This is a genomic window from Mycolicibacterium chubuense (assembly GCF_001044255.1).
GTDB lineage: Bacteria > Actinomycetota > Actinomycetes > Mycobacteriales > Mycobacteriaceae > Mycobacterium > Mycobacterium chubuense.
Window position 1 is genome coordinate 1 of sequence record NZ_JYNX01000028.1, and the last position, 53,993, is coordinate 53,993.

Below are 53,993 nucleotides of genomic sequence, written 5' to 3' on the forward strand. Positions count from 1 at the left end.
CGCAGCGGCGGCGCGTCGGCTGATTGCCGCGTCGGTGGCCGCGACCGACGGTGCCGAGCAGCTGGCCGCCGCGCGCACCGGCGTACTGGACGTCCTCGCACGGGCCCATCGCGACGGCCTCGCCGTCGCCGAGGACGGTTCGGTCACCCGCGCGGCCACCCTGGATCCGGTGCTGGTTCTCCTGGCCGGCGGCGACGCGACCGCGGCTGGACAGATGCTCGATGTCGCTGCAGCGCAGACACATTCGCAGCTCTTGGCGGCCCTCGACCGGCTGGGCGCGGCCGCCGGCGACGCGGCGTCCGACCTCGCCGCGGCGCTGAGCGGGGACACCCGCCGCACGCCGGCGCCCACCGTGCCCGCCGGCGCCGCGCCCGCTCCCCCGGTCGACGGCGTAAACGGCTGGCCGACGACGAGCCAGGACGGCATCGCCGGCCAGATCGCCGCGATGACACCCGAGCAGCGCGACCGGCTGGTCGCGCAGTACCCGAGGCAGGTCGGCAACACCGATGGTGTTCCGTGGCCGATGCGGGTCGCCGCGAACCGGATCAACATCGCCGCGGCCATCCTGGCCGAGTCCGGGCGCGACGCCGAGTCCCGCCGGCGGATTGCGCTGTATCGCGGGCTGCTCGCCGAGGTCGACGACCCGACCCGCGCCGGCGGCCGCATCCAGCGCCAGATCCTGGCGTTCGACCCCGCCCGCTCGTCGCTGGTCGAACTGCACGGCGACCTCGCGACCACCCGAAGCGTCGCGGTGCTGGTGCCCGGCGTCAACACCACGATCGAGGGCTCAGCGGCCACCGCCGCCACCGCACGCCGGTTCGTGTCCGGCAGCCACGGCGACACGGCGGTGATCACCTACCTCGGCGGACCGTTCCCCCAGGTGCACGATCCCGCCGCCGTGCTGCTCGAGGCCGCCGACCCGCGCAGCGCGCTGGACATGGCACCGCGCCTGGTGGCGTTCAGCGAGGACGTCGACCGCACCGTGGCACCCGGCGTCCCCGTGACGGTGATCGGGCACTCCTACGGCGGCTCGATCGTCGGCACCGCCGAGGCGCTGGGACTGACGTCGGACCGGACGCTGTTCCTGGCCGCCGCCGGCTCCGGTGTCGGCGTCGACGACCCGTCGGACTGGCACAACCGCAACCCCGACGTGCTGCGCTTCTCGATGACCGCGCCCGGCGACTTCATCGAGGCCGTGCAGGGCATCCCGGGCGGGCCGCACGGCGCCGACCCCGACGAGATGCCCGGCGTGATCCGTTTGCGCGCAGGGTTTTACGACGATGGCCGTCCGGTGGCCGGATGGGAGGCCCACAGCGGCATGCTGAACCGGCCGTCGGATTCGTGGCGGACGGTGCTCGCGGTCATCACAGGGGATTCCGAAACGCTGCATCGCGCCGTCGCCGACGCGCCACAATGAACCCATGGGGTCACGGGCATCGCGCAGCGCGCCCGTCGACGGTTTCCGGCTGACCTTCGACCGCTTCGGCACTCCCGGCGCCCCGTCGGTGCTGCTGCTGCACGGCTGGCCCGGCAACCGGCACGACTACCGGCGGCTGGTTCCGCTGCTGCTCGCCTCCGGCCGGACCCTCGACGTGGTGGTGCCCGATCTGCGTGGCTTCGGCGGTTCCGACAAGCACGACGTGGCCGTCAGCCACTTCTACAGCGCATCGGCGCAGGCGGCCAGCGTCGTCGGGCTGATCGCCGAACTCGATCTGGCGCCGGTGGTGATCGGCGGGTACGACGTCGGCAGCCGCGTCGCCCAGAGTGTGGCGCGCATGCATCCGGACCTGGTGCACGCGCTGGTGCTGTCCCCGCCGCTGCCCGGTGCAGGCGAACGGGTGCTCACCGCACCCGCGCAAGCAGAGTTCTGGTACCAGGCGTTTCACCAGCTGCCGCTGTCGGCGCGGCTGGTCGACGGCGACGGCGACGCCGTGCGCGACTATCTGTCGCACTTCTGGAGTCACTGGTCCGGACCGGGATTCACCCTCAGCGAGGACGACCTCGACGCGCTGGTGGCCGACTATGCACTGCCGGGCGCCTTCACCGCCTCGATCGCGTGGTACCGGGCCGGGGCGGGCACCATCGCGCAGTCACTGACCGAGCTCCCACCCGAGCAGGCGATCAGGATCCACGCCCCCACCGATGTGCTGTGGCCGGGCCGTGATCCGTTGTTCCCCCCTGCATGGTCGGATCGGCTCGAGCACTACTTCACCGACGTGACGCTGCACACCGCCCCCGACGCCGGCCACTTCACCCCGCTGGAGTGCCCCGACGCGTTCGCCGGTCTGCTGCTGGACCGAAGACAGGAATGACCACAAGATCAATTCCGTTGCTTCCCAAGCGATGACGACATCTTCCCCGGGGCCTGTGCGGTGGCTCCCCCGGCGTGTGCTGGTGACGCGCTCGGCGGCCGAACTCCCGCACGGCGCGCAGATCATCTCCCGCTGCGAGGCCGCCGGCGTTCCCGACATCGACGTCCTGCGCGGTGACCGCTTACCCTCGCTGCGCGGCGAGGACGATCGGTCCACCTACGCGCTGGCCAAACGCGCGCTGGCGGTGGTGGTGGCGCCTCCGTCGAAGCGGCGGATGCAGCCGATTCCACCGAGTGCGGACTGGCGGATGGACCTCGCCGAGGGATGCCCCGGGCACTGCCAGTACTGCTATCTCGCGGGCTCGCTCTCCGGGCCGCCGGTCACGCGGGTGTACGCGAACCTTCCCGAGATCCTCGCCGGCATGGACGACCACGTGGGCCGGGGCACCGTCACGTCGGCCTCGGTGCGCGCCGGCGAGGGCACCACGTTCGAGGCGTCCTGCTACACCGATCCGCTGGCGCTCGAGCATCTGACCGGATCGCTGTCGGCGGCCATCGCCCACGTCGGCACCCACGACTGGACGGCCCGGGTCGGGCTGCGGTTCACCACCAAGTACGACGACGTCGCGCCGCTGCTCAGCCTGCCGCACCACGGCAGGACCCGGGTGCGGGTGTCGGTCAACACCGAGGAGATCGCCGGGCGCTTCGAGGGCGGCACCGCACGGCTGCCCCGACGGGTGGCGGCGCTGGCCGCACTGGCCGCCGCGGGGTACCCGGTGGGCCTCACGATCGCGCCCATCATGCCGATCCCGGACTGGCGCACCGGTTACGGCGATCTACTGCGCACCGTGGCCGACGCCACCGCGGACATCCCGGACCTCGATCTGACCGTCGAGTGCATCACCCATCGCTTCACCGCGGCCAGTAAAGACGTGCTGACGTCGTGGTACCCGCGGACGAAACTGGAGATGGACGAGGCGGCCCGGACACGCAAGTTCGGCAAGTACGGCGCGGCGAAGTACGTCTATCCCAAAGACACGATGGCGCAACTGCGATCCTGGTTCGACGCGGAAATCGCCGCGACGCTGCCGGCCGCCCGGACGCTCTACTGGACCTGACCGGTCCGCGCACTCCAGCCGAGGCGGCGGCTGACGGCGTCGGCGGCGGCCACCGTGCGTTTCGCCACCTCGTCGAACCGCTCCACCGAGAGCCGGTAGGCCGGCCCCGAAACACTCAGTGCCGCAACCACTTGCGAGTGTACATCGAAGATCGGCGCGGCCACCGCGTTCAGACCGACCTCGAGTTCCTCGGTGACACTGGCCCATCCGCGCTCCCGCACCGCGGCCAGCTGCTCGGCGAGTTCGTCGACGGTGGTGACGGTGGCGTCGGTGAAGGGCACCCAGGGCGGGCGCAGCCGGCCCCGCACGTCCGCGGGCTCCAGTCCCGCGAGCAGCACCTTGCCGCTGGAAGTGGCGTACGCCGGGCAGCTTTGGCCGACCCAGGTGCGCAGGGTGATCTCCGCCGGGCCGATCGACTCGACGATGTTGACGATGCGGTCGCCGTCGAGCACCGCCACGTTGGTGGTCTCCCCCACGTCGATGCTGAGCGTGTCGCAGATGTCCTGGCTCATCTTCACCAGGTCGGCGTGCCCCCCGGCCGCATAGGACAGCCGGGAGATCGCCAGCCCGAGGCGGTACTTGCCGCGTTCGGAGATCTGTTCGACGTAGCCGCGGGCCTCCAGCGCGGCGACCAGACGCGACGCAGTGGACTTGTGCACGCCGAGTTCGGCGGCGATCTCGGTGACCCCGGCCTGCCCGAGATCGGCGATGATCTCCAGCACCTGCAACGCCCGGTCGACGGATTGCACGGCGGCGGCCGGCTCCCGGGGTGCGCGCTCGGAGGGGGTGGGCTCGGGGGAAGGCATTGCTGACCGACCCTATACGCCCGTGAGCCCGAGGTTGCCGACACGTCGCCGCACTGCGGCGATCTCACGCAGCCCGTCACCGAGCAGACTGCGGTTGAGCGGGGACAACTCGGAGGACGCGACGATGTCGCCGGGCGTGCGGCCCGCGGTGATCTGATCCACCTGATGGGCCATCCGCAGCCGCTGCAACATCGCGAACACGTCGCCCAGCGTGCGGGCATCGCGCTCGCTGAGCGCGCCCGCCTGCGCCGCCGCCTCCAGCCGCGTCGGCGTGGACGCCGACGTGACGCCGGCGGCCAGCCCACCCCACCGGGCCAGGTTGACGATCGGCGTGACGGCGTGGTTCTTCAGGTCGAAGGTGCCGCCGCGCCGCGACAGCACATCGCGCAGCGAGCGGGTCTTCATCCGGCCCGACAGCGCGTCGAGCAGTTGCAGGCGCAGCGCGTTCGGATGTTCCTCGCGCATTCGCTGATAGGCCGCCGGCACCGTGTGCAGGCCCGGGTCGCCCCACACCACGCGCCCGTCGATCAGCAGCGAGGAGAACATCAGCCCGCGGTCGCGCAGCGGGTCGTCGAGCCATCCGCGCGCGGCGGTACGCCAATCCGACTGTGAGCGCGAGAATTTCGGCTTCGCGGCGATCGCGCCGTTGCGGTCCGAGGGCAGCCCGGCGTCATCGAGCAGGTCGTGCACCGCACCGGCGAGGGTCCGCAGCCGCGGCGCCTGATCTGCCAGGTCGTCACGCCACGACAGCGCACTGTCGACGTCGGAGGACGGCATCGCCTCGCGGCGTGCGACGCTGCCCAGCGTGAGCCAGGCGAATCCGCCGGCGGGCACGCCGTCACCCTGCGCGACGACCAGTTCGAGCGCGCGGCGCACCAGGCTGTCGATCACCACCGACAGGATCGCGCTGGTGGCCACCGCTTTGGTGCCGCTGCGGAACAGATCCACGGCGGTCCCGGTGACCTGGTGGCCGACGGCGCGCAACTGTGCCGCATCGGTGGCGAGCGCGATCGAGCGGCGCAGCAGGAAGCTCTGGCGCGCCGACGCGGCCAGCAGGTCGGCGTCCTCGAGCACGCCCACCACCTCGCCGCGCGGGGTGAGCACCGGCATGTGCCGCAATCCGCACTCCAGCATCTCCATCAGCACGCTGTCGGCGGTCAGGTCGGCGGTCACAGTGCGGGCCGGGGCACTCATCACCGAGGCGATGGAGACGTCGACGGACAACCCCGCGGCCACCACCCGGGTCCGCAGATCGCGGTCGGTGAAGATGCCCAGGCCGCCGTCCGGTAACCGGATCAACGCGTAGGACACGTGGTGTTCGGTCATCTTCGTCACGACGTCGCGCACGGTCTCCCCCGGCCCGACGATCAGTACGTCGCCGTGGACGAGCTCGGCGACCGGCCTGCTGTCGGTGGCCGGGGCGATGGTCGGCCGCTCGGCCGCCGCGCGGTTCCAGCCCGACGACGCCAGGAACGCCAGTCCGGCCGGCTTGGCGAACTGCGCCCGGACCAGGCTGCCCGGCAGCCGGATCAGCGTGCTCGGCGCCGCGGTGCGCGCCTCGAAATCCATTCCGGCGCCGGTCAACAGCGGCATGTAGCCGAAGATGCCCCCGGGGCCGACGACATCGATCAGCGAGCCGTCGCCGCTGGCCCGCAACGCCACCATGCCGTCGCGCACCATCCAGACCTCGTCGGGGACGCGGGCGGCGTAGTCGGCGACCACGACGCCGGCGGGAAACCGTTCGATCGCGGCCCCGTCGGCCAGTGCCGCGAGTTCCTCGGCGGTCGAGGCCTGGAACGGGGTGTGCTCGGCCAGGAAGTCCGGCAGCCGGGCGCGCTCAGCCTGTTCGGATGAGGTCGGCACACTTCTCCGCCATGGTCATCACGGTGATGTTCGGGTTCACCGCCGGCAATTTCGGCATCGCGGAGGCGTCCACCACCCGCAGTCCGGCGACCCCCTTGACCCGCAGCTGCGGGTCGAGCACGGCCATCGGGTCGGACACCGCGCCCATCCGGGCCGTCGCCGCCGGGTGGTAGACGGTGTTGTGGCACTGGTGGATGTAGTCGAGCAGCTCGTCGTCGGTGGTGGCGTCCGGTCCCGGCGCGAGTTCGCGCGCCACCCACGGTGTCAGCGGCGACTGTTCGGCGATACGGCGGGCGAGTTTCACCCCCGCCAGCATGATCCGGTCGTCGTAGCCGTCCGGATCGGTGAAGTACCGCGGGTCGACGCGGGGGCGGTCACGGAAGTCGCGGGTGCGCAGCCGGACGGTTCCGCGGGAGTGACCCTGGGTCACGTTGGGCGTCAAGCAGAATCCGTTGTCGGTGGTCGGGTAGCCGCGGCGCAGCGTGTTCATGTCGAACGGGACGCTGCCGTAGTGCATCATCAGGTCCGGCTGGCTCACGCCCTCGTCGATCGTGGTGAACAGCCCGATCTCCCACCACTGGGTCGACGCGGTCACCATCGGCCGGGCCGCCTCCCAGAACACCAGTCCCTCGACGTGGTCGTCGAGGTTGGCGCCCACGCCGGGAGAGTCGACGCGCACGTCCACGCCGATCTCGCGCAGGTGTGCGGTGGGCCCTATCCCGGAGAGCATCAACAGCTTCGGGGTGTCGATGGCGCCGGCGGTCAGGATCACCTCCCGGCGCGCGGCGACGGTGTCGTAACCGGTCAGGTCCGGTCGCTGGTAGCGCACCCCGGTGGCACGCAGGGCGTCGTCGAACAGCACCTCCGACACCCAGGTGTCGGTGCGCACCTCGAGATTCTTGCGGGTGCCCAGGATCGGGTGCAGAAACGCGTGCGAGGTCGACATACGGATGTCCCGACCGTGTTCGTCGATAGTGGCGTTGATCTGGAACCAACCCGCACCGTTGCGCACCGTCTCGCCGCGGTTGAACGCCACCGTCGGCATCCCGACCAACGCCGCTGCCTCGAGAACGGCTGCACCGCAGGGATCCTCGGGCGGGATGTCGCGGAGCGTGACCGTCTCGGTGAGGCGCTTCACCAGGGGCAGCACCTCGGCCGCACCCCACCCGGTGGCGCCCATCGCCGCCCACTCGTCGAGGGCTTCGGCCGGCGGGTGGAACGCGATGCACGAGTTGTGCGACGAGCAGCCGCCGAGCACCTTGCCGCGCGCGTGCCGCATGTACGAGTTGCCACGCTCCTGCGGCTCGACCGGATAGTCCCAGTCGTAGCCGGAGTCGAGCAGATGCATCCACTCCGAGAGCACCAGGATCTTGTCGTCGCCGACATCGGACGGTCCGGCCTCGATCAGGCACACCGTCACGTCCGGGTTCTCGGAGAGCCGCGCGGCGAGCACGCAGCCGGCGGTGCCGCCCCCGGCGATGACGTAGTCGAAGGTTCCCGCGTCAGCCATCAGGCCTGCCCCGCAAGCTCATCCGGATCGGCCTCTCGTACCGTCTCGACCGCGTGGGACTTCAGCGTGCCGATGTGATGGCGCCCCTTGAGCGCGTACCACAACAGGCCCGAGCCGACGATGACGCCGATGTAGACGAACGCGCCCCAGGTGTTGTACCAGGGGTCGCCGTACACGGCGACGCGTGGCCACGCCAGATTCAGCGCCATGGAGGCCCCCCACAGCACGGCGAAGATGTTCACCGGCAGTCCCCACTTGCCCATGGTGAAATAGCCGCCCTCTTTGAGATCCGCGGGCGGCCACTGCCCCTGGAACCGCTTCTTGAGCATCGGTGCGGTGACCATCAGGTACGCGAGGTAGATCATGATGATCGCGATCGACGTCAGCACGGTGAAGATCTTGGGCTGACCGATGTTGATCGCCAGGATGATCGCCGCGATGACGCCGATCGTAACGGCCGGCACGATCGGGGTCTGCGTCTTCGGGTTCACCGTCGCGAGCTTCTCCCCGAACGGCAGGGCGTTGTCACGCGCCATCGCGAACGACAGCCGGATCGCCGCGGTGTGGACGGCCAAGGTGCACACCGTCACCGCCACGACGATGCACGCGAGGAAGACCTTGCCCAGCGGGCCCCACATCACCTGCTCGACGATGTACTGCAGGCCGCCGCTGCTCTCCCCGATCTGCGGGTCCTCGAGATTCGGAGCGGACATCACGGCGAACACCAGGATGCCGCCACCGATCACGAACGATGCCAGGATCGCGCGGAAGATGGCCTTGGGCGCGGTCTTTCGCGGCTCCACCGTCTCCTCACCGAGCGAGCTCGCGGTGTCGAAGCCGTACATCACGTAGAGCGAGGCCAGCGACGCGATGAGGAACACGCCGAGGTAGCCGAGGCTTTCCCCCTCGCCGTAGCCCTCGGTGGAGAAGAAGACGTCCGGCCCGCGTTTGACGTTGACCGCGAGGATGATCACGATCAGCACCGCGGCGATCAGCTCGATGAACACCCCGGCGCTGTTGATGATCGACATCAGCTTGACGCCGAGGGCGTTGATGACCGTCGTGAAGACGATCAGCGCGGTGCCGAGAATGACTGCGTTGGTGGCGAAGTCGTACGTGCCGGTGCCGTCGCCGACGATCTGGAATCCGCTCCACAGTCGCGGCAGGTTGAGCTGATAGGCCAGCACCACCGCGGAGATCGTCACGATCGACGCGGTCAGCATGAGCCATCCCGATGTCCAGCCCACCAGCCGGCTGCCCAGTTTCTTGCTCCAGTTGTAGACCGAGCCCGCCACCGGATACTTCGCCGCGAGCTCCATGAAGCACAGCGCGACGGCCATCTGGCCGACGAACACCATCGGCCACGACCACAGGTAGGCGGGCCCGCCTGTCCCGAACCCGAAGTAGAACAGCTGGAACGTACCGGTCAGGATCGAGATGTAGCTGACGCCCGCGGCGAAGCTGGCGAACTTGCCGATGCTGCGGTCCAGCGATTCCTTGTAGCCGAAGTCCTCCATGCCACTGTCGGCATGCGGCTGTTTGATCACCATGGTGTTGCCCTTCTTTCAGGCCGATCTCAGTTCTTGAACCAGCCCGCGGCGGTGGGAGCGGTGTTGTGCCAGATGTGCTTGAGCTCCTGGTATTCGGCCAACCCGGTCGGACCCAGTTCGCGCCCGTTGCCCGATTTCCCGAACCCGCCCCATTCGGCGGACGCGGTGTAATAGCCGAAGTCGTTGAGCCAGACCGTGCCGTGCCGCAGTGCCCGCACCACACGTTCGCCCCGGGCGGCGTCCGATGTCCGAACCCCGGCCGCGAGACCGTATTCCGTGTCGTTGCCGAGGGCGATGGCCTCGTCCTCGGTGGTGAATCGCTCGACCGTCAGAATCGGCCCGAAGGTCTCCTCTGCGACGATGCGCATCGACCGGTCGCACCGGTCGAAGATCGTGGGAAGGTAGAAGTAACCGTCCGCCAGGGCCGCATCGGTGGGCCGGGCACCCCCGCAGACCAGCTTTGCGCCTTCGGAGATCCCCAGGGCAACATAGTCTTCCACCTTCGCCCGATGCTGTTCGGAGACCAGCGGCCCCGTCTCGCTGGCCGGGTCCATGCCGTTGCCGACCCGAATGGCGGCCGCGCGTTCGGCCAGCGCGGCGACGAAGTCATCGGCGATGGACTGCTCGACGATCAGCCGGGTACCCGCCGAGCACACCTGCCCGGAGTGCAGGAACACGCCGGTGAGCACATGGTCGACCGCGGCGTCCCAGTCTCCGCTGTCGCGGACGTCGGCGAACACGATGTGCGGGTTCTTGCCGCCGAGTTCGAGGGCCACCTTGGTGACGTGCGCGGCGGCGGTCGCCGCGATGTTGCGCCCGGTGGCCAGACCGCCGGTGAACGAGATGAAGTCGACCTCCGGGTTGTCGGTCAGCGCGGACCCGAGGGTGGCCCCGCTGCCCTGCAGCAGGTTCACCACCCCGGGCGGTATGCCGGCCTCGTCGAGCAGACGGACGAACGCGATGGTGCTCAGCGGGGTGACCTCACTGGGTTTGGCCACCATGGTGCAGCCCGCCGCCAGTGCGGGCGCCACCTTCCAGGACATCTGCAGCAGCGGGTAGTTCCACGGTGCGATCAGCACACACACGCCGATCGGTTCGCGCACCACCCGGCTGATGACCGCGGGATCGCCCACGTCGACCAGGGTGTCGGCCTCGACGCCGATCAGGCGGGAGTAGTACCGGAACACCGAGGTGACGTCGTCGATGTCGATGCGGCTCTCCGCGAGCGTCTTTCCGGTGTCGCGGGTCTCCAGATGCGCGAGATCCTCCTTGTCGCGCTGCAGCAGGTCGGCGATCCTGCTCAACAGCTCGGAGCGCTCGGCCGCGGTGGTGGCGCGCCAGGCGCCGTCGTCGAACGCCGCGCGGGCGGCCGCCACGGCGTCGCGCGCGTCGTCGGGGGTGGCCTCGTCCACCACGGCGACGACGCTGCCGTCGGCCGGGTTGACGATGTCGCGGGTGCCGCCGTCGGAGGCGTGCCGCCACGTACCACCGATACAGAGGTCGGGTTCACCGTCCATGCTGCCGCGGCCTCCTCGTTGTCGTCTACACCGACGTCGCCAGCCGGGACACTACCCAGTGATGGAACTCCGCGAGGTGATGTTCCGCGGGAACGAGGACCCCGCCGTCGCGGTAGGCCCGCGACGACATCGCCGGCTGGGTGCGTTCGCAGGCCTCGAAGTCCTGCACGTTGACCCGGTGGAACAGTTCGACCGACGCGGACACGTCGCGCTCGGAGGCCACCACGTCACCGGTGTAGAGCCAGTCGCACTCGACGATCGTGCGGTCCACCGACATCGGGAACATCCGGTGGAAGATCACGTGGTCGGGCACCAGGTTGATGAACACGGTCGGTTTCACGGTGATCGCGTAGTAGCGGCGGTCCTGGTCGTCGGTGATGCCGGGCAGCCGGTCGAAGCCTGCGGCGCCGTCGACGGTGAAACCCGCCACCTCGGTGCCGAACTCCGCGCCGAGGCCGACATTCGCCTGGGCGGCCACTCCCCGGGCGAACTCGGGCAGCACGCCGACCAGTTCGGGGTGGATGGAGCTGCAGTGGTAGCACTCCATGAAGTTCTCGACGATGAGCTTCCAGTTGGCGGCGACGTCGTAGACCACGCGGTGCCCCACGTCGAGGCCCCCGATGCCGTACCGGTTGATCGCGTCGGCGTCGCCGAGGGTCCGGGTCGCCTCGGCGATCACGTCTTCGAACGGCGGCGGCGTGTCGGACAGGCACACCCAGGCGTAGCCGAGCCATTCGGTCAGCGCGACCGGCACCAGACCGTAGGCGTACCGGTCGATCGGCGCGCCGGCGCCGTCGGTCAGCGTGCCGATGTTCGGCGCGGCGACGAGCTTGCCGTCCAGGGCGTAGGTCCAGGAGTGGTACGGGCAGCGCAGCGTGCGTTTCACCTCGCCCTCGGACTCGGTGCACAGCTGAGCGCCACGGTGCCGGCAGACGTTGAGGAAGGCGCGCAGCAGACCGTCGCGTCCGCGCACCAGCAGCACGCTCTCGCGACCGACCTGGACCTTCTTGAACTTTCCCGGTAGCGCCAGGTCCGAGGAGCGCACCGCGCAGAACCACATCGTCTCGAAGATGTGTTCCTGCTCGGCGGCGAAGACGTCGGCGCCTGTGTAGTAGCGGCCGCCGAGCGTGGCGAGAAGGGCGGTCATGTCGTCACCAACCTCCGGGGGTCGAACAGCGAGATCGGGTGCGCCGTCGCACCGGCCAGCGCCAGGTCGGCGAGGATCTCCCCCACCACGGGCACGAATTTGAAGCCGTGCCCGGAGAATCCGCACGCCACGGTCACGTGGTCACTGTCGGGATGGCGCGCGATCACGAAGTGCTGATCCGGGGTGTTGGAGTACATGCACGTCGCCGAGTGCAGGCACGGCCCGTCGAGCGCGGGCAGCAGGCGGGCGACCCGGTCCCGCATCTCGCGGATCTCGCCGGCGTGCACGGTCCGGTCGATGGTCTCGGGCGTGCATTCCACCCCTTTGCGGAAGAACGCGACCTTGACACCTCCGCGCGGTCCGTCGATGGCGGGGAATCCGTAGCTCTGCATCCCGGAGGCGTCTTCTTCGATGAAGATCGGGTGGTCGACGAACGGGCCGGTGCCGCCGACGGGGTCGAGCCAGTACAGCACCTGACGTTCGACGGTGATCGGGATGCCGAACTCGGCGAGCAGCTGCGGCGCCCACGCGCCGGGGCAGATGACGAGCTGGCCCGCCGTGTACGTCGCGGTGGCGGTGCGCACCGTCACGCCGTCGGCGGTCTCCGACCACTCGAGCACCTCTTCACCGAACTGCAGTGTGGCGCCGGCCTTCTCGGCCAGGTCGAGGTGCGCCTGCACGGTCAGCTCGGGCCGGGCGAACCCGGCCTTGGCCTCGTACAGCGCGACGTCGCCGGGCTGAGGGGTGAAGTTCGGGTACCGTGCGCGGATCTCGTTCGCGTCGAGCACCTCGTGCGGAAGGTCCCATTCGCGGCTGGCCCGCAGGCTGCCGGCCACGGTGAGACTGTCGGGCGCGCCCAGGAACAGCCCCCCGGTCATCCGGTACACCTCGCGGCCGCTGTCGGCCGCCAGCTGCTCCCACAGTTCGTAGGCGCGCAGCAGCAGCGGTACGTAAGCCGGGTCCTCGAAGTAGGACTGCCGGATGATGCGCGACCCGCCGTGGCTGGACCCGCGGTCGTGGGCGGGGGTGAACTTCTCCAGACCGAGCACGCGCTGCCCGCGCGCGGCCAGGTGGTAGGCCGCGGCGCTGCCCATGCCGCCGAGCCCGATGACGATGACATCAAAGGTCTGCGAGGTCATTTCGTCACCTCCGAATCCGGGTCATCTCGGGGTCCACCACCGGTTCGGCGTGCACGACCGCGGTGAGCGTGGCGCCGCGGTAGTCGACACGCACCGCGTCGCCGACGTTCACGTGCGCGGGCAGCCACGCGTAGGCGATCGTCGCACCGATGGTCGCCGAGTAGCCGGCGCTGGTCACGTATCCGGCGCATTCACCGTCGAGGAACACCGGTTCCTTGCCCAGCACGGCCGCGTCGGGATCGTCGAACACGATGCTGCGCAACACCGTCTGCGGTTCCGGCGCTGTTTCCAGCGCGCTCTTGCCGACGAAGTCCTTGTCGAGGCGGACCGCGAAGTCCAGCCCGGCCGCGGCGGGCCGGTGCTCGGCGGTCATATCGGTTCCCCAGCTGCGGTAACCCTTTTCGATGCGCAGGCTGTTGAACGCGATCCGGCCCGCCGGGATGATCCCGTGCGCCGCCCCGGCGTCGGCGATCAGATTCCACAGCGCCGACCCGTACTCGGCGCTGGTGTAGATCTCCCAGCCCAGCTCACCGACGTAGGACACCCGCATCATCGTGACGGGGATCGCGTCGAGGTAGGTGTGCAGCGCCCGGAAGTACGGAAACCCCTTGTGCGACAGGTCGTCGGGGCACACCGGCGCGACGACGTCGCGGGCCGAGGGCCCCCACACCCCGAGGCAGCAGGTGCCGCCGGTGATGTCGCGCAGCGTGACGTCGGCGGGCTTGTGCCGGGACAGCCAGTCGAAGTCCATCGGCGAGTTCGCCCCCACCTGGAAGGTGTCGGGGGCGAGCCGCGCGACGGTCAGGTCGCTGCGGATGCCGCTGCTTGGTGATCGCCGCGTAGTGCGCCCACACCCCGGCGTAGCAGTCGGCCTGCAGTTCGGTGCGCACCCNAAGTGGACGCATTCGAAGAACCTGATGCACGTGATCTTCACCGAGCCCGACGCCCAGACGTTGTTGGTGGTCATCCGCTGCAGGAACGCCGATGCGCCGGGTCCGGACACCTCGTAGCGGGTCAGCGGGGTCATGTCGTACATCGCGACGTGCTCGCGGGTCCAGCGCGCTTCGGCGACCGAGATGGGCGACCAGAACCGCGATGCCCAGTCGTCACGGGCGGGTACGGCCAGCCCTTCGTCGACGAGGCGGTCCGCCAGGGCGGCGTTCGACTCGAACCAGGCGGGACGCTCCCAGCCGCCACCTTCGAAGAAGAACGCGCCGAGCTCGGTGTGGCGGGCGTGGAACGGGCTGGTGCGCAACCCGCGCAGCGCGGTGCGGTACTGGTGCGGGTGGATGACGTCGTAGACCTCGACGAAGGCCTGGGAACTGGTCTGCAGGACGAACTTCGGGCTGCGGGCCACGTCTTCGAAGCGGTACAGGTCGCACTCGTGGGTGTCGACGGACGGGGTGCCGTCGATGATCCACTCCGCCGTCGCCCTGGCCACCCCGGCGGAGTGGGTGACCCACACCGCCTCGGCGACCCAGAAGCCGCGCAGTTCGCGGTGTTCACCCATGATGGAGAAGCCGTCGGGGGTGAACGAGAAGATACCGTTGAACGCCTCTTCGACCTTCGAGTCGTCCAGGGCGGGAATGAGTTTCGCTGCTGCCTCCCAGGCGGGCGCGAAGTCCTCCTCGGTGAACGGCAGCATCGACGGCATGGCCTCGGCGGCGGTGTCGGCGAGCAGCGTGCTCATGTCGACGGGCATCGGCTTGTGCGCGTAGGACCCGATACCCAGCCGGTCCACGTGCTCGCGGAAGTACAGATCCTGGTCCTGGTGGCGCAGGATGGGCAGACCGGCTTCGGCGAGTTCGGTGTTGCGCCCGACCAACTCGGCGATCTGGCCGGTGCGGGCGTACTGGTGAGCCATCGGAACGAGCGGCAACACGAGGCCGACCTGCTTGGCGAACTGCGCACCCCAGAAGCCCGCGGCGCACACCACGACGTCGGCGTCGAGGACGCCGTCGGCGGTGCGCACGCCGGTGACCCGCTCGCCGTTGTCGAGGATGCCGAGCACCTCGGTGTGCGGGAGCAGCGTGGCGCCGCGCGCTTCGGCGCGGCGGGCCTGGGCTTCCGCGGCACGCAGCGCCTTGGCGAGCCCGTCGGCCGGCGTGTGGAAGCCGCCGAGGATCTGCTCGCGGTCGATCAGCGGGTGCAGGGCCGCGCATTCGGCGGGGGTGAGCAATCGGCCCTCGATGCCCCACGACTGCGCCCAGCCGGCCTTGCGATGCAGGTCGGCCCAGCGTTCGGCGGTGGTGGCGACCTCGAGACCGCCGACCGGGTTGAAGGCCCAGCCGCCCGGATGGGCCAGGCTGTTGAACTTCTCGACGGTGTAGCGGGCGAAGGCGGTCATCGTCTTCGACGGATTGGTCTGGAAGACCAGGCCAGGCGCGTGGGAGGTGGAGCCGCCGGTGGCGAACAGCGGACCGCGGTCGACGACCGTGACGTCGGTCCAGCCGCGCGCGGTCAGTTCGTCGGCCAGGGACGTCCCGACGATGCCGGCGCCGATCACGACGACTTTGGGCATGGTTCCATCGCTCTCAGGTCATCCGGGGTGTGTAGTTGCGCATTGCGCAACGTGATGCGCGATATGCAACAGAATCATCCACCCTGGATGCACGGCGCGCAAGACGGACACGCTGGGAGAAACCTGGAGGGTCGACGACGCGAACGTGCATTCCCTGTCGTCGCGCGGCGACGACGGCTACTGGGAATGCACGTTCGCGAAGGAGGTGGTCAGTTCTCCGGCTCGGCGGGCTCGGCCGGCGCTTCGGCGGCGGGAAGCATCGCCTCGAGGGCCGCGCCGGTGATGCGCCGGAATGCGCGGCGCGGACGGTTGGCGTCGAGCACCGCGACCTCGAGCGTCGACGGGGCCAGCGTGCGCGGCTCGGTGCCGTTGCCGCCCGCACCCAGGGCCTTCACCGCGATCGCGACGGCGTCGGCCAGGCTGAGGTTCTCGGTGTAGGACTCCGTCAACGCCGACGAGATCGGCTCGGTGGTGCCGCCCATCACCACGAAGTGCGGCTCGTCGGCGATCGACCCGTCGTAGGTGATGCGATACAGCTCGGGGGCCTTGGTCTCGCCGTAGTGGGCCACCTCGGCCACGCAGAGCTCCACCTCGTAGGGCTTGGCCTGCTCGGTGAAGATGGTGCCCAGGGTCTGGGCGTACACGTTGGCCAGCTGCCGGCCGGTGACATCGCGACGGGAGTAGGCGTAACCCTGCGTGTCGGCGAACCGGATGCCGCCGCTGCGCAGGTTGTTGAACTCGTTGAAGCGGCCAACTGCGGCGAACCCGACCCGGTCGTAGAGCTCGCTGACCTTCTGCAGCGACCGCGACGGGTTCTCCGCGACGAACAGCACGCCGTCGGCGTAGGCCAGCGCGATCACGCTGCGGCCGCGGGCGATGCCCTTGCGGGCGAGCTCGGAACGCTCACGCATCGCCTGTTCGGGCGAGATGAAATACGGGAAACTCACAGCTCGTCACCTCGAAGCGGTTCCGCATTGGGGCCGAATGTGTCTGCCCGCGAACGGTTCTCGATGATCTCGCGACACAGCGCGGCGATCTGCTGCTCGGTCACCTCGACGGCGCCGTCGGCGTCGATGGACACCGCCGTCGGGAAGATGCCCCGCACCAGGTCCGGACCGCCCGTCGCGGAGTCGTCGTCGGCGGCGTCGTAGAGCGCCTCGATGGCCACCCTCAGCGCCGACTCGGCGTCGGTGACCTGTGCGTACAGCTTCTTCATCGACGACTTCGCGAAGATCGACCCCGAGCCGACGGACTGGTAGCCCTCCTCCTCGAGGTTGTGCCCGCCGGCAGCGTCGAACGACACGATGCGGCCGGCCCGTTCCGGGTTCGGATCATCGAGGTCGTAACCCGCCAGCAGCGGCAGCGCGATGAAGCCCTGCAGCGCCGCACCGAGGTTGCCGCGCACCATGGTGGCCAGCCGGTTCACCTTGCCCGGGAACGTCAGCGCCACCCCCTCGAGCTTTTCGTAGTGCTCGAGTTCGACGGCGTAGAGGCGCGCGAACTCCACCGCGATCGCGGCCGTACCGGCGATGCCGGTGACCGTGTAGTCGTCGGTGATGTACACCTTCTGCACGTCGCGGCTGGCGATCATGTTGCCCTGCGTGGCCCGCCGGTCACCGGCCATCAACACCCCGCCGGGGAACTTCAGCGCCACGATCGTGGTGCCGTGCGGAACCGCATCGGTCGGCATGCCCGTCGGCACGGGCCCACCGGAGCCCGGAAGCAGGTGCGGTGCCTGCTGGCGCAGGAAGTCCGAGAACGACGACAGATTCACTCCGCCGTGTGACAGACCCCGCGGCAAGGCGTCAAAAGCTCCCGATGATGGGTGGGGAAAGGACTGATCGCGATGCGGCCAGGTCACTGTCCACCCTTCTGCACGTACGCACGCACGAAGTCTTCTGCGTTCTCTTCGAGGACGTCATCGATCTCGTCGAGCAGATCGTCGGTCTCCTCGGTCAGCTTCTCGCGGCGCTCCTGGCCGGCGGCCGTGCTGGCGGTGGGGTCGTCATCGTCGCCGCCTCCGCCGCCGCGCTTGGTCTGCTCCTGAGCCATCGCTGCCTCCTGCGTAGTGATCGGCGGGCCTAGAGCTGCCCGCCGGTCCCTCCACCCTACCGGTCAGGCGTGGGATTGCCGGGGATAGCTCGATCAGTTCGTCAGTTGCTCGACGAGCTCCGCGGCGCTGTCCACCGAGTCCAGTAGGGCGCCGACGTGGGACTTGCTGCCCCGCAGCGGTTCGAGTGTCGGGATCCGCACCAGCGAATCGCCGCCCAGATCGAAGATCACCGAATCCCAGCTGGCGGCGGCGATGTCGGCGCCGAACCGCCGCAGGCATTCCCCGCGGAAGTACGCCCGCGTGTCGGTGGGCGGGCTGTCCACGGCGTCGAGCACCTGCTGCTCGGTGACCAGCCGCTGCATCGAGCCGCGCGCCACCAGCCGGTTGTAGAGGCCCTTGTCCAGCCGCACATCGGAGTACTGCAGATCCACCAGGTGCAGCCGCGGCGCGTTCCAGCTCAGGTTCTCCCGGTGGCGGAAACCCTCCAGCAGACGCAGCTTGGCCGGCCAGTCGAGCAGATCCGCACACTCCATCGGATCGCGCTCGAGCAGATCCAGCACGTGTGCCCAGGTTTCGAGGACGTGGGAGGCGCGCGGATCCGGGTCCCGGCTGTCGACCAGCTTCGCGACGCGGTCGAGGTAGATCCGCTGCAGCGCCAGTCCGGTCAGCTCGCGGCCGTCGGCCAGCGCGACGGTGGCGCGCAGCGACGGATCGCGAGAGAGCACGTGCACCGCGTGCACCGGCCGGGCCAGCGCCAGATCGCTCAGGTCGGCGCCGATCTGCGGCCCCTCCTCGATCAGGTCCAGCACCAGGGAGGTGGTGCCCAGCTTGAGATAGGTGGACGTCTCGGCGAGGTTGGCGTCGCCGATGATCACGTGCAGCCGGCGGTACTTGTCGGCGTCGGCGTGCGGCTCGTCGCGGGTGTTGATGATGCCGCGCTTGAGCGTGGTCTCCAGCCCGACCTCGACCTCGATGTAGTCCGAGCGCTGGGAGAGCTGGAAGCCCGGCTCGTCCCCGGAGGGGCCGATGCCGACCCGGCCTGACCCCGTGACGACCTGGCGGGACACCAGGAACGGGGTGAGACCGGCGATGACGGCCGAGAACGGCGTCTGCCGCGACATCAGGTAGTTCTCGTGCGACCCGTAGGACGCACCCTTGCCGTCGACGTTGTTCTTGTACAGCTGCAGCTTCGCGGCGCCGGGCACGCTGGCCACATGCCGGGCCGCCGCCTCCATCACCCGTTCGCCGGCCTTGTCCCAGATCACCGCATCCATCGGATCGGTGCACTCAGGCGCGGAGTACTCGGGATGGGCGTGGTCGACGTAGAGGCGGGCGCCGTTGGTGAGGATCATGTTCGCCGCGCCGACCTCGTCGGCGTCGACGACCGGTGGCGGACCCGACGAGCGGCTCAGGTCGAAGCCGCGGGCGTCGCGCAACGGGGATTCCACCTCGTAGTCCCACCGGGTCCGCTTGGCCCGCTGCAGGCCCGCCGCGGCGGCGTAGGCCAGCACGGCCTGTGTCGAGGTCAAGATCGGATTCGCCGTCGGATCAGACGGCGAGGAGATCCCGTACTCGACCTCCGTTCCGATGATCCGTTGCATAGCGACCAGCCTAGAGGTGCGCCCGGACGGTACGACAGGAGGCCGGGCCACGCCGGTGCGGAATCGCGGCGATGACCTGCGGCAGCGTGGTGAGATTGGGCGATCATGAGCACGCAGCATCCGGATCGCGAGCAACGCCTGGCGGCCGAGCACTGGTTCCTGTGCCGCGGCCTGCCCGCGGTGCTGCGGCCGGGCAGGCTGGTGCGCCGGGTCTTCGCCCGCTCGGCGCCCGCGCTCGCCGCATTCGCGGTGATGATGGGGTTCTCGATCGTGGTGGTCACGGTGACGGGCAAGCACACCATCGACATCGACGGAACCCCCACCCGCACCGAGTGGTTCGTGCTCGCGATCGTCGTTCTGGTGCTGCCGCTAGCGTCGGTGGTCGGCTGGCTGGTGTCCCGCACGGCCAATCTGCGCCTGCGCGAGGCGGTGGCCGCGGCATCGGTGGCGATGGCCGCACTGGCGACCGTGTTCGGCGGCCCCAGCGCGCGGGTCTTCGTCGACGTGGTGGTCGAGGGCGTGGTCATCGTGGCGATACTGCTCTGCACCGCGACAGGAGTGGGCTCGGTGCTCGGGTGGGCGGCGCAGATGACGCTGACGAACCTGGCGTCGGTCGGCAGCCTCCTGCTGCGCGCGCTGCCGGTGATGCTGCTGACAGTCCTGGTGTTCTTCAACGGACCGGTGTGGACGATGGCGTCGACCGTGAGCCGCGGCCGGTTGTGGCTCGCGCTGCTGTTCCTGTTCGCCATCGCCGCGGCGTTCCTGGTCTCCAGCACCCTTGGCCTGGTGCGGCCCATCCTGCGCCCGGAGGCCAAACGGCCCGAGCACGCGCAGATGCTCGTCGGCACCCCGTTCGAGTCGATGCCCGACCGGCCCCGCCGAGTCCCGCTGTCACGCTCGGAACGGGTCAATGTCATTGGCGTGCTGGCGCTCTCGCAGATCACCCAGGTGATGACGGTGGCGGTGGTGACCGGGTTGCTGTTCGGGGTGTTCGGGCTGATCCTGATCAGCCCCGAGTTGCTGTCCGCGCTGACGCGGGGCGGGTCCGGTGACGGCCAGCTCCTGGGCATGACGCTGCCGATCCCGCAGGCGCTCATCCAGATCACGATGTTCCTGACCGCGCTGACGTTCATGTACCTGGCATCGCGTGCCGTCACCGACAAGGAGTACCGCGCCCAGTTCGTCGACCCGTCGATCGAGGATCTGCTGCTGACCCTGGTGGCGCGGGACCGCTACCGGACCGCGACGGCGGCGACGTGAGCGGGCCGGCGGTGGCGTCCCGGGCGATCCACGAGTGGTTCCTGCACCGCGGGCTGCCCCTGGTGCTGACCCGGCGGGTGCGCTCCCGGGCGCTGGTCGCGCGCTCGGCCCCGGCGGTGGCCGGGGTCGGGGCGCTGACCGCGGCCACGCTGCTGCTGGCCGAATGGACCGGCGACGACCCGGATTACGGGGCCGTCCTGCGGCTGGCGGTCATCGCGGCGGTTCTGGCCGCAGCGCCGTTCGCGCTCGAGGTGCTGCATCAGCGGTCCACCGCCGCCTCCCGGGTGGGCCGGCGCACGACGGCGCTGGCCGTGATGGCGATCTTCGTACTCGTGATGCCCGTGGTGGTGTCGGGCTGGTCGGCGGCGGCCCTGGCCGAGGCTCCGGCGTTCCTGCTGGTGTCGCTGCTGACGATCTGGCTGACCTACCTGGGGCTGGGATCGATCGCGCTTTGGGCGTTCCGCTTCGCGTGGGTGCAACTCGGAGCGCTGGGGACGTTGATGAGCCGGGCGCTGCCGCTGCTGATGCTCACCGTGGTCGTGTACTTCACCGGCGAGCTCTGGCAGCTGTCGGCCCGCATGACCCGCCAAAGACTGTGGCAGACCGTCGGATTCCTCGCCCTGGTGGCGCTGGTGTTCATGGTGGCGACGATCCGCGACGAGGTCCGCGCACTGCGCCAGGACAGATCCCGGCAGTCCGATCCGGCGGCACTGCTGGCCGGCACTCCGCTGGCGGGCGCCCGCCCGGGGGCGACGACACCGCTGTCGCTGCCCGAACAGGTCAACGTGGTCGCCGTGATGGTGGTCGCCCAGGCGATCCAGGTGGTGTTGTTCACCACCGGCCTGTTCGCGTTCTTCCTGGCGCTGGGCATCATCGCGGTGCCCGACGAGGTGACGGTGGTGTGGTCCGGCGAAACCACCTGCGCCGTCGGCGAACCACCTTGTGCGGGAACGTGGTTCGGCGTGCACGTGCCGGTCCCTCAGACCGTGGTGCACACCTCGCTGTTCGTCGCGGTGCTCTCCGGGCTGTACTTCACGGTCAGCACCAGCGTCGACCCCCTCTATCGCCAGCGGTTCTTCGAGCCACTGATCGCCGATGTCGCGGTGAGCCTCGCCGGCCGCGACGCCTACCTGGCCATCGAGCGCAGCTGAGGCGGATCATCGTTCACTCGAGGATCTTCCAGGTGTCTTTCTCGCCGGCCTCACCGGCGGTCACCTGCACCGCACGCGTCGCGCCCCCGGGATCGGTCGCCGAACATTCGAAAGTCCGGCCCGACTCGACGATCTTGAGGCCGTCGCCGCACTCGACCGTCACGTCGAACCCGTACCGGGCCGAGATCTGCTCGGCCAGTCCGGCTTCGGTGTCGGTGAGATCGTAGACAGTGTCGATGGTCCGGTAGTCGACGTTGTTGTCGTCGTCGGTGAAGGTCGCCACCACCCGGACGTCTCCGCCGTCGAGGTCGGCAACGCACGTCAGAGTGTCACCGGCCTTCGGGGGCTTGTCCGGCCGTGGGCATTCGACGGAGGACACCTGCCGCGCCAGGGGTTGGTACTGGGTGTTGAGCTCGTCGGCGATCGCCGACTCCAGCTTCTGATAGTCGGGTCCCCCTGCTGACACCGAGAAGTTGCAGGCCGCGAGCATCGGGATCGTTGCCGCCAGCACCGCGAGATCGCGTCGTCGACTTACCACGTGTAGGACCGTACGTCGCGAGGTCGGCGCGCAGAATGGGTCGAAAGTCCCTTCTTGGCGGCGGCTGAACAGCTATGTTGACCGCGTGCCGACGCTACGGGGCAAGCGATACGGCGAGGTGCTGCTGGTCAGCGCCGGGCCGGACGGGCCGCTGGCGACCGTCTACAACACCTATCCGCTCAACGACTGTCCGCCCGAACTGTGGAGCCGGCTCGACGCCGAGGCCCTGGCCAAGGAGCACGGCGCGGTGGCCGCCCTGCTCAACGGGCCGCGCTACTGGTTGATGGACGCCATCGAGAAGGACATGGGCGACGATCGGGAGATCGTCACCTTCGGCGGTCTGGACATGTACCGCCAGGCCGTCGTCACCCTGTCTTCGATGAATCCCGCCCCGTACGTGCCGAACACGGTGGCACGCAACGCGGTCTTCGTGTTCGACGCGGGCCAACCGATTTTCGAGCTTGTCGACCCCGACGGCGGGCACTGGGTGATGCAGACGTGGAGCCAGATCGTCGACCCTGCCCTGGAATACGACGACCTGCCGCACCTAGCCGGCCGGCTGACGCTCCCCGAGGGCTGGTCCTACCGCACGCGCACCCTCGCCGAGCCGCTGCGCATCGACACCAGCAGTCAGGCCGCCCAGGTTCTCCAGGACGGCCTGACCAACAGCTACTCGCTGGCGCGCTGACCCGCTACAGGTACTGCCCCAGGTTCGACTCGGTGTCGATCGCCCGGCTTGCCGACGAACTCTTCCCGGTGACCAGCGTGCGGATGTAGACGATCCGCTCGCCCTTCTTGCCCGAGATGCGGGCCCAGTCATCGGGATTGGTGGTGTTGGGCAGATCCTCGTTCTCGGCGAACTCGTCGACGATCGAGTCCAGCAGGTGCTGGATGCGCAGACCGGGCTGGCCGGTCTCCAGCACGGACTTGATCGCGTTCTTCTTCGCCCGGTCGACGACGTTCTGGATCATCGCCCCGGAGTTGAAGTCCTTGAAGTACATGACTTCCTTGTCACCGTTGGCGTAGGTGACCTCCAGGAACCGGTTGTCGTCGATCTCGGCGTACATCCGCTCGACGACCTTCTCGATCATCGCCTTGATCGTCAGGCGGCGGTCGCCGTTGAACTCGGACAGGTCGTCGGCGTGGATCGGCAGTTCCGCGGTGAGGTACTTGCTGAAGATGTCCTGCGCCGCCTCGGCGTCCGGCCGCTCGATCTTGATCTTGACGTCCAGCCGGCCGGGCCGCAGGATCGCCGGGTCGATCATGTCCTCGCGGTTGGAGGCGCCGATGACGATGACGTTCTCCAGCCCCTCCACACCGTCGATCTCGCTGAGCAGCTGCGGCACCACCGTGGTCTCCACGTCGGAGCTGACACCGGTGCCGCGGGTGCGGAAGATCGAGTCCATCTCGTCGAAGAACACGATGACGGGCGTGCCCTCGGAGGCCTTCTCCCGCGCGCGCTGGAAGATCAGCCGGATGTGCCGCTCCGTCTCGCCGACGAACTTGTTCAGCAGCTCGGGGCCCTTGATGTTGAGGAAGTAGGACTTCGCCTCACGGGCGTCGTCGCCGCGGACCTCGGCCATCTTCTTGGCCAGCGAGTTCGCCACCGCCTTGGCGATGAGCGTCTTGCCGCAGCCGGGCGGACCGTAGAGAAGCACGCCTTTGGGCGGGCGCAGCGAGTACTCGCGGTAGAGCTCCTTGTGCAGGAACGGCAGTTCGACGGCGTCGCGGATCTGCTCGATCTGACGGGTGAGGCCACCGATGTCGTGGTAGCTGACGTCGGGCACCTCCTCGAGCACCAGGTCCTCGACCTCGGCCTTGGGGATACGCTCGAACGCGTACCCGGCCTTGGTGTCGACCAGCAGCGAGTCGCCCGGACGAAGCTTGCGCGGACGGTCGTCGCCCAGCACGTCGTCGTCGTAGCCGTCGGGCAGGTCCTCGGACGCGACCAGCGGCTCGGCCAGCCAGACGATGCGCTCCTCGTCGGCATGACCGACGACGAGGGCCCGGTGGCCGTCGGAGAGGATCTCGCGCAGCGTGCTGATCTCGCCGACCGACTCGTAGTGGCCGGCCTCGACGACCGTGAGCGCCTCGTTGAGGCGGACCGTCTGACCCTTCTTGAGCTCTTTGGTGTCGATGTTGGGTGAGCACGTCAGGCGCATCTTGCGGCCCGAGGTGAACACGTCGACGGTGTCGTCCTCCTGGACCGACAGCAGCACGCCGTAGCCGCTCGGCGGCTGGCCGAGCCGGTCGACCTCCTCGCGGAGCGCCAGCAACTGCTGACGCGCCTCCTTGAGGGTGTCCATCAGCTTGGCGTTGCGGGCCGCCAGGGAATCGATGCGGGCCTCGAGTTGATGGACATCGCGGGCGCTGCGCAGTCCGCTCTGCGGGCCCACCGCACTTTCGAGCTGCTCGCGCAGGACGGCCGCTTCGCGGCGCAGCTGCTCGAGCTCGGCAGCGTCCTCTGCGGACAATCGGCTCTGGGGGGATGCCCCGAAGGCGTCAGAGGCTTCGGGACGTTCGGACTCACTCATGCTGAGCTCCTTTCCCACACCGGATGTTGGTGCGGTAACAACTTCAAAGCTACCGGCGATTCAGTCATTGTGTGCGGTGTAGGAATTCGACACACCAGCAACACTGTTAGCCTCTGTACATCAGTTCGTCCGATCGGAAGGACAGTCGTGACCCTCAAATCCCTCTTTACCAGCTTCACCGCTGGGACCGCAGCAGCCGCCGTCGCGGGTGCCGCGGCCGTGGGTGTGACCTCGATTGCACTGGGTGCAGGCGTGGCGTCCGCGGAGCCGGTCGTCGTCAACGCGCCGCTGGCCCCGGCGCCTGAGCTCGCCGGCCCTCTGACCCAGACGGTCAACGTGCTCGGTTCCGGCGGTTCGTTCTCCGGCAAGCAGGCCTACGTGCAGGACCTGGGCCGTATCGGCGGAATCGGCGTGTCCGCCAAGTACAACAGCGCGGTCGAGAAGGGCTACCTGCCGCTGACCGCGACGGTCGCCGATGTGGACCAGAACGGCAACGTCGCGACGGCCAACGTCACGGCGACGCTGCCCAACGGCGTGACCCGCACGATGCCGCTGAGCTTCGTCCAGGGTCCGAGCCCCACCGGCTGGCAGCTCTCGCAGCAGTCGCTGTTCACGTTGGCGGGGATGCTGGGCTGATTCGCCTGATTCTTACCGAACGATGACGCCGGTGCGTCACCCCGTTCTCCTCCGCGGCGCCGCCACGATCGTGGCGGCGTTCGCGTTGGGCGGGTGCGGTCCGGCGACCCCTCCCACGTCGTCCCCGTCGGTCGAGACGTCGCCGCCGCCGTCGGTGGGAATCCCGGCCCCGGCCCCTCCGGCACCTGGCGGTCCACCACTGCCGCAGCCGTCCGCTTTGACCGACGTGATGGCACGGCTGGCCGATCCGGCCGTGCCGGGAACAGAAAAGGTCACGCTGATCGAGAACGGCACCGCCGGCGAGGCCGCGGGGCTGGACCGGTTCGCCGCCGCACTGCGCGACAACGGATCGCTCCCGCTGAGCTTCGAGGCGCGCGATCTGGCGTGGTCGCAGAACGGCTCCGGCAACGTCGTCGCGACCGTGATCGTCACGACGGCCAACCCGCAGAGCGGACGTTTCACGTACCCGATGGAGTTCGCCCCGGCCGACGGATCGTGGCAGCTGACCCGCCAGACCGCCGACCAACTCCTCGCCCTCGACGCACCACCACCGCCGGCGCCACCGCCGCCGGCCGCGCCAACACCGACGCCCTAGCCCATGTGGATCGGCTGGCTGGAGTTCGACCTGCTGCTCGGCGATGTGCGCTCGCTCAAGCAGAAGCGTTCCGCCGTGCGGCCCCTCGTTTCTGAGTTGGCGCGCCGCTTCTCGGTGTCGGCGGCCGAGACCGGCTCCCAGGATCTCCACCGGCGCGCCGGCGTCGGGGTCGGCGTGGTCGCCGCGGACCGGGCGCATGCGGTGAGCGTGCTCGACGCCGCCGAACGACTGGTCGCGGCCCGACCCGAATTCGAACTGCTGTCGGTGCGGCGCGGATTGCGGCGCAGCGACGACGAGTGAGTCTGACGAGTGATTACACCGTCGGGCGCTTCTTGCGCAGCGGGATCGGCGCCACCGCACCGGGAGCCAATTTGCGCGCGCTGATCAGAAAGGCCGTGTGGCCCCGCATGGAATGCTCCGGACGCACCGCGAGACCGACGACGTGCCAGCCGCGCTGCATGCTCTCCCACGCCCGCGGCTCGGTCCAGCACTGCTGTTCGCGCAGCGCCTCGACGGTCTTCGACAGCTGGGTCACGGTCGCGACGTAGATCATCAGGACGCCGCCCGGGACCAGCGCGTCGCCGACCGCCTTCAGCACATCCCAGGGCGCGAGCATGTCGAGCACGGCGCGGTCCACCTCGGGCCCGGTGTAGTCGCCGACATCGGCGAGCACCAGGTCCCAGTTGGCAGGCCGCTCGCCGAAGAAGGTCTCGACGTTGCGGACCGCGTGTTCGGCGTGGTCCTCGCGCACCTCGTAGGACGTCACCCGGCCCTCCGGCCCGACCGCACGCAGCAGAGAGCACGTCAGAGCGCCCGAGCCGGCGCCGGCTTCGAGCACCCGCGCCCCCGGGAAGATGTCCCCCTCGTGCACGATCTGCGCGGCGTCCTTGGGGTAGACCACCTGCGCGCCGCGCGGCATCGACATCACGTAGTCGACGAGCAGCGGGCGCAGCACCAGGAACTGGTCGCCGTTGGTCGACCGGACCACGCTGCCCTCCGGCAGCCCGACCACGTCGTCGAGGGAGATGATGCCGCGGTGGGTGTGGAATTCCCCGCCCGGCTTGAGCAGCATCGTGTAGCGCCTGCCCTTGGCATCGGTGAGTTGCACGCGGTCACCCACGTCGAACGGACCGGTTCTGCGCACAGCTGACCAGCCTGCCAGCAGACGCGGCGCGGTTCGCGCCCGGGTTGCCCGGATCTGTCGGCCCACGGTCCTAGGGTGAAACGCATGAGCGAGCAGGACGACCGGCCGGTGCGACGGCCGGCTCTGTCCCCGTCTCGCGCCAGCGACTTCAAGCAGTGCCCCCTGCTCTACCGCTTCCGGGCCATCGACCGGTTGCCGGAGCCGTCGTCGACCGCCCAGGTCCGCGGATCGGTGGTGCACGCCGCGCTCGAGCAGCTCTACCTGCTGCCGGCGCCCGAGCGCATCCCCGAAACGGCGTTGTCGCTGGCCGCCCCGGCATGGGAGCGCGTCGTCGCCGAGAAGCCGTCCCTGGCCGACGAGATCACCCCCGACCTGCGCGCCACGCTCCTCGAAGAGGCCCGGGTGCTGCTGTCCGGGTACTACCGGCTGGAGGATCCGACGCGGTTCGACCCGCAGGCCTGCGAGCAGCGGGTCGAGGTGGAACTGACCGACGGCACGCTGCTGCGGGGCTTCGTCGACCGCATCGACGTGGCGCCCACCGGTGAGCTCCGCGTCGTCGACTACAAGACCGGGAAGGCGCCGCCGGAGGCCCGCGCGCTCGCCGAATTCAAGGCGATGTTCCAGATGAAGTTCTACGCGGTCGCGCTGCTGCGCTCGCGCGGCGTCTTGCCGGCGCGGTTGCGCCTCATCTACCTCGCAGACAGCCAGGTGCTCGACTACACCCCCGACATCGACGAGCTGCTGCGGTTCGAGAAGACGCTGATGGCGATCTGGTCGGCGATCCGCGCAGCCGGTGCCACCGGCGATTTCCGGCCCAATCCGTCTCGCCTGTGCGACTGGTGCGCCCACCGCGCGCACTGCCCCGTCTTCGGCGGCACTCCCCCGCCCTACCCGGGCTGGCCGCAGGTGCCCGACGAGGGCGACCCCGATGCGGTCCTGCACGCACCGGATCTCGCCGCGTGATCGACTGCCTGTTCCGCCGGCGAGGCGTCGACGGGGAGTTCTCGCTGTTCGACTCCACCGACGGCACCCGGAGCAACTGGGATCCGCAGATCCAGCACGGCTCGCCGCCGCTGGCGCTGCTGACCCGGGCGATCGAGGAGCTGGCGGCGGGTACGGGTCTGCGGGTCGGCCGGCTGAGCCTGGACATCCTGGGCGCGATCCCGGTCGCACCGGTGCGGGTGAGCGCGCGCGTGGATCGGCCCGGGGCCCGGATCTCGTTGATGGTCGCCGAGATGGCGGTCGACCGTCCCGACGGCGGCCGCCGGACCGTCGCCCGGGTCACCGCGTGGCTGCTGGCGACCAGCGACACCCACGACGCCGCCGTGGACCGCTATCCCCCGATGGTCGAGGGCACGGGTGCGGGCACCGCCCACGCCTGGGAGGGCGCACCGGGCTACCTGGAGACCGTGAGCTGGCGCCGGCAGCAGACCGCACCCGGCGCGGCCGCCGAGGCGTGGATCAGTCCGCTTGTGCCGCTGGTGGATTCGGAGCCGACGACCGCCCTGCAGCGCCTGGCGATGGTGGTCGATTCCGCCAACGGCATCGGGGCGGCCCTGGATCCGCAGCAGTTCGTGTTCATGAACACCGACACCGTCGTGCACCTGCACCGCCTGCCCGACGGCGAGGACTTCGGGCTGCGCGCCCGCGGGTCGATCGGCCCCGACGGCATCGGGGTGACCACGGCGGAGATCTTCGACCGGGCCGGGTTCATCGGCACCTGCGCGCAGACGCTGTTCGTGCAGCGGCGAGCATGATCGCCGAGATCCGCGCACAGTTCGATCTCGCGTGGGCACTGTGCGATCTCCATCTGGCCGAGATCGACGACACCTCTGCGCTGTGGGAGCCGTCCCCCGTGTGCTGGACGGTCCGGCGGGACGACACGGGAGTGTGGCGGGCGGACTGGGCCACGGTCGAACCCGAGCCGGTGCCGGTTCCGACGATCGCCTGGCTCACCTGGCACATCGCCTACTGGTGGACTGCCACTTTGGCCGCGATGTCCGACGAGCCGATGCCCGATCCCGTCGCGCTGCCGTGGGCCGGCGACGCCGAAGGGGCGGTGGCGACGGTCCGTGGGTTGGCGCAGAGATGGCGACAGTTCCTCCATGAGTCGACGGTCGACTCCCTCGCCGCACCCTCGACCTTCCCCTGGGGTCCGGGCACGAGCCGCACCCAGGCCGACACAGCGCTGTGGGTGGCGATCGAGTTGACGAAGAACGCCGCGGAGATCGGCACCCTGAGGTTGCTGCACGCGACCAGCTGAGTTCACGGCCAGGTCACTGACAGGTATCGGGTCGGCGTGGGCTCCATCGTTAACAACTGTCACATGGTTAACATCACGCCGTGTCTGACCACCCAGCCGATCCCGGCCCCCGGCGCCTGTCGCGGCGGGACGCCCTGCGCTACGCCACCGCGGCGTCGGCGCTGGCCGGATTGGGTGCGGTCGCGCTGAGCTCCGGGGCGCCCCGCGCGGCGGCCGCGGCCCCGACGCTGATCGACTTCGCCGCACGCCAGATCCCGGCGCAGGACATCCGGGCGGCCGGTCACGCCGGCGTGGTCAACTACGTCTCGCTCTCGCGCCCCGGATCGTCGTTCGGCGCCAAGCCGATCACGCTGCCCTACGCCCGCGCGCTCACCGCCGCGGGACTGGTGATCGTCAGCAACTACCAGTACGGCAAGCCCGGCGGCACGGCGCCGTCGGACTTCACCCGCGGCTACCCCGGCGGCGTCGCCGATGCGCGCACCGCGTGGCAGTTGCACACCGCGGCCGGAGGCGGCCGGAGCGCACCCGTCTTCTTCACCATCGACGAGGACATCGACCGCAACACCTGGAACACGGTGGCGCTGCCGTGGTTTCGCGGCATCAACTCGGTCCTGGGCGTTCAGCGCACCGGCGTCTACGGAGGCATCGACGTCTGCCAGTGGGCGATCGCCGACGGGGTGATCGGGCAGTCGGGCATCCCCGGATACCGGTGGGCGTGGCAGACGCGCGCCTGGTCCGGCAACCGGATCCACCCCGCCGCCGTGCTGTATCAGCGGGTGGTGGACACCGCATCGAATCCCGGGCCCCTCGTCGGAGGGAGTCGCGTCGACGTCAACGACGTGATGGCGCGCGACTGCGGTCAGTGGAACTTCCACCAGTAACCCTTATATGCGATTGCATCTATATAGATCAGATGCAATACTGGTGGCGTGGACGTATTCGAAGCGGTCGCCGAGCCGAGTCGGCGGATACTGCTGGATTCCCTGGCCGACGGTGAGCGCACGGCGGGCGAGCTCGTCGCAGCACTCCCCGGCCTGACGCAGCCCACCGTCTCCCGCCACTTGCGCGTGCTGCGTGAGGTCGGGCTGGTCGAGGTAAGGCCCGACGCGCAACGGCGGATCTATGCCTTGCGTTCGGAGGGCCTGGTGGCCATCGATGCCTGGATCGAGCAGTACCGCCGCTTCTGGACCGGTCACCTCGACGCGCTGGAACGCCACCTCCACCGCACTCACGGGACACCCGATGAGTGAGCGAGAGGGCCGCATCACCGTCGACGGCGACCGCGCGGTCCTGCGGTTCGAACGGCGACTCCCCTACCCCGTCGAGATCGTCTGGGCTGCCATCACCGATCCCACACAGCGACGAGAGTGGTTCGGGCACACCACGATCGAGCCCGTCGAGGGCGGTCTGATCGACATGGTGGCCGACGGCCCGCCCCTGCCGGCGGAGCGCAAGAGGATGACCGGCCGCATCCTGGTGTGGGATCCCCCGCACGTGTTCGAACACGAATGGAAGCAACCGATCGTCGAAGACGGCACCGTCCGTTACGAACTCGTTCCGGACGGCCCCGACGGGCAGGCGACCCTGCTGCGATTCAGCCATCGAGGCCTGGGCGTGCGCAACGCCGGCGGCTTCCTCGGCGGCACGCACGCCTTCCTCGACCGTCTCGAAGCCCACCTCGCCGGCGAAGCGCTGCCCGACTGGACTGCCCGCCGCCTCGAGATCCTGAACTCCGAAGGGAAACCATGATGCGGGCTCCACTCATCGCCGTCGCCTACCAGTCCGGGTTCGGACACACCGCCGCCCTCGCCGAATCCGTTGTTGCCGGCGCTGATTCGACCGGAGCCACCGCGACCCCCGTCGCGGTGACCGACATGACCGAAGCCGACTGGCACACGCTCGACACCGCCGATGCGATCGTCTTCGGCAGCGCCACCTACATGGGCAACGTGTCGTCGGGCTTCCAGGCCTTCGCCGAGAAGACCGGCAGGCGATGCATCACCGGGGCGTGGCGCGACAAGGTCGGGGCGGGATTCACCAACTCCGGCGCCAAGAGCGGCGACAAGATGAACACCTTGGTCTCTCTGGCCGTCTTCGCCGCGCAGCACCACATGCACTGGGTGAACCTGGGTCTCGGCCCGGGCTGGAACAGCTCGGCCGGCAGCGAACTCGATCCGAACCGGCTGGGCTTCTGGCTGGGCGCGGGGGCGGCCACCGACGTCGACGCCGACGCGCAGGCCGTTCATCCCGCCGACGTGGCGACGTGTCGTCACCTCGGCGCGCGGGTCGCCGAGGTGACCGCCCAGCTCATCGCCGGCCGGGCGGTCACGACAGCGGCGTGAACCTCACGCGGAGGCGGCCAGCGCCTTGCGGTCCTCGTCGGCGAAGGTGTCCTCGAGCTGCAGTGGCGTGTAATCGATGTCGATCTCGGCCAGCGGACGACCGCGGGCACTGCTGATCGTGCCGAACCGGCGCATCCCCTTGTCCGCGGCGTACTGCTGGAACTCGTCCTTCTGCAGGCCGAACGGCACCTCGTCGTAGAGGTCGTAGGCGTCGTCGGTGTTCTGCAGCGCCAGCGGGATGAGCTCGTTCATCCGGTTCTCGAACACCGCATAGTTGCCGTCGTCGGCCGCGACGTGGCGCCGACATGTGAACGTGCCCCACGCCATGTGGCGCCGTTCGTCGTCGCCGATTCTGCGCACCAGTTCCTGCATGCCGGGCAGGATGTTGTTGTCTACGCAGATCCGGTGCCACGCATAGTATCCCGTCAACGCCATCATGCCTTCGATGACGTGGTTGTAGGTCGCCGACGCCCGCACCTGCGCCGCCGGCGACGGATCGGAGGCAAGCGCGTCCAGGGATGCCGGCAGCTCCTCGTAGAAGATCGTCCGGTACGTCGGGAGGTCGTCGAGGAAGACCTGCAGATCGTCGGTGACCCCGACCGCGTCCAGCCACAGCCGGAACACCTGGGTGTGCTTGGCTTCCTCGAAGGCGAACTGGGTCAGATACATCTCGTCGCCGAGGCGGCCCTCGGCCCGCATCGCCGCCATGAACGGCTGGATGTCCTGGGTGACCGCTTCCTCCCCGGCGATGAACTGGGCGCACAGCCGGGTGGCCCATTCGCGTTCGAGGTCTGTCAGCGCCTCCCAGTCGGCGCGGTCCCGGGAGAAGTCGATGTCGGCGGGATTCCAGAATTTCGCGTTGCCGCCGGCAAAGAGCTTGAGCGGCAGGCTGTCCCAGTTGAGACCGCCTGCGGCGAGCGAATCCGAACGTGTCCTAGTCATCTGCGTGTTCTCCTCTGAAGTGGACGGTTGACAGGGTCTGGGGCGCGCCGGTACCGAACGCGGCGGCCAGCACGGCGACGTAGCGCCGCACGACCAGCGCGGGCTGTTCGGCGGACATCTCGTCGAGACCGAGCACCGGGTCCATGCCGCGCACGTACGGCGCCAGCGCCAGGTGCGGCAGCAGCATCAGCAGCAGGGACAGCAGCGCGTCGACGTCGGCATCGGCGCGCAGGTCGCCGCGCGCCCGCGCGTCCTGCACGAGCGGCCGGAGAACCTCGAGATAGTGCCGGTGCACCACGGCCCGCACGCTCACCCGCGCGTCGGTGTCGACCTCGAAGCTCGACGCGGCATGCAGCGCCCGCTCCCGGGGATGCTCGGCGAAGTACGCGACCCACACGTCGAGCAGGTCGGTGAGGAACTCGAAGAACGGCCGACTCGGGTCGAGCACGCGGATCTGGGCCTCCATGTGGGACCGCACCCGCTGGCTGCCGACGTCGGTGATGTGGGCATAGAGGTCGCGCTTGTCGGCGAAGTACTGGAACAGGCTGCCCTTGGCCACGCCCGCGCGCCGCGCGATGACGTTGAGGCTGCCGCGGGAGAAGCCGTGCTCGGCGAACTCCGCCTCCGCGGCGGCCACCACGGCGGCCCGGCGTTCACCGCCGAGACGGGACCAGGTGACCGTGGGCATCGCGCCTCCCAGGCTTGATATGACCAGTGGTCATATTACTGTGACTCATGCCACAGTCAAGGGGGCGCCGATCAGTCCAGCGGTTCGAGCTCCTGCAGCATCGTGGGCACCAACTCGCTGACCGTGGGGTGGATGTGCATGGTGCGCGAGATCGCCGTGTAGGGCAGCTTGGCGGTCATCACGTCGAGGATGTCCTGGATCACCTCGTCACCGCCGACGCCGAGGATCGCCGCGCCGAGGATCTGCTCGGTCTCGGCGTCGACGACGACCTTCATGAAGCCCTGCGTCTCCCCCTTCTCCACCGCGCGTCCCACCCGGGTCATCGGACGCTTGCCCACCAACGCTTTTCGCCCGGACCGGCGCACCTCGTCGACACTCATGCCGGCGCGACCCAGCGGAGGGTCGATGTAGAGCGCGTAGGTGGTGACGCGGTCGCTGACCCGGCGCGGGTCGTCGTCGAGCAGGTTGGCGGCCACGATCTCGAAGTCGTTGTAGGACGTGTGGGTGAAGGCGCCGCGGCCGTTGCAGTCCCCCATCGCCCAGATGTGCCCGACATTGGTGCGCAGCTGGTCGTCGACGACGATGTAGCCGCGCTTGTCGGTCTCCACCCCGGCGGCCTCGAGTCCGAGATCGTCGGTGTTGGGCTGCCGGCCCACCGCGACGAGCAGGTGCGAGCCGCTTATCGGCTCGGCCCCGTCGCGCGGTGTGACGGTGAATCCGCTGTCCTGCTTGGCGAACGACATCGCGTCGGCGCCGACGACGACGTGGATGCCCTCGGCTTCGAGGATCTCCTTGATCGACGCCGAAACGTCCTCGTCCTCGCGGGAGGTCAGCCGCGGGCCCTTCTCGATGACCGTGACCTCGGCCCCGAACCGGCGGTACATCTGGGCGAACTCCAGCGCGATGTAGCTGCCGCCGATGATCACCAGGTGCTCGGGCACGACGTCGAGGTCGAGGATGCCGACGTTGGTCAGGTAGTCGATGTCGGCCAGCCCGGGCAGATCGGGCGCCACCGCGCGGCCGCCGACGTTGAGGAAGATGCGGTCGGCCTCGAGGACCTGATCGTCGACCCGCAGGGTGTGCGGTCCCTCGAAGCGGGCGTGGCCGCGGATCAGCGTGCAGCCGGGCATGCCCTCGATCCAGGACTCGACGCCTTCGCGGTCGCCGGTGCTGATGCGGTCCTTGCGGGCTTTGACGGCGGCCATGTCGACGGTCACGGTCCCGGTGCCGATCCCGAAATCGGCGCCCCGGCGCGCGATGTGCGCGGCATGCGCGCTGGCGACGAGCGTCTTGGTGGGGATGCAGCCGGAGTTGACGCACGTTCCGCCGACGAGTTTGCGTTCGATCACCGCCACGGTCTGGCCCGCCTCGGTGAGCCGGCCGGCCAGCGGCGGGCCGGCCTGCCCGGCGCCGACGATGATCGCGTCGAATCGCTGAACCATCCGCTACACCACGCTGACGAGGAAGGCGACCAGGAAGCCGCCGACGACGGCGAGCGCGTCCTCGATGAAGGCGCCGGGGCGGTCGTTGCCACCCCGCGCGGCGGCGACCCTGGTGCGCAGCTCGGCGCCGGCGAGGGTGCCGAGCACGGCGCCGATCATGCCCGCACCGGTCGCGCTGAAGGTGTGGAAGAAGGCGCTGCCGATGACGGCGCCGGCGAAGCCGCCCGTCACCAGGCGCGCAAGGAACTGCGGCGGCACCTTGCGGCTCGGCGTCTTGGGCAGCTGATCGGTGATCAGCTCACCGACGAGGAGGATGGTCAGCACCGTCACCGTGATCGGGTGTGCCACCCACTCCGACCACTTGCCGTCGACGTCGATCCAGCCGAGGAACGCGCCCCAGGCCACAGCGGCGGGTGCGGTCATGGCGCGCAGGCCGGCGATCACCCCGATCAGGAGTGCGAACACAAGAACCAGGACCTGCGTCATCGGACCTCCCCGTGGTTGGACAGGGCGACGCTAACACGGCCATCCCGCGCGTGAGCGGTGTCGATGTTCCTAGAAGCGGCAGAACCTGATGTCCGAGGCCAGGATTGCTTTGGCCCCGATCGCGGCGAGCTCGTCCATGATCGCGTTGACGTCGCGGCGCGGCACCAGCGCACGTACGGCGACCCAGTCGGGATCGGCCAGCGGCGCGATCGTCGGTGACTCGAGCCCCGGCGTCACCTCGGTGGCGCGGTCGAGAACCGAACGCGGACAGTCGTAATCGAGCATCAGGTACTGCTGGCCGAACACCACGCCCTGGACCCGGGCCACCAGTTGATCGCGGGCCGCGTCCTTCTCGGCGTCGCCACTGTCGTCGGCGCGCTCGATGAGCACCGCCTCGGAGTCGCACAGCGAGTCGCCGAACGCGGTGAGATCGTGCAGACCCAGCGTGCGCCCGGAGCCGACCACATCGGCGATCGCGTCGGCCACGCCGAGTTGCACCGAGATCTCCACCGCGCCGTCCAGGCGGATCACCGTGGCCTCGATGTTCCGGGCCGCCAGGTCCTTTCGCACCAGGTTCGGGAACGAGGTGGCGATGCGTCTGCCGGCGAGGTCTTCCACCTGCCAGGACCGCCCGGCCGGGGCGGCGTAGCGGAACGTCGACGATCCGAAGCCCAGCGCGAGGCGCTCCCGCACCGGCCCGTCGGACTCCAGTGCCAGATCACGGCCGGTGATGCCCAGGTCGAGCTGGCCCGATCCGACGTAGATCGCAATGTCCTTGGGCCGTAGGAAGAAGAACTCGACCTGGTTGACCGGGTCGACGACCGTCAGGTCCTTGGCGTCGGTGCGGCGCCGGTAGCCGGCCTCGGACAGGATCGCCGCGGCCGGTTCGCTGAGGGTGCCTTTGTTGGGGACCGCGACACGCAAGTTCTGGGGCACGTCACAACGTCCGATACACGTCGTCGAGGGTGAGGCCGCGTGCGAGCAGCAGCACCTGGGTCCAGTAGAGGAGCTGGCTGACCTCTTCGGCCAGCGCCTCGTTGCTCTCGTGCTCGGCGGCCAGCCACACCTCGCCGGCCTCCTCGAGGATCTTCTTGCCGATGCCGTGCACGCCCGCGTCCAGCGCCGCGACGGTGCCGCTGCCTGCGGGCCGGGTGCGGGCCCGTTCACTCAACTCGGCGAACAGGGCGTCGAAGGTCTTCACGTTGGCCGATTGTGTCACGTCGCGGTGGCGAGGCCCGCCGCGGACCCGGAGACGATCCGGGCCGCGCGCCCTAGCCGACCGGTTTCGGCTCGCTCTTCATGATCGAGCCGTGCATGTCCTCCAGCGACACGCCCTTGGTCTCCATCACCCAGCGCCAGACGAACAGTCCCGACAGCACCGCGCACAGCCCGTAGAAGCCGTAGGCCAGGCCGAGGTGCTCGCGAAGGCCGGGGAACGTGACGGTGATCAGCCAGTTGGCCGCCCACTGGCCGGCAGCGGCCAGGCCCAGCGCCGCGGCGCGGATCCGGTTGGGGAACATCTCGCCGAGCAGCACCCACACCACCGGGCCCCAGGACATGCCGAACGCGACGACGAACAGGTTGGCGGCGATCAGTGCGATCGTCCCGGATGCGCCGGGCAGGCTCGGTGTCCCGTCCGGGTTGAGCGTCGCGTTACCGAAGATCACCGCCATCGTGATCAACGTGATCGCCATACCCGTCGAGCCGATCAGCAGCAGCGGCTTGCGTCCGATCTTGTCGATGAGAGCGATCGCGATCAGCGTGGTCAGCACGTTGATGACCGAGGTGATCACGGTGAAGATGGCGGAGTCGTCGGCACTGAAGCCGACCGCCTGCCACAGCACGTTGCTGTAGTAGAAGATCACGTTGATGCCGACGAACTGCTGGAACACCGACAGCCCCAGGCCCACCCAGACGATGCCGTAGAGCCCGCCGGTCGGCTTCTTCATGTCCCGCCAGGACGGCTTGTCCTCGCGTTCCAGGGTCTCCTGGATGCGGGAGATCGTGATCTCCAGGTTCTTCTGCCCGAGCAGCATCGTCAGGACGCGGCGGGCCTCCGGGATCTTGTGGCTGGCAACCAGATAGCGCGGCGATTCCGGGATCGTGAAGGCGAGGACGCCGTAGAGCACCGCGGGCAGCGCCATCGCCAGGAACATCCAGCGCCAGGCGTCCAGACCGAACCACAGCGGCTCGTTGGGGCCGCCGGCCAGGTACTGCAGGAGATAGTTGATCGCGAAGGACAGGAAGATGCCCGACACGATGGCCAGCTGCTGCAGCGATCCGAGCCGGCCGCGGATGCCGGGCGGCGAGGTCTCGGCGATGTAGGCCGGCGCGATGACCGATGCGACGCCGACGCCGACGCCGCCGACGATCCGGAACAGCACCACCGTCCAGACCTCGTGCGCGAAGCCGGTGCCGAAGGCGCTGATCAGGAACAGCACCGCGGCGATCTTCATCACCGCGATGCGACCGATCTTGTCGGCGATGCGGCCCGCGGTCATCGCACCCGCGGCGGCGCCCAGCAGCGCCGAGGCGACCGCGAAGCCCAGTTCGGCGTTACCGATGCCGAAGTCCTCCTGGATGGAGTCGACCGCGCCGTTGATCACCGCGCTGTCGTAGCCGAACAGCAGGCCGCCGAGCGCGGCCACCGACGCGATCCGGATCGCCGTCTTCCCCGACGCGAACTTCTCGTCCCCGGAGAAGATCTCCGGACCATCTGCAGCTGGACCACCTTGACCGGCCATCACACACCCTTCCCGCGCCGTTGCGTGATACGCATCACATTCAATCACTCGCATGGAGCGGTCGGGAGCATTCCCACAAGTGCGCGTCTTTACGCGCTGCGCAGTTCCCGATCGATCTCGCGGTAGATGCGGCGCAGCGCGTCGGCGTCCAGGCCCGCCAGCGAATCGGCGTGCCGGCGCCGGATACCCCCGGGGACCGGCACGTCGTTGGGCACCACCAGCACCGCGCAGCCGGCTTTCTCCGCCGCCGCGGCACCGGTGACGGAGTCCTCGACGGCCAGGCACTCCGACGCGGAGAGCCCGAGCAGATCGGCGGCGCGCAGGTACGGATCGGGCGCGGGTTTGCCGCTGGCGACCTCGTCGGCACACACGGTCACCGAAAAGTAGTGTCGCCCAATGCTGTTGAGTGCACGCTCGGTCAGCGCACGCTGGGTGTTGGTCACCAGCGCCATCGGGGTGCCGTCGGCCGCAAGAGCTTCCAGCATTTCCCGGGCTCCGTCACACCACGGCAGTCCGCCGTCGAACAACCCGGCCGTGTGCTCGTGCAGCCAGCGGATCGACTCGGCCATCGCCTGCGGGTCGAGGTCAAGACCCAACTCCGTGTAGACCGTGGCCATCGTCTCGTCGGCCGACGCGCCGACCAGTGCAGTCCTGGTCTCGCGGCTCATCGAGCCGCCCAGCGACTCGTAGAGCGCGGACAGTGATATGTCCCACAGCTTTTCGGAATCGACGAGCGTGCCGTCCATGTCCCACAACACCGCTCGCACCCGCCGATTGTGTCACGAAACGGCCCCGCGGCGCGAACCGCGCACCCCGGGGCCGCGGCCGGACTACGGATTGTCAAGGGTCCCCCGGGACCGCCGCAGTGCCAGGGTCGAAGGAGAAGATCCGCCGACGACCGGAAGGCCAGCCATGTCCGACCAGACGCAACGACTGATGAAGGCGATGACCCTGCTGCAGTCCGTCACACCGCCCCACATTTCGGCCGGCGCCGAGGCGATGACCGCGGTCATCGAGTGGGGTCCCGGTGACGCCGGCGCGCCCCCTCACCGGCACCCCGGCGGACCGTGCTTCGGATACGTCCTCGAGGGCGAGATGCTCTTCGAACTCGAAGGCGAGCCACCCCGCGTCATCACCGCCGGCGAGGCGTTCTGGGAGCCCGGCGGCGACGTCATCCACTACTCCGACGGCAACAACCGCGACGACGTACCGCTGCGCTTCCTGGTCACCATGCTCTGCCGGCCGGGCGTCGACATGTTCGTCCTGGTCGACGACGCCGAACTGGAGGCACGCAAGGACCGCCGCGTGCCCGCGGCCCGGTAGGAGGCAGCGTGTCCGATCTCGACACCGTGGTCCGGCGGCGGCACTCCACGCGAATGTTCCTGCCCGACAAGCCGGTACCGCCGGAACTGCTCGACGAGGCGTTGACGCTGGCGATGCGGGCGCCCTCGAACTCCAACGTGCAACCGTGGCGGCTGTTCCTGGCCACCGGCGCCCGGCGCGAACGCCTCGCCGGCGCGCTCGCCGCCGCGGTGCGCGCCGACCCGCCCCCCGCGATGGGCATCCCGGAGTCGCACAGCCACCTGCGCCGTCAACTGGGGGCACTGGTCTACGGCGCGATGGGCGTCGCCCGCGAGGACACCGCGGGCCGCTGGAACGCGCAGCTGCGCAACTGGGACTTCTTCCACGCACCGGTCGCCGGCATCGTGTGCATGCACCAGGACCTCGGGTTCGCCGACGCGATCGGGGTCGGCATGTTCCTGCAGACGCTGCTGCTCGCGCTCACCGACCGCGGGCTGGACACCTGCGTGCAGGTCTCCACAGCGCTCTATCCCGAGGTCGCCCGCGAACAGCTCGGCATCCCCGCCGAACTGACCGTGTTGTGCGGCATCTGCATCGGCTACGCCGACCCCGCCTTCCCGGCGAACTTCCTCGACATCCCGCGCAACGCCGTCACCGACAACGTCGTCGTCTACGACGACTGACGTTCGCGGCTCAGTCCTCCGGGTTGTAGCCGAGGTTCGGGGCCAGCCACCGCTCGGCCTCCTGCAGCGTCCAGCCCTTGCGCTTCGCGTAGTCGGCGACCTGGTCCTGCGCCAGCCGGCCGACGACGAAGTACTGCGACTGGGGATGCGAGAAGTACCAGCCGCTGACCGCGGCGCCGGGCCACATCGCCATCGACTCGGTCAGCTCGATGCCGGTGCGGGTCTTGACGTCCATCAGCTGCCACAGCGTGGCCTTCTCGGTGTGCTCCGGGCAGGCCGGGTAACCGGGCGCGGGACGGATGCCGCGGTACCTCTCCCCGATGAGGGCCTCGTTGTCGAGGTGTTCGTCGGGCTGGTATCCCCAGAACTCCGTGCGGACCCGCTGATGCATGCGTTCGGCGAACGCCTCGGCCAGCCGGTCGGCGAGCGACTCCAGCAGGATCGCGTTGTAGTCGTCGTGCGCCGCCTTGAACTCGGCGATCTTGTCCGCGCCGCCCAGGCCCGCGGTGACCGCGAAGGCGCCGACGTAATCCGCCAGACCCGTGTCCTTGGGGGCGACGAAGTCGCCGAGGCTCCGGTTCGGGATGCCGTCGCGGTGCTGGCCCTGCTGGCGCAGGTTGTGCAGCCTCGTCAGCACCTCGGTGCGGGTGTCGTCGGTGTAGACCTCGACGTCGTCACCGACCGCGTTCGCCGGGAAGAAGCCGATCACGCCGTTGGCGGTCAGCCACTTCTCCTTGATCAGGGTGTCGAGCATCTCCTGGGCGTCGTCGTACAGCTTGCGGGCGGTCTCTCCCGACGCCGGGTTGTTGAGGATGTCGGGGAACCGGCCCTTCATCTCCCAGGCGTTGAAGAACGGCTGCCAGTCGATGTACTCGCGCAGCTCGGCCACGTCGTAGTCGAGGAATTCGCGCACGCCGAGACCCTGCGCGGGCACCGGCGGCGTGTAGCCGTCCCAGTCGATGGGCGTGCGGTTCGCGCGCGCCTTCTCCAGCGTCAGCATCGGCCGCTCGTTCTTCTGCGCGTGCCGTTCACGCAGCGACGCGTAGTCCTTCTCGGTGGCCTCGAGCAGCGCTGGGCGCTGCCGGTCGTCGAGCAAGGCGGCCGCGACGGGCACCGAACGGGATGCGTCCTTGACCCACACCACCGGGCCGGAACGGCGCGGCGCCACCTTGACCGCGGTGTGCGCGCGTGACGTGGTCGCCCCGCCGATCAGCAGCGGGATCTCCAGCCCCTCGCGTTCCATCTCGACGGCGAAGTTGACCATCTCGTCGAGCGACGGGGTGATCAGCCCGGACAGGCCGATGATGTCGGCGTCGTGCTCCTTGGCGGCGTCCAGGATCTTGCGGGCGGGCACCATCACGCCGAGGTCGATCACCTCGAAGTTGTTGCACTGCAACACGACTCCGACGATGTTCTTGCCGATGTCGTGGACGTCACCCTTCACGGTCGCCATGATGATGGTGCCGTTGGTGTCTTTCGTGGCCGTCGTGCCGTTCTCGGCCTTCTCCGCCTCGATGTAGGGCAGCAGGTACGCCACGGCCTTCTTCATCACCCGGGCCGACTTCACCACCTGGGGCAGGAACATCTTGCCCGAGCCGAAGAGGTCGCCCACCACGTTCATCCCGTCCATCAGCGGGCCCTCGATCACCTCGATCGGCCGCCCGCCCGCGGCGGCGATCTCGGCGCGCAGTTCCTCGGTGTCGTCGTCGACGTGGGCGTCGATGCCCTTGACCAGGGCATGGGTGATGCGCTCCCGGACCGGGAGAGACCGCCACTCGGCTGCCGCCGGGTCCTCGCCCTTCTCCGACTTGTTGAACCGCTCGGCGATCTCCAGCAGGCGTTCGGCGGCGTCCTCGCGGCGGTTCAGCACCACGTCCTCGATGCGCTCGCGCAGCTCGGGGTCGATCGAGTCGTACGGCACCAGCGCGCCGGCGTTGACGATGCCCATGTCCAGGCCGGCCTTGATGGCGTGGAACAGGAACACCGCATGGATGGCCTCGCGAACCGGGTTGTTGCCCCGGAACGAGAACGACACGTTCGAGATACCGCCCGAGATGTGCACCGCGGGCAGGTTCTCCTTGATCCACGCGCACGCGTCGATGAAGTCGATTCCGTAGGTCGCGTGCTCCTCGATGCCCGTCGCCAGCGCGAAGCAGTTCGGGTCGAAGATGATGTCCTCGGCCGGGAACCCGACCTCCTCGGTGAGGATCCGGTAGGCGCGGCCGCAGATCTCCTTGCGGCGCTCCAGGTTGTCGGCCTGCCCCTGCTCGTCGAACGCCATCACGACGACGGCGGCGCCGTACTTGCGGCACAGCCGGGCCTCGCGGACGAACTTCTCCTCGCCCTCCTTCATGGAGACCGAGTTGACGATCGGCTTGCCCTGCACGTTCTTCAGGCCGGCCTCGATGACCTCCCACTTGGAGGAGTCGATCATCACCGGGACGCGGCTGATGTCGGGTTCGGCCGCGATCAGCTTGGTGAAGCGGTCCATCGCGGCGACGCCGTCGATCATCCCCTCGTCCATGTTGATGTCGATGACCTGCGCCCCGACCTCGACCTGCTGCAGCGCCACCGACAGCGCGGTGTCGTAGTCCTCGGCCTTGATGAGGTTGCGGAACCGGGCCGACCCGGTGATGTTGGTGCGCTCACCGATGTTGACGAACAGCGAATCCTCGGTGATGTTGAGCGGCTCCAGGCCCGACAGCCGGGTGGCCAGCGGGATCTCCGGCACGTCTCGCGGCGCCTTGCCCTCGACGACCTTGGCGATCTCGGCGATGTGCGCCGGCGTCGTGCCGCAGCACCCCCCGACCATGTTGACCAGGCCCGCCTCGGCGAAGTCGGCGACGTGACCGGCCTGGCGCTTCGGGGATTCGTCGTACTCGCCGAAGGCGTTGGGCAGCCCCGCGTTCGGGTAGCAGGACACGAAGGTGTCCGCGATCCGGGACATCTCCGCGAGGTAGGGCCGCATCTCCGGCGCGCCCAGTGCGCAGTTGAGGCCGACCGCCAGCGGCTTGGCGTGCCGGATCGAATTCCAGAACGCCTCGGTGACCTGCCCCGACAACGTCCGTCCGGAAGCGTCGGTGATGGTGCCCGAGACGATCACCGGCCAGCGGCGTCCGCGGTCCTCGAACAGCGTCTCGATCGCGAAGATCGCGGCCTTGGCGTTCAGCGTGTCGAAGATGGTCTCGACGATCAGCAGGTCCGCCCCACCGTCGACGAGGCCACGGGCGGCATCGAGGTAGGCGGCGACCAGTTGGTCGTAGGAGACGTTGCGCGCACCGGGGTCGTTGACGTCCGGCGAGATCGACGCGGTGCGCGTCGTGGGCCCCAGCGCACCGGCGACGTAGCGGGGCTTGTCCTCGGTGCTGAACTCGTCGCAGGCCGCCCGGGCCAGGGCCGCGCCCGCGTAGTTCAGCTCGTAGGCGAACTCCTCCATGCCGTAATCGGACAGCGAGACCGCGTTCGCATTGAACGTGTTGGTCTCGAGGATGTCGGCGCCCGCGTCGAGATACTCGCGGTGGATGTCGGCGATGATATGCGGCTGCGTCAGCGTGAGCAGGTCGTTGTTGCCGACGAGGTCGCTCGGCCAGTCCTTGAAGCGCTCGCCGCGGTAGCCGGCCTCATCCGGCCGGTCCCGCTGGATCGCGGTGCCCATCGCTCCGTCGATCACCATGATCCGCTGACGCAGCGCGTCGGTCAGCGCGTCGGTGCAGTCGGGACGGATGTTCGGCGCGAAGGCGTCCGATTCCGGAGTGTCCACAAGCGTTCCTTCCATGGCGGAAGGCGTCCTTGACTCTGCCGAGCGTGGCGGACACCGGCTCATCACCGGAACCCGTTGCAACGCCTCTCGACGGAGAAAAGTCTAACGTCGTCTCCCGATCGACGTCTGGACGCCCACCTCGTCGCTGCGATCGACCCGCAACCCGCTCGGCGTGCACGCCATCGTGCGCGCCGGCCATGCGACAGTGCCGGTCGAGTCGTCGTCTCCCAGGTTAACCAGAAGGCCGCGGAGGCTATTTCGCCGACCGCACCCCGGGGGCGGGTCGATGCCCGTCATCTGACCCACGCAGGGCTTACGCTGGATTGGTGACCCCCTCGGATTTCGGCGGTCCGAAGCGACCCGACCTCCCTGACCTGCGCGACACGATCGTCGTCGCCGCATTCGAGGGGTGGAACGACGCCGGAGACGCGGCCAGCGATGCCCTGGAGCATCTCGATGCCATCTGGGAGGCGGAGACGATCGTCGAGATCGACGACGAGGCCTACTACGACTACCAGGTCAATCGTCCGGTGATCCGCCAGGTCGACGGGGTGACCCGGGAGCTGGTGTGGCCGTCGATGCGGATCTCGCACTGCCGCCCGCCGGGCGCCGACCGCGACATCGTGCTGATGCACGGCGTGGAACCCAACATGCGGTGGCGCACCTTCTGCGCCGAACTGCTGGCGATCGCCGACAAGCTCAACGTGCAGACCGTGGTGATCCTGGGCGCGCTGCTGGCCGACACGCCGCACACGCGCCCCGTCCCGGTGTCGGGCGCGGCCTACTCCCCCGACTCGGCCAAGACGTTCGGACTCGAGGAGACCCGGTACGAGGGACCCACGGGCATCGCGGGCGTGTTCCAGGACGCGTGCGTGCAGGCGGGCATCCCCGCGGTCACCTTCTGGGCCGCGGTGCCGCACTACGTGTCGCAACCCCCTAACCCGAAGGCCACCGTCGCGCTGCTGCGCCGCGTCGAGGACGTCCTCGACATCGAGGTGCCGCTGGCCGACCTGCCCGCCCAGGCCGAGGAGTGGGAGCAGGCGGTCACCGAGATGACCTCGGAGGACGACGAGATCGCCGAGTACGTGCAGTCGCTCGAAGAGCGCGGCGACGCGGAGGTCGACATGAACGAGGCGCTGGGCAAGATCGACGGCGACGCGCTGGCGGCGGAGTTCGAGCGCTACCTGCGCAGACGCGGCCGGTAGCTCACCGGAAGCGGTCGACGTAGTCGGTCCAGTCCCACGTCGTCAGGAATTCCTCACCTGCCCGCAGGCCCTTCAGGTAGAGGGTGCGTTTCTCGGCGGTGGTGAGGTCGAAGTCGAGGACCCCGACCTCGCGGGTGTCGATCCGGATGGTGCGGACGCTGACCCACGGCTGGTTCAGGTAGGCCTGATCCCGCCCCACCAGGATCGTCGTCAGCACCTGCTCGAGCAGTGTCGGCGAGCCGAGCAGATGCAGCGGCCGCAGCGCCGGGATCACCTGGTCGGACTCGGCCGGCAGGGTGGGCAGCAACGTCACGCCGAACGTCGGCCAGCGCGGCTTGCCCCCGTCGGTGCGGTCCAGCGAGTCGATCGGGAAGTTGGACAGCAGCCCGCCGTCGACCAGCGTCGAGGTGATGCCGTCGGCGCTGGTCAGCGTTTCGGGATGGAAGAAGAACGGGATCGCGGTCGACGCGCGCACCGCGTCGGCGACCTTCTGTTCGTCCGGGTCGAGGCCGTAGACGCGCCGGTAGTCCCACGGCAGCCGGACCAGCTCGCCGCGGGTGACGTCGGCGACGGTCACGACCAGGCGGTAGCGCTGCTCGGGCGGCAGCTGCGGATCGTCGATGGCCAGGTCGGCGAACGTCGTCACCCCGAAGCCGGCGAGTTGGTCGGCCACCCAGCGCCGCAGCGCCTCACCCCGGTAGATGCCGCCGCCGCTGAGCACTCCCCACGCCGGGCCGAGCACCGGCACCCGTTCGATCGGCCCGGGGTCGAGGAAGGCGCGGTAGTCGATGGACAGCGCGAGGTCCTCGAGCTGCCCCGAGGTGAGGTCGCCGTGCTGCGCGGCCGCGGCGAGCACGGCCCCGACCAGGGCGCCGGCCGACGTACCGGAGATGCGCTGCGGCACGTACTCGGCGTCGACGAGCGCCGCGACGGCGCCGACCAGGGCGATGCCCTTGACGCCGCCGCCGGAGAGCACCAGGTCGGCCCGCTTCACCGGCGCCAGGTTAGACCTTTTCCGGCTGCGGCGGCTTCCACGTGCCGTTCAGGGCGTCGGGCTTCGGCCAGTACAGGCGCAGCACCAGCGAGAACGGCCCCTTCGGGGTGGGCAGCCAGTTCGCTTCCCGGTCCAGGCCGGGCGAGCTGTTCTGCACGTAGAAGGTGTAGCCGCCGTCGGAGTCGGGCACCAGGCTCGGCAGCATCGGCGAGTTGATCAGGTAGCGGTTGATCGGGTTGGCCACCAGCATGCTCTGCGGCAGCTCGTAGACCGTCAGCGACCAGAACGCGTTGACCGGCGGCAGCTGCCCCTTGGCGAACCGGAACGTGTAGTTGTTGGCCCCGGTCAGCGGGGCGCCGGTGGAGTCGGTGGTGAAGCTCGGGTAGAGCGCTTCGGCAGCGGTGTTGCCGTAGATGCCGAACACCGCGCCGGCCATCCGGTACAGGTAGTTGCCCTTGAGGTCCTGGCGGGTGCCGAAGAACTGGGCCGATCCGACCTTGCCGGTGTCGATGTCGTTCTTCTTCAGCGCGTCGAGCTCGGCCCACGCGTCGGCCATGCCGCCCTCGATCGCCGTGCGCATCTCGGGGGTGAGCTTCTCGGCGTCGAAGTTGCCGTCGGGCCCGATACCGATCTTCGCGAATCGTTCGCGCAAGTCCTTCTCCTCGGGCAGCGTCGGCGCGAAGCGCAGCGCGAAGTTCAGGATCTCGAAGAACTGCGGCGACGTGCGCTGCTGGTCGGGAGTCAGCGGCGGCACGAAGTCGATCGGCGGGGCCGGCGCGGGCGAGGGCTGGTTGAGGAACACCGACAGCGGGGCCACCTGGTATCCGGCTTGGATCTTCTTGACCTCGTCGATGTCGGACGGTCCGAAAAGCTGCGTGCGGTACAGCACCATCGCGAGCTCGGTGTCCGACCGGATCACCTCGTCGATGCCGGCGGGCTTCTCGCCCTTCCAGTCCGGGCCCGCCAGCAGGTACTTGCCGCCGCCGTTGCCGGTGGTGCGGCTGCCGACGTAGGCGAAGTTGTAGGTGTAGCCGTCGACGAACTGCAGCGAGTAGTACCGGTCCTGCTGGATCGGCGGGACCGTCAGCACGAGCGGTTCGGTGCGCAGGTCGGCGCCGACGGCCGAGTACGGCGTGTCCGAGTTGGGTGTCTGGATCGTGGTGTCCTCGGGGGTGAACACCCGCGCGGTGTTGTGCACCTCGTTCCAGCCGCCCTTGTACTGCGGGTCCTGCTTGTCGACGAAGTAGGTGTACTGCACCCGGTAGTTGTCGACGATCGGAAACCCGTAGATGTAGGCCTCTTTGGCGATGGCCCGGGCCTCCTCGGGGGTGACGGGCGCCGGGGTCGTCGACGCCGACGGCGACGACGACGACGACGAACTCTGCGCCTGGTCGCTCGCCTGTCCGCTGCAGCCGGCGACGACGAGCATCGCGGCCGTCATGAGCAGTGCTCTGATTTTCACCGGGTCTCCAGATCCGTGGTGCGGGAACTCATCGAACGGCCGAGCGCCGCGACTTCGGCGTCCATGCGCGGGAGCAGGTCGGGCACGAAGGCGCGGACCGGTTGCTCGCCGAGCGATGTGGACAGCAGCGGTTTGAGCACGCGCAGGGCGCCGACCCAGCCGGGGCAGTTGATCTGACGCCTGCGGTTCTCGATCCCGGCGACGAACGCCCGTCCGCACGCCTGCACCGAGGTCGTCTTGTTCAGCGGGAACGGCAACTTGCTCAGCATCTCCTGGAATGTCGACAGGTCGGCCTTGGTGTCCTGCACCATCGGCGTGTCGATCCAGGACATGTGCGCCGACCCGACATCGACGCCGCGGTGGGACACCTCCAGACGCAGCGCATTGGCGAAGTGCTCGACAGCGGCCTTGGATGCGTTGTAGGGCGCCAGCCCGGGCGCGGCGGCGTAGGCGGCCAGCGACGACACGATCAGCACGTAGCCGCGGCGGTCGAGCACCGAGGGCAGGGTGGCCCGCACGGTGTGGAACACCCCCATCACGTTGATGTCCATCAGGGCCTGGAACGCCTCAGGGTCGACCTGCAGCACCGAGCCGTACGAGGCGATTCCGGCGTTGGCCATCACGACGTCGATGCCGCCGAACCTCTCGATCGCGTTCGCGGCGGCCGTCTCCATCGCGGCCAGGCTGCGCACGTCGGCCGTCTCGGCGTGCACCCGCTCCGCGCCCAGCTCGTCGACCATCGAGGCGACCGCGGCCCCGTCGAGGTCGGTCAGAGCGAGATTGGCGCCCTTGGCGTGCAGGCGGCGGGCCACCTCGGCGCCGACGCCGCGCGCACCGCCCGTGATGAGTACTGTCTTGCCGGCCACCGATCCCATGGCGGCAACCTACTCCACCGCCGGGGTGTTACAGCTGAACTCCCAGCAGCGCGTCGACCGCCGTGGCGACGGTCCGCCCGGCGGTCGCGTCGTGCCCACCGTAGGACAGCGCGTCGGTGGCCCAACCATCAAGGGCAGCAAGAGCTTTGGGGGTGTCGAGATCGTCGGCGAGGTACCGGCGCACCCGGGCGACGACGTCGCCGGCATCCGGCGCGCCATCAAGTGAGGTCGCGCTGCGCCACCGGTGCAGACGCTGCTGGGCCTCCTCGAGCACCGCCGGGCTCCAGAACCGGTCCTCGCGGTAGTGACCCGCGAACAGCCCCAACCGGATCGCCGCCGGATCCACACCGTCGCGGCGCAGCTGCGACACCAGCACCAGGTTGCCGCGGCTCTTGCTCATCTTGTGCCCGTCCCAGCCGATCATGCCGGCGTGCACGTAGTGGCGCGCGAAACGCCGCTCCCCCGAGACGCATTCGGCGTGGGCGGCGGAGAACTCGTGGTGCGGGAAGATCAGGTCGCTGCCGCCGCCCTGGATGTCCAGGCCGGTGCCGATGCGGCTCAGCGCGATCGCCGCACACTCGACATGCCAGCCGGGCCGGCCGGGACCGAACGGCGACGGCCAGCTCGGCTCGCCGGGCCGCTGGGCGCGCCACAACAGCGCGTCGAGCGGGTCGGCCTTGCCCTGCCGGTCCGGATCACCGCCGCGCTCGGCGAACAGCGCGAGCATCGTGTCGCGGTCGTACCCGGACTCGTACCCGAACTGCAGGGTCGCGTCGGCACGGAAGTAGACGTCGGGATACTCCTGATCGTCGACGACATAGGCCGCGCCGGAGGCCAGCAGCTTCTCCACCACCTCGACGACCTCGGCGATGGCCTCGGTGGCCGCCACATAATCGCGCGGCGGCACCACCCGCAGCGCCGCCATGTCCTCGCGGAACAGGTCGGTCTCCCGGTCGGCGAGCTCGCGCCACCCGATGCCGTCACGGTCGGCGCGTTCGAACAGCGGATCGTCGACGTCGGTGATGTTCTGCACGTAGTGCACGTCGTGACCCGCGTCCAGCCACACCCGGGCCACCAGGTCGAAGGTCAGATAGGTCGCGGCGTGACCCAGGTGGGTGGCGTCGTACGGGGTGATCCCGCAGACGTACATGGTCGCGGTGGAGCCGGCACTCACCGGCCGGACCTGGCGATCGGCGCTGTCGTAGAGCCGCAGTTGCGGACCCCGACCAGCGAGCACCGGAACGCTCGGCGCCGACCACGATTGCATGGCTTCGACTCTAGACATCAGCCTCTGCGACAACGCCGAGGGCCGTTTCATTCCCGTTCATGTCCTCTAGCGCCGGTAGGTCGACCAGATCACCTCGAGCAGCGTGTCGGCCACCTCGGGCCGGCACATCAGCAGGTCGGGCAGATAGGGGTCGCGACGGTTGTAGATCAGCGGGCTGCCGTCCAGGCGCGTCGCGTGCAGCCCGGCGGCCCACAACACCCCGGCCGGGGCGGCCGAATCCCACTCCCACTGGCCGCCGGCGTGCACGTAGGCGTCCACATCGCCGCGCACCACGGCCATCGCCTTGGCGCCGGCCGAACCGATGCGGACCAGCTGGATGTCGAGTTCCTCCCGCATCCGCCACAGCACCGCGGGCGGCCTGCTGGCGCTGGCGGTGATCCGGATGGGCCCGTCGGTGCGTGGCGGCGGAGCGCTCACGGTGTCGGTGCGGTACACCTCCCCGCGGGCAGGCAGCGCCACGGCGGCGTCGGTGATCGCTCCCCCGCTCGAGCCGTCGCGTTGCCACAGCGCGATGTGCACCGCCCAGTCGGCCCGCCCGGGCATCGAGTACTCGTAGGTGCCGTCGACGGGGTCGACGATCCAGACCCGGTCGGCGTGGACGCGCGAGACGTCGTCGGCGGCCTCCTCGGACAGGATGGCGTCGTGCGGCCGATGCTGGTGCAGGCGGTCCAGGATCAGCGTGTTGGCCCGCATGTCGCCGGCGTCGCCCAGGTCGTAGGGGTCGTAGAAACCGATCTGCTCGCGCATGGACAGCAGCAGGTCACCGGCCTCGGCGGCCACGGTGGCGGCCAGCGCTGCGTCGGTGAGTGTCACCGGGTCAGTAGATCACGTCAGAACGCCGGCCACGGGATCGGGCGGCGCCGGTCAGGCGTGGGCATCACCGGATTACGCAGCAGCGCAACGACTCTGGCGCGAAGCGCGGCCACCTCGCGGGGGGTGACGTGGCAGCACAGCTCGGCGCCGAGCTCGCCGCGCAGCGCCTCGCCGAGCGCGGCGACATCGGTCAGGGTGTCGTCGTCGACGGGCTTGCCGGCCCAGCCCCACAGCACGGTGCGCAGCTTGTCCTCGACGTGCAGGGTCACCCCGTGGTCGACGCCGTAGACCTGGCCGTCGACGCCGGAGAGCACATGGCCGCCCTTGCGGTCGGCGTTGTTGATCAGGACGTCGAACACGGCGAGGCGGCGCAGCCGCTCGTTGTCGGCGTGCACCAGGGTGACCTCGTCACCGGCGTAGTCGTAGGCCTGCAGCACGGGCAGAAAACCCGGCGGGATCGCCCCGGCGGGCAGCAGGTCGATCAGATCGGGCCCGGATGCGGCGGTCTCGTCGTCCTCGTCGTCGGCGGGTTGGTCGACCCAGCGCTGCACCATCCCCGGACCGGCCGGCCCGTCACGAATGATGGTGTAGGGCACCAGATTCCAGCCCAGCGCGGCCGAGACCAGATAGGAGCCCCGCTCCCGTCCGGCCAACGTGCCGTCGGGAAAGTCCCACAGCGGGGCCTCGCCCCGCACGGGCTTGTAGACGCAGTGCACGACCTGCTCGTCCAGGGTCGACTCGCACAGGAACGTCGCGTTGCTCGCGGAGCGGATCCGGCCCAGGACGGTCAGGTCACCGCGGTCGAGGACCTCAGACGTCGTCGACATCGTCGGACCCGCCCAGCGCGCCGCGCCGGTAACCGTTGGTGCGGACGCAGATGTGGCCCTCGGGATCGAGCGGCTCGTCACACAGGGGACAGGGCGGGCGTCCCGCCGAGATGACCCGGTTCGAGCGCGTCGCGAACTCGCGCGCCGATTCGGGGGTGAGGAACACCCGCACCGCGTCGGGGCCCTCCTCCGCGTCGTCGAGCACCACCGACGCGTCGAACTCGGTGTCGGACACCGCGAGCAGTTCCACCACGACGGTCTGCGCCTCGGAGTCCCAGCCCAGTCCCATGGTGCCGACCCGGAACTCCGCGTCGACGGGCGTCACCAGCGGGCTCAGATCCTCGACCTCACCGGTGTCGGGCGGGATCGGCGTGCCGAAGCGGCGGTTGATCTCCAGCAGCAGCGCCGCGATCCGCTCGGCGAGCACGGCCACCTGCTGCTTCTCCAGCACCACCGACACCACCCGGGTGTCGTGCACCGCCTGCAGGTAGAACGTCCGATTCCCCGGTTGACCGACCGTCCCGGCCACGAAGCGGTCGGGAGTGCGGAAGACGTGGATTTCACGGGGCATGGCAGGTTCCAAAATACCGTGCGCGGCTCACCCGGCAGAACCGCCGACCACGGCGTCTCCGGCGGGCACGTCGTCGGTCTTCTCGGGCGGCGGCGGGGCGATCAACGCGGAGTTCAGCGCCGAGCCGGTGTGATTGACGTGGATCACGAACGGGCGCACCGCGGTGTAGCGGACCACGCTGACCGATGCGGGATCGGCGTTGATGCGCTGGAAGCTGTCCAGATGGGTGCCGAGCGCGTCGGCCAGCACCGCCTTGATCACGTCACCGTGAGTGCAGGCGACCCACAGCGCGTCGCCGCCGTGCTCCTCGGCCAGCCGGCGGTCGTGTTCGCGCACAGCGGACACCGCGCGCGCCTGGACGGCGGCCAGACCCTCACCGTCGGGGAACACCGCGGCGCTGGGCTGCTGCTGCACCACCGCCCACAGCGGCTCCTTGACCAGCTCGCCGATCTTGCGTCCCGTCCACGCGCCGTAGTCGACCTCGGCGATCCGGTCGTCGATCACCGGCTCCACGCCCAGCGCGGCAGCCAGCGGTTCCACGGTGCGGCCGCACCGCAGCAGCGGCGACCGCACGATCGCGCGGATGGGCAGTGAGCCGAGCCGTTCGACGAGCGACTCGGCCTGTTCGCGGCCGCGGTCGTCGAGGTCGACGCCTTCGGAACGGCCGGCCAGCGTGTGCGCCGTGTTCGACGTCGAACGGCCGTGGCGCAGCAGGAGAACGGTCATGTCGCCGCCACCACCCCGGTGCCGAGCAGGATCAGGACCACGGTGCCGAGCAGCACGCGGTAGCCGACGAACCAGTACATGCTGTGGCGCACCAGGAACCGCAGAAACCACGCCACCGCGGCGAATCCGACGACGAACGCGATCACGGTCGAGACGAGCAGCTGCGGTCCGGTCGCGCTCATGCCCTCCCCGACGGGCGCGAAGGCGTCGGGCAGCGAGAACAGTCCCGAGGCGAACACCGCGGGAATGGCGAGCAGGAAGCCGAACCGCGCCGCCAGCTCGCGGTCCATGCCGAGGAACAACCCGGCGCTGATGGTGGCGCCGGACCGCGACACCCCCGGCACCAGCGCCAGACACTGCGCCAGGCCGACCGTCACGCTGTCGCGCCAGGTGAGCTGCTCGACGCGTCGAGTCTGCCTGCCGTAGTACTCCGCCGCGGCGATCACCGCGGAGAAGACGATCAATGCCGTTGCGACCAGCCAGAGATTGCGTGCGCCCGTGCGGATCTGGTCTTTGAACAGCAGGCCGACCGCCCCGATGGGGAGGGTGCCGATGATGACCCACCAGCCCAGCCAGTAGTCGCTGCTGCGATGGGCGGCGACGAACAGGCCGTTGAACCAGGCCTTGACGATCCGTCCGATGTCGCGGGCGAAGTACAGCAGCACGGCCGCTTCGGTGCCCAGCTGGCTGACCGCGGTGAAGGACGCCCCGGCGTCGTCGTCGAAGAAGATCCGGGAGGCGATCGCCAGATGCCCCGAGGAGGACACCGGCAGAAATTCGGTGAGCCCCTGCAGTACCGACAGGACCACTACCTGAAGCCACGACATGGCAGGGACGTCCGTCACGACGACGACCGTACCGTGAGGGCAGCGTCAGCGACCGGTCCGCGGCACCGGATGCGCCGCGGCGACCGCGTCGCGCACGACGGCGGTCATGCTCCGCTCGTCGGTCAGATCGATGTCGGTGAGCTTGCGTGTCGCGACCGCGACGACGTCCTCACTCTGGGGCACCAGCCCGCGCAGCCGCGGGCGGTAGACCTCGACGACCAGCTCGTGACGCTCGATGTGGAAGGAGAAACTCCGGCCGTCACCCACCTGGCCGAAGCCGCTGGCGTGGACGCCAGTGGTGATGTCCTCGACCGCGAAGCCCTCCGGGGTCACTACGCGGTCCGTCGCGAGGGTCATGGTATGTACCATACCGCCGCGGGGGCCACCGCGCCCCGCAGATGCCACCGGCCGTGTCCGACCGGGGTGCTTACACTGGCTGTTCGATCAAGATCTGAACGCACGACCGGAAGCTACCCATTGCAGCGCCGTTCAAACCCCCTTTCCCAGCCGGTTCGACTCGGCCTCGTGTTTTCCGCAATCGTGCTGGTCGCCGGGTGTTCGTCGAATCCGGCCGACGCGCCGCCGCCGACCATCGCGCCGGCCCGTGCGGCCGACTCTCCCCCGGCCACCGCGGGCCTGCCCGGCACGGTGTTCCCGCTGCCCGCGGGCGCCCAGGCGGCGGTGTTCGACGCCGCGACCCGCTCGCTGGTCACGCTCGATGCCGCCGCCCCGGACCGCGCCACGGTGACGACGATCGCC

The 53,993-nt window shown here is 69.4% G+C and carries 52 protein-coding genes and 4 pseudogenes; 20 read left to right on the forward strand and 36 right to left on the reverse strand.

Translation table 11 applies throughout. The annotated features are described in order from the left end of the window. From MCHUDSM44219_RS07660 to MCHUDSM44219_RS07670, 3 genes are all read left to right on the forward strand, one after another. The coding region (locus MCHUDSM44219_RS07660) for an alpha/beta hydrolase (RefSeq protein ID WP_048417647.1) at positions 1-1,417 on the forward strand (1,417 nt) is incomplete at its 5' end. A gap of 4 nt (positions 1,418-1,421) precedes the next feature. Further along, on the forward strand, positions 1,422-2,312 hold the full coding sequence (locus tag MCHUDSM44219_RS07665; RefSeq protein WP_048417648.1) for an alpha/beta fold hydrolase: 891 nt from the start codon (positions 1,422-1,424) through the stop codon (positions 2,310-2,312). 82 nt (positions 2,313-2,394) lie between these two features. Beyond that, the gene (locus tag MCHUDSM44219_RS07670; RefSeq protein WP_201778138.1) at positions 2,395-3,429 is read left to right on the forward strand and encodes a spore photoproduct lyase family protein; all 1,035 of its coding nucleotides are present in this window, start codon (positions 2,395-2,397) and stop codon (positions 3,427-3,429) included. Here MCHUDSM44219_RS07670 and MCHUDSM44219_RS07675 read toward each other — a convergent pair. From MCHUDSM44219_RS07675 to dop, 14 genes and pseudogenes are all read right to left on the reverse strand, one after another. Continuing rightward, the gene (locus MCHUDSM44219_RS07675) at positions 3,417-4,235 is read right to left on the reverse strand and encodes an IclR family transcriptional regulator (RefSeq protein WP_048417650.1); all 819 of its coding nucleotides are present in this window, start codon (positions 4,233-4,235) and stop codon (positions 3,417-3,419) included. The two genes, MCHUDSM44219_RS07670 and MCHUDSM44219_RS07675, sit on opposite strands and share 13 nt — an antisense overlap. 12 nt (positions 4,236-4,247) lie before the next feature. Then, positions 4,248-6,098 carry a putative nucleotidyltransferase substrate binding domain-containing protein gene (locus MCHUDSM44219_RS07680; protein ID WP_048417651.1) on the reverse strand — a complete coding sequence of 617 codons (1,851 nt, stop codon included), beginning with the start codon at positions 6,096-6,098 and terminating at the stop codon, positions 4,248-4,250. Beyond that, on the reverse strand, positions 6,073-7,608 hold the full coding sequence (locus MCHUDSM44219_RS07685) for a GMC family oxidoreductase (RefSeq protein WP_048417652.1): 1,536 nt from the start codon (positions 7,606-7,608) through the stop codon (positions 6,073-6,075). The genes MCHUDSM44219_RS07680 and MCHUDSM44219_RS07685 overlap by 26 nt, the downstream gene beginning before the upstream one ends. Beyond that, positions 7,608-9,158 carry an APC family permease gene (locus MCHUDSM44219_RS07690; protein ID WP_048417653.1) on the reverse strand — a complete coding sequence of 517 codons (1,551 nt, stop codon included), beginning with the start codon at positions 9,156-9,158 and terminating at the stop codon, positions 7,608-7,610. Before MCHUDSM44219_RS07690 ends, MCHUDSM44219_RS07685 begins: the two co-directional genes overlap by 1 nt. Positions 9,159-9,184: 26 nt before the next feature. Next, complete coding sequence (locus tag MCHUDSM44219_RS07695; RefSeq protein ID WP_048417654.1) at positions 9,185-10,675, reverse strand: aldehyde dehydrogenase family protein; 1,491 nt, start codon at positions 10,673-10,675, stop codon at positions 9,185-9,187. Between the two features lie 25 nt (positions 10,676-10,700). Beyond that, positions 10,701-11,822 carry an aromatic ring-hydroxylating oxygenase subunit alpha gene (locus MCHUDSM44219_RS07700; RefSeq protein WP_048417655.1) on the reverse strand — a complete coding sequence of 374 codons (1,122 nt, stop codon included), beginning with the start codon at positions 11,820-11,822 and terminating at the stop codon, positions 10,701-10,703. Then, positions 11,819-12,961, reverse strand: coding sequence for an N-methyl-L-tryptophan oxidase (gene solA / locus MCHUDSM44219_RS07705; protein ID WP_048417656.1), 1,143 nt, complete (start codon positions 12,959-12,961; stop codon positions 11,819-11,821). The genes MCHUDSM44219_RS07700 and solA overlap by 4 nt, the downstream gene beginning before the upstream one ends. 4 nt (positions 12,962-12,965) lie before the next feature. Next, positions 12,966-13,787 (reverse strand): annotated as a pseudogene (locus MCHUDSM44219_RS30795) (aminomethyltransferase family protein); the annotation flags it as partial. Continuing rightward, a pseudogene (locus tag MCHUDSM44219_RS31825) lies at positions 13,783-13,853 on the reverse strand (neutral zinc metallopeptidase); the annotation flags it as partial. The pseudogenes MCHUDSM44219_RS31825 and MCHUDSM44219_RS30795, both read right to left, overlap by 5 nt. A 1-nt stretch (position 13,854) precedes the next feature. Continuing rightward, a pseudogene (locus tag MCHUDSM44219_RS30805) lies at positions 13,855-15,482 on the reverse strand (FAD-dependent oxidoreductase); the annotation flags it as partial. A gap of 209 nt (positions 15,483-15,691) precedes the next feature. Further along, on the reverse strand, positions 15,692-16,429 hold the full coding sequence (gene prcA / locus MCHUDSM44219_RS07715; RefSeq protein WP_048417658.1) for a proteasome subunit alpha: 738 nt from the start codon (positions 16,427-16,429) through the stop codon (positions 15,692-15,694). Continuing rightward, positions 16,426-17,343, reverse strand: coding sequence for a proteasome subunit beta (gene prcB / locus MCHUDSM44219_RS07720; protein WP_048417659.1), 918 nt, complete (start codon positions 17,341-17,343; stop codon positions 16,426-16,428). The genes prcA and prcB overlap by 4 nt, the downstream gene beginning before the upstream one ends. Beyond that, positions 17,340-17,534 (reverse strand): ubiquitin-like protein Pup, encoded by a 195-nt coding sequence (locus MCHUDSM44219_RS07725; RefSeq protein ID WP_043409984.1) that lies wholly within the window; start codon positions 17,532-17,534, stop codon positions 17,340-17,342. The genes prcB and MCHUDSM44219_RS07725 overlap by 4 nt, the downstream gene beginning before the upstream one ends. A gap of 93 nt (positions 17,535-17,627) precedes the next feature. Beyond that, positions 17,628-19,136, reverse strand: a complete 1,509-nt coding sequence (gene dop / locus MCHUDSM44219_RS07730) for a depupylase/deamidase Dop (RefSeq protein ID WP_048417660.1) — start codon at positions 19,134-19,136, stop codon at positions 17,628-17,630. A 105-nt stretch (positions 19,137-19,241) separates the two neighbouring features. On the opposite strand from dop, the gene MCHUDSM44219_RS07735 reads away from it, so the two are divergent. Both MCHUDSM44219_RS07735 and MCHUDSM44219_RS07740 read left to right on the forward strand, forming a co-directional pair. Continuing rightward, a complete protein-coding gene (locus MCHUDSM44219_RS07735; RefSeq protein WP_048417661.1) occupies positions 19,242-20,396 on the forward strand; it encodes a hypothetical protein in 1,155 nt (384 codons plus the stop codon). Further along, complete coding sequence (locus MCHUDSM44219_RS07740; RefSeq protein ID WP_236695395.1) at positions 20,393-21,547, forward strand: hypothetical protein; 1,155 nt, start codon at positions 20,393-20,395, stop codon at positions 21,545-21,547. Before MCHUDSM44219_RS07735 ends, MCHUDSM44219_RS07740 begins: the two co-directional genes overlap by 4 nt. 13 nt (positions 21,548-21,560) lie before the next feature. Here the strand turns inward: MCHUDSM44219_RS07740 and MCHUDSM44219_RS07745 are convergent, their stop codons facing one another. After that, entirely contained in the window at positions 21,561-22,085 is a 525-nt protein-coding gene (locus MCHUDSM44219_RS07745) for a DUF4333 domain-containing protein (RefSeq protein WP_236695396.1), read from the reverse strand. Positions 22,086-22,170: 85 nt separating this feature from the next. Between MCHUDSM44219_RS07745 and MCHUDSM44219_RS07750 the strand changes: the two genes are divergently transcribed. Further along, a complete protein-coding gene (locus MCHUDSM44219_RS07750) occupies positions 22,171-22,773 on the forward strand; it encodes a hypothetical protein (protein WP_109777630.1) in 603 nt (200 codons plus the stop codon). A gap of 4 nt (positions 22,774-22,777) precedes the next feature. Here MCHUDSM44219_RS07750 and arc read toward each other — a convergent pair whose 3' ends face one another. Further along, positions 22,778-24,619 (reverse strand): proteasome ATPase, encoded by a 1,842-nt coding sequence (gene arc / locus MCHUDSM44219_RS07755; RefSeq protein ID WP_048417662.1) that lies wholly within the window; start codon positions 24,617-24,619, stop codon positions 22,778-22,780. A 252-nt stretch (positions 24,620-24,871) separates the two neighbouring features. On the opposite strand from arc, the gene MCHUDSM44219_RS07760 reads away from it, so the two are divergent. Genes MCHUDSM44219_RS07760 through MCHUDSM44219_RS07770 form a run of 3 tightly spaced genes read left to right on the forward strand, consistent with a single transcriptional unit; the run spans position 24,872 to position 26,150 of the window. Next, the gene (locus tag MCHUDSM44219_RS07760; RefSeq protein ID WP_330218607.1) at positions 24,872-25,255 is read left to right on the forward strand and encodes an MTB12 C-terminal domain-containing protein; all 384 of its coding nucleotides are present in this window, start codon (positions 24,872-24,874) and stop codon (positions 25,253-25,255) included. A 31-nt stretch (positions 25,256-25,286) separates the two neighbouring features. Then, positions 25,287-25,850 (forward strand): lipoprotein LppK, encoded by a 564-nt coding sequence (locus MCHUDSM44219_RS07765; protein ID WP_413783588.1) that lies wholly within the window; start codon positions 25,287-25,289, stop codon positions 25,848-25,850. 3 nt (positions 25,851-25,853) lie between these two features. Beyond that, a complete protein-coding gene (locus MCHUDSM44219_RS07770; RefSeq protein ID WP_048417664.1) occupies positions 25,854-26,150 on the forward strand; it encodes a DUF503 domain-containing protein in 297 nt (98 codons plus the stop codon). A gap of 13 nt (positions 26,151-26,163) precedes the next feature. Here the strand turns inward: MCHUDSM44219_RS07770 and MCHUDSM44219_RS07775 are convergent, their stop codons facing one another. After that, positions 26,164-26,994, reverse strand: coding sequence for a tRNA (adenine-N1)-methyltransferase (locus MCHUDSM44219_RS07775; protein WP_048417665.1), 831 nt, complete (start codon positions 26,992-26,994; stop codon positions 26,164-26,166). Positions 26,995-27,078: 84 nt separating this feature from the next. Between MCHUDSM44219_RS07775 and MCHUDSM44219_RS07780 the strand changes: the two genes are divergently transcribed. The 7 genes from MCHUDSM44219_RS07780 (at position 27,079) to MCHUDSM44219_RS07810 (ending at position 31,599) form a co-directional block, all read left to right on the forward strand. After that, entirely contained in the window at positions 27,079-27,957 is an 879-nt protein-coding gene (locus tag MCHUDSM44219_RS07780) for a RecB family exonuclease (RefSeq protein WP_048417666.1), read from the forward strand. Next, a complete protein-coding gene (locus MCHUDSM44219_RS07785) occupies positions 27,954-28,751 on the forward strand; it encodes a thioesterase family protein (protein ID WP_048417667.1) in 798 nt (265 codons plus the stop codon). Before MCHUDSM44219_RS07780 ends, MCHUDSM44219_RS07785 begins: the two co-directional genes overlap by 4 nt. Continuing rightward, positions 28,748-29,257: a DinB family protein gene (locus MCHUDSM44219_RS07790; protein WP_048417668.1), complete on the forward strand. Its 510-nt coding sequence runs from the start codon at positions 28,748-28,750 to the stop codon at positions 29,255-29,257. The genes MCHUDSM44219_RS07785 and MCHUDSM44219_RS07790 overlap by 4 nt, the downstream gene beginning before the upstream one ends. 80 nt (positions 29,258-29,337) lie before the next feature. After that, a complete protein-coding gene (locus MCHUDSM44219_RS07795) occupies positions 29,338-30,138 on the forward strand; it encodes a DUF1906 domain-containing protein (protein WP_048417669.1) in 801 nt (266 codons plus the stop codon). 48 nt (positions 30,139-30,186) lie between these two features. Then, complete coding sequence (locus MCHUDSM44219_RS07800) at positions 30,187-30,507, forward strand: ArsR/SmtB family transcription factor (RefSeq protein WP_048417670.1); 321 nt, start codon at positions 30,187-30,189, stop codon at positions 30,505-30,507. Beyond that, positions 30,500-31,006, forward strand: a complete 507-nt coding sequence (locus MCHUDSM44219_RS07805) for an SRPBCC family protein (RefSeq protein ID WP_048417671.1) — start codon at positions 30,500-30,502, stop codon at positions 31,004-31,006. The genes MCHUDSM44219_RS07800 and MCHUDSM44219_RS07805 overlap by 8 nt, the downstream gene beginning before the upstream one ends. Further along, positions 31,006-31,599: a flavodoxin family protein gene (locus tag MCHUDSM44219_RS07810; RefSeq protein WP_236695397.1), complete on the forward strand. Its 594-nt coding sequence runs from the start codon at positions 31,006-31,008 to the stop codon at positions 31,597-31,599. Before MCHUDSM44219_RS07805 ends, MCHUDSM44219_RS07810 begins: the two co-directional genes overlap by 1 nt. A 3-nt stretch (positions 31,600-31,602) precedes the next feature. On the opposite strand, the gene MCHUDSM44219_RS07815 is transcribed toward MCHUDSM44219_RS07810, so the two are convergent. The 8 genes from MCHUDSM44219_RS07815 to MCHUDSM44219_RS07850 all read right to left on the reverse strand — a co-directional run bounded on the left by MCHUDSM44219_RS07815 (position 31,603) and on the right by MCHUDSM44219_RS07850 (position 38,668). After that, entirely contained in the window at positions 31,603-32,541 is a 939-nt protein-coding gene (locus tag MCHUDSM44219_RS07815; RefSeq protein WP_048417673.1) for a R2-like ligand-binding oxidase, read from the reverse strand. Beyond that, on the reverse strand, positions 32,534-33,229 hold the full coding sequence (locus MCHUDSM44219_RS07820; RefSeq protein WP_048417674.1) for a TetR/AcrR family transcriptional regulator: 696 nt from the start codon (positions 33,227-33,229) through the stop codon (positions 32,534-32,536). The genes MCHUDSM44219_RS07815 and MCHUDSM44219_RS07820 overlap by 8 nt, the downstream gene beginning before the upstream one ends. 71 nt (positions 33,230-33,300) lie before the next feature. Beyond that, positions 33,301-34,671 (reverse strand): FAD-containing oxidoreductase, encoded by a 1,371-nt coding sequence (locus MCHUDSM44219_RS07825; RefSeq protein ID WP_048417675.1) that lies wholly within the window; start codon positions 34,669-34,671, stop codon positions 33,301-33,303. A 3-nt stretch (positions 34,672-34,674) separates the two neighbouring features. Next, entirely contained in the window at positions 34,675-35,157 is a 483-nt protein-coding gene (locus MCHUDSM44219_RS07830) for a DUF4126 family protein (RefSeq protein ID WP_048417676.1), read from the reverse strand. A gap of 69 nt (positions 35,158-35,226) precedes the next feature. Further along, the gene (hisG, locus tag MCHUDSM44219_RS07835) at positions 35,227-36,081 is read right to left on the reverse strand and encodes an ATP phosphoribosyltransferase (RefSeq protein WP_048417696.1); all 855 of its coding nucleotides are present in this window, start codon (positions 36,079-36,081) and stop codon (positions 35,227-35,229) included. Between the two features lie 13 nt (positions 36,082-36,094). Continuing rightward, positions 36,095-36,376 (reverse strand): phosphoribosyl-ATP diphosphatase, encoded by a 282-nt coding sequence (locus MCHUDSM44219_RS07840; protein WP_048417677.1) that lies wholly within the window; start codon positions 36,374-36,376, stop codon positions 36,095-36,097. Between the two features lie 52 nt (positions 36,377-36,428). Further along, positions 36,429-37,901: a sugar porter family MFS transporter gene (locus MCHUDSM44219_RS07845; protein ID WP_048417678.1), complete on the reverse strand. Its 1,473-nt coding sequence runs from the start codon at positions 37,899-37,901 to the stop codon at positions 36,429-36,431. Positions 37,902-37,990: 89 nt separating this feature from the next. Beyond that, positions 37,991-38,668, reverse strand: a complete 678-nt coding sequence (locus tag MCHUDSM44219_RS07850) for an HAD family hydrolase (protein WP_048417679.1) — start codon at positions 38,666-38,668, stop codon at positions 37,991-37,993. A 145-nt stretch (positions 38,669-38,813) separates the two neighbouring features. Here MCHUDSM44219_RS07850 and MCHUDSM44219_RS07855 point away from each other — a divergent pair, with 145 nt between their 5' ends. Then, the gene (locus tag MCHUDSM44219_RS07855; RefSeq protein WP_048417680.1) at positions 38,814-39,224 is read left to right on the forward strand and encodes a cupin domain-containing protein; all 411 of its coding nucleotides are present in this window, start codon (positions 38,814-38,816) and stop codon (positions 39,222-39,224) included. A gap of 8 nt (positions 39,225-39,232) precedes the next feature. After that, a complete protein-coding gene (locus MCHUDSM44219_RS07860) occupies positions 39,233-39,886 on the forward strand; it encodes a nitroreductase (protein WP_082162100.1) in 654 nt (217 codons plus the stop codon). Positions 39,887-39,896: 10 nt separating this feature from the next. Here the strand turns inward: MCHUDSM44219_RS07860 and metH are convergent, their stop codons facing one another. Next, positions 39,897-43,661 (reverse strand): methionine synthase, encoded by a 3,765-nt coding sequence (metH, locus tag MCHUDSM44219_RS07865; protein ID WP_109777633.1) that lies wholly within the window; start codon positions 43,659-43,661, stop codon positions 39,897-39,899. 311 nt (positions 43,662-43,972) lie between these two features. On the opposite strand from metH, the gene MCHUDSM44219_RS07870 reads away from it, so the two are divergent. Further along, on the forward strand, positions 43,973-44,851 hold the full coding sequence (locus MCHUDSM44219_RS07870; protein ID WP_048417698.1) for a PAC2 family protein: 879 nt from the start codon (positions 43,973-43,975) through the stop codon (positions 44,849-44,851). Between the two features lies 1 nt (position 44,852). Here MCHUDSM44219_RS07870 and MCHUDSM44219_RS07875 read toward each other — a convergent pair whose 3' ends face one another. From MCHUDSM44219_RS07875 to MCHUDSM44219_RS07920, 10 genes are all read right to left on the reverse strand, one after another. Next, positions 44,853-45,845: a patatin-like phospholipase family protein gene (locus tag MCHUDSM44219_RS07875; protein ID WP_082162101.1), complete on the reverse strand. Its 993-nt coding sequence runs from the start codon at positions 45,843-45,845 to the stop codon at positions 44,853-44,855. A 10-nt stretch (positions 45,846-45,855) separates the two neighbouring features. Continuing rightward, complete coding sequence (locus MCHUDSM44219_RS07880) at positions 45,856-47,286, reverse strand: DUF1254 domain-containing protein (protein WP_048417699.1); 1,431 nt, start codon at positions 47,284-47,286, stop codon at positions 45,856-45,858. A gap of 17 nt (positions 47,287-47,303) precedes the next feature. After that, complete coding sequence (locus MCHUDSM44219_RS07885) at positions 47,304-48,182, reverse strand: SDR family oxidoreductase (RefSeq protein WP_048417683.1); 879 nt, start codon at positions 48,180-48,182, stop codon at positions 47,304-47,306. A gap of 28 nt (positions 48,183-48,210) precedes the next feature. Continuing rightward, positions 48,211-49,449, reverse strand: a complete 1,239-nt coding sequence (gene mshC, locus MCHUDSM44219_RS07890; RefSeq protein WP_048417684.1) for a cysteine--1-D-myo-inosityl 2-amino-2-deoxy-alpha-D-glucopyranoside ligase — start codon at positions 49,447-49,449, stop codon at positions 48,211-48,213. Between the two features lie 66 nt (positions 49,450-49,515). After that, positions 49,516-50,283 carry a 3'(2'),5'-bisphosphate nucleotidase CysQ gene (locus MCHUDSM44219_RS07895; RefSeq protein WP_048417685.1) on the reverse strand — a complete coding sequence of 256 codons (768 nt, stop codon included), beginning with the start codon at positions 50,281-50,283 and terminating at the stop codon, positions 49,516-49,518. A 17-nt stretch (positions 50,284-50,300) separates the two neighbouring features. Then, positions 50,301-51,110: an Rv2133c family protein gene (locus MCHUDSM44219_RS07900; protein WP_048417686.1), complete on the reverse strand. Its 810-nt coding sequence runs from the start codon at positions 51,108-51,110 to the stop codon at positions 50,301-50,303. Continuing rightward, positions 51,094-51,681: an Rv2134c family protein gene (locus MCHUDSM44219_RS07905; RefSeq protein ID WP_048417687.1), complete on the reverse strand. Its 588-nt coding sequence runs from the start codon at positions 51,679-51,681 to the stop codon at positions 51,094-51,096. The genes MCHUDSM44219_RS07900 and MCHUDSM44219_RS07905 overlap by 17 nt, the downstream gene beginning before the upstream one ends. Positions 51,682-51,708: 27 nt before the next feature. Then, positions 51,709-52,407 carry a histidine phosphatase family protein gene (locus MCHUDSM44219_RS07910; protein WP_048417688.1) on the reverse strand — a complete coding sequence of 233 codons (699 nt, stop codon included), beginning with the start codon at positions 52,405-52,407 and terminating at the stop codon, positions 51,709-51,711. After that, entirely contained in the window at positions 52,404-53,234 is an 831-nt protein-coding gene (locus tag MCHUDSM44219_RS07915) for an undecaprenyl-diphosphate phosphatase (protein WP_048417689.1), read from the reverse strand. The genes MCHUDSM44219_RS07910 and MCHUDSM44219_RS07915 overlap by 4 nt, the downstream gene beginning before the upstream one ends. A gap of 45 nt (positions 53,235-53,279) precedes the next feature. After that, a complete protein-coding gene (locus MCHUDSM44219_RS07920) occupies positions 53,280-53,591 on the reverse strand; it encodes a hypothetical protein (RefSeq protein ID WP_197044815.1) in 312 nt (103 codons plus the stop codon). Positions 53,592-53,759: 168 nt separating this feature from the next. Here MCHUDSM44219_RS07920 and MCHUDSM44219_RS07925 point away from each other — a divergent pair. Next, positions 53,760-53,993: pseudogene (locus MCHUDSM44219_RS07925) on the forward strand (hypothetical protein); the annotation flags it as partial.

Bases quoted from the DNA above. Each gene is read 5' to 3' on its own strand.
- MCHUDSM44219_RS07665 (WP_048417648.1), top strand. From the start codon at position 1,422: ATGGGGTCACGGGCATCGCGCAGCGCGCCCGTCGACGGTTTCCGGCTG.
- MCHUDSM44219_RS07675 (WP_048417650.1), bottom strand. From the start codon at position 4,235: ATGCCTTCCCCCGAGCCCACCCCCTCCGAGCGCGCACCCCGGGAGCCG.
- MCHUDSM44219_RS07685 (WP_048417652.1), bottom strand. From the start codon at position 7,608: ATGGCTGACGCGGGAACCTTCGACTACGTCATCGCCGGGGGCGGCACC.
- MCHUDSM44219_RS07690 (WP_048417653.1), bottom strand. From the start codon at position 9,158: ATGGTGATCAAACAGCCGCATGCCGACAGTGGCATGGAGGACTTCGGC.
- MCHUDSM44219_RS07695 (WP_048417654.1), bottom strand. From the start codon at position 10,675: ATGGACGGTGAACCCGACCTCTGTATCGGTGGTACGTGGCGGCACGCC.
- MCHUDSM44219_RS07700 (WP_048417655.1), bottom strand. From the start codon at position 11,822: ATGACCGCCCTTCTCGCCACGCTCGGCGGCCGCTACTACACAGGCGCC.
- solA (WP_048417656.1), bottom strand. From the start codon at position 12,961: ATGACCTCGCAGACCTTTGATGTCATCGTCATCGGGCTCGGCGGCATG.
- MCHUDSM44219_RS07725 (WP_043409984.1), bottom strand. From the start codon at position 17,534: ATGGCTCAGGAGCAGACCAAGCGCGGCGGCGGAGGCGGCGACGATGAC.
- dop (WP_048417660.1), bottom strand. From the start codon at position 19,136: ATGCAACGGATCATCGGAACGGAGGTCGAGTACGGGATCTCCTCGCCG.
- MCHUDSM44219_RS07735 (WP_048417661.1), top strand. From the start codon at position 19,242: ATGAGCACGCAGCATCCGGATCGCGAGCAACGCCTGGCGGCCGAGCAC.
- arc (WP_048417662.1), bottom strand. From the start codon at position 24,619: ATGAGTGAGTCCGAACGTCCCGAAGCCTCTGACGCCTTCGGGGCATCC.
- MCHUDSM44219_RS07770 (WP_048417664.1), top strand. From the start codon at position 25,854: ATGTGGATCGGCTGGCTGGAGTTCGACCTGCTGCTCGGCGATGTGCGC.
- MCHUDSM44219_RS07780 (WP_048417666.1), top strand. From the start codon at position 27,079: ATGAGCGAGCAGGACGACCGGCCGGTGCGACGGCCGGCTCTGTCCCCG.
- MCHUDSM44219_RS07790 (WP_048417668.1), top strand. From the start codon at position 28,748: ATGATCGCCGAGATCCGCGCACAGTTCGATCTCGCGTGGGCACTGTGC.
- MCHUDSM44219_RS07805 (WP_048417671.1), top strand. From the start codon at position 30,500: ATGAGTGAGCGAGAGGGCCGCATCACCGTCGACGGCGACCGCGCGGTC.
- MCHUDSM44219_RS07810 (WP_236695397.1), top strand. From the start codon at position 31,006: ATGCGGGCTCCACTCATCGCCGTCGCCTACCAGTCCGGGTTCGGACAC.
- MCHUDSM44219_RS07815 (WP_048417673.1), bottom strand. From the start codon at position 32,541: ATGACTAGGACACGTTCGGATTCGCTCGCCGCAGGCGGTCTCAACTGG.
- MCHUDSM44219_RS07820 (WP_048417674.1), bottom strand. From the start codon at position 33,229: ATGCCCACGGTCACCTGGTCCCGTCTCGGCGGTGAACGCCGGGCCGCC.
- MCHUDSM44219_RS07825 (WP_048417675.1), bottom strand. From the start codon at position 34,671: ATGGTTCAGCGATTCGACGCGATCATCGTCGGCGCCGGGCAGGCCGGC.
- MCHUDSM44219_RS07830 (WP_048417676.1), bottom strand. From the start codon at position 35,157: ATGACGCAGGTCCTGGTTCTTGTGTTCGCACTCCTGATCGGGGTGATC.
- MCHUDSM44219_RS07845 (WP_048417678.1), bottom strand. From the start codon at position 37,901: ATGGCCGGTCAAGGTGGTCCAGCTGCAGATGGTCCGGAGATCTTCTCC.
- MCHUDSM44219_RS07855 (WP_048417680.1), top strand. From the start codon at position 38,814: ATGTCCGACCAGACGCAACGACTGATGAAGGCGATGACCCTGCTGCAG.
- metH (WP_109777633.1), bottom strand. From the start codon at position 43,661: ATGGAAGGAACGCTTGTGGACACTCCGGAATCGGACGCCTTCGCGCCG.
- MCHUDSM44219_RS07880 (WP_048417699.1), bottom strand. From the start codon at position 47,286: ATGACGGCCGCGATGCTCGTCGTCGCCGGCTGCAGCGGACAGGCGAGC.
- MCHUDSM44219_RS07885 (WP_048417683.1), bottom strand. From the start codon at position 48,182: ATGGGATCGGTGGCCGGCAAGACAGTACTCATCACGGGCGGTGCGCGC.
- mshC (WP_048417684.1), bottom strand. From the start codon at position 49,449: ATGCAATCGTGGTCGGCGCCGAGCGTTCCGGTGCTCGCTGGTCGGGGT.
- MCHUDSM44219_RS07900 (WP_048417686.1), bottom strand. From the start codon at position 51,110: ATGTCGACGACGTCTGAGGTCCTCGACCGCGGTGACCTGACCGTCCTG.
- MCHUDSM44219_RS07905 (WP_048417687.1), bottom strand. From the start codon at position 51,681: ATGCCCCGTGAAATCCACGTCTTCCGCACTCCCGACCGCTTCGTGGCC.
- MCHUDSM44219_RS07910 (WP_048417688.1), bottom strand. From the start codon at position 52,407: ATGACCGTTCTCCTGCTGCGCCACGGCCGTTCGACGTCGAACACGGCG.
- MCHUDSM44219_RS07915 (WP_048417689.1), bottom strand. From the start codon at position 53,234: ATGTCGTGGCTTCAGGTAGTGGTCCTGTCGGTACTGCAGGGGCTCACC.
- MCHUDSM44219_RS07920 (WP_197044815.1), bottom strand. From the start codon at position 53,591: ATGACCCTCGCGACGGACCGCGTAGTGACCCCGGAGGGCTTCGCGGTC.